Annotated in this window: 52 protein-coding genes (2 of these 52 only partly in view); 27 read left to right on the top strand and 25 right to left on the bottom strand. The window is 63.9% G+C overall.

Features of this window, described 5'->3' with window-relative positions; genetic code table 11:
- Nucleotides 1–53: the start of a MotA/TolQ/ExbB proton channel family protein gene (locus AC6RV7_RS19210; protein WP_500095816.1), read on the bottom strand. Its footprint begins 652 nt before the window's first position; 53 of the gene's 705 nt are visible here — the first part of the coding sequence; it begins with the start codon at nt 51–53; the stop codon falls past the left edge of the window.
- Nucleotides 54–179: 126 nt separating this feature from the next.
- Between AC6RV7_RS19210 and AC6RV7_RS19205 the strand changes: the two genes are divergently transcribed.
- From AC6RV7_RS19205 to AC6RV7_RS19190, 4 genes are read left to right on the top strand one after another with little or no spacing between them, the layout of a single operon-like run.
- A complete protein-coding gene (locus AC6RV7_RS19205; RefSeq protein ID WP_500095815.1) occupies nt 180–1,292 on the top strand; it encodes a PfkB family carbohydrate kinase in 1,113 nt (370 codons plus the stop codon).
- A 22-nt stretch (nt 1,293–1,314) separates the two neighbouring features.
- On the top strand, nt 1,315–1,962 hold the full coding sequence (gene tmk / locus AC6RV7_RS19200; protein WP_500095814.1) for a dTMP kinase: 648 nt from the start codon (nt 1,315–1,317) through the stop codon (nt 1,960–1,962).
- Nucleotides 1,963–1,995: 33 nt separating this feature from the next.
- The gene (locus tag AC6RV7_RS19195) at nt 1,996–2,958 is read left to right on the top strand and encodes a DNA polymerase III delta subunit-related protein (RefSeq protein ID WP_500095813.1); all 963 of its coding nucleotides are present in this window, start codon (nt 1,996–1,998) and stop codon (nt 2,956–2,958) included.
- Nucleotides 2,906–3,607: a hypothetical protein gene (locus AC6RV7_RS19190; protein WP_500095849.1), complete on the top strand. Its 702-nt coding sequence runs from the start codon at nt 2,906–2,908 to the stop codon at nt 3,605–3,607. The genes AC6RV7_RS19195 and AC6RV7_RS19190 overlap by 53 nt, the downstream gene beginning before the upstream one ends.
- Nucleotides 3,608–3,625: 18 nt before the next feature.
- Here the strand turns inward: AC6RV7_RS19190 and AC6RV7_RS19185 are convergent, their stop codons facing one another.
- From AC6RV7_RS19185 to AC6RV7_RS19175, 3 genes are all read right to left on the bottom strand, one after another.
- Entirely contained in the window at nt 3,626–4,405 is a 780-nt protein-coding gene (locus AC6RV7_RS19185; protein WP_500095812.1) for an alpha/beta fold hydrolase, read from the bottom strand.
- A gap of 91 nt (nt 4,406–4,496) precedes the next feature.
- Nucleotides 4,497–4,901, bottom strand: a complete 405-nt coding sequence (locus AC6RV7_RS19180; RefSeq protein WP_500095811.1) for a VOC family protein — start codon at nt 4,899–4,901, stop codon at nt 4,497–4,499.
- Nucleotides 4,902–4,964: 63 nt separating this feature from the next.
- On the bottom strand, nt 4,965–5,306 hold the full coding sequence (locus AC6RV7_RS19175) for a hypothetical protein (RefSeq protein ID WP_500095810.1): 342 nt from the start codon (nt 5,304–5,306) through the stop codon (nt 4,965–4,967).
- Between the two features lie 346 nt (nt 5,307–5,652).
- Between AC6RV7_RS19175 and mutS the strand changes: the two genes are divergently transcribed.
- Together mutS and AC6RV7_RS19165 are read left to right on the top strand one after the other, a co-directional pair.
- Complete coding sequence (mutS, locus tag AC6RV7_RS19170; RefSeq protein WP_500095809.1) at nt 5,653–8,202, top strand: DNA mismatch repair protein MutS; 2,550 nt, start codon at nt 5,653–5,655, stop codon at nt 8,200–8,202.
- Between the two features lie 116 nt (nt 8,203–8,318).
- Nucleotides 8,319–9,338, top strand: a complete 1,020-nt coding sequence (locus AC6RV7_RS19165) for an LLM class flavin-dependent oxidoreductase (RefSeq protein ID WP_500095808.1) — start codon at nt 8,319–8,321, stop codon at nt 9,336–9,338.
- A 173-nt stretch (nt 9,339–9,511) separates the two neighbouring features.
- Here the strand turns inward: AC6RV7_RS19165 and AC6RV7_RS19160 are convergent, their stop codons facing one another.
- From AC6RV7_RS19160 to AC6RV7_RS19145, 4 genes are all read right to left on the bottom strand, one after another.
- Entirely contained in the window at nt 9,512–10,033 is a 522-nt protein-coding gene (locus tag AC6RV7_RS19160; RefSeq protein ID WP_500095807.1) for an alpha/beta fold hydrolase, read from the bottom strand.
- 392 nt (nt 10,034–10,425) lie between these two features.
- The gene (locus tag AC6RV7_RS19155) at nt 10,426–11,190 is read right to left on the bottom strand and encodes an abortive infection family protein (protein WP_500095806.1); all 765 of its coding nucleotides are present in this window, start codon (nt 11,188–11,190) and stop codon (nt 10,426–10,428) included.
- Nucleotides 11,191–11,464: 274 nt separating this feature from the next.
- Entirely contained in the window at nt 11,465–13,951 is a 2,487-nt protein-coding gene (locus tag AC6RV7_RS19150) for a hypothetical protein (RefSeq protein ID WP_500095805.1), read from the bottom strand.
- 273 nt (nt 13,952–14,224) lie between these two features.
- The gene (locus AC6RV7_RS19145; protein WP_500095804.1) at nt 14,225–14,593 is read right to left on the bottom strand and encodes a hypothetical protein; all 369 of its coding nucleotides are present in this window, start codon (nt 14,591–14,593) and stop codon (nt 14,225–14,227) included.
- Nucleotides 14,594–14,903: 310 nt separating this feature from the next.
- Between AC6RV7_RS19145 and AC6RV7_RS19140 the strand changes: the two genes are divergently transcribed.
- Together AC6RV7_RS19140 and AC6RV7_RS19135 are read left to right on the top strand one after the other, a co-directional pair.
- Entirely contained in the window at nt 14,904–15,827 is a 924-nt protein-coding gene (locus AC6RV7_RS19140) for a sulfurtransferase (RefSeq protein ID WP_500095803.1), read from the top strand.
- Nucleotides 15,800–16,624 carry a hypothetical protein gene (locus AC6RV7_RS19135; RefSeq protein ID WP_500095802.1) on the top strand — a complete coding sequence of 275 codons (825 nt, stop codon included), beginning with the start codon at nt 15,800–15,802 and terminating at the stop codon, nt 16,622–16,624. The genes AC6RV7_RS19140 and AC6RV7_RS19135 overlap by 28 nt, the downstream gene beginning before the upstream one ends.
- 171 nt (nt 16,625–16,795) lie before the next feature.
- On the opposite strand, the gene AC6RV7_RS19130 is transcribed toward AC6RV7_RS19135, so the two are convergent.
- A complete protein-coding gene (locus AC6RV7_RS19130; protein WP_500095801.1) occupies nt 16,796–17,830 on the bottom strand; it encodes a 3-deoxy-D-arabino-heptulosonate 7-phosphate synthase in 1,035 nt (344 codons plus the stop codon).
- A 277-nt stretch (nt 17,831–18,107) separates the two neighbouring features.
- Here AC6RV7_RS19130 and AC6RV7_RS19125 point away from each other — a divergent pair, with 277 nt between their 5' ends.
- Together AC6RV7_RS19125 and AC6RV7_RS19120 are read left to right on the top strand one after the other, a co-directional pair.
- Nucleotides 18,108–19,409, top strand: coding sequence for an NfeD family protein (locus tag AC6RV7_RS19125; protein ID WP_500095800.1), 1,302 nt, complete (start codon nt 18,108–18,110; stop codon nt 19,407–19,409).
- Nucleotides 19,402–20,193: a slipin family protein gene (locus AC6RV7_RS19120; protein ID WP_500095799.1), complete on the top strand. Its 792-nt coding sequence runs from the start codon at nt 19,402–19,404 to the stop codon at nt 20,191–20,193. The genes AC6RV7_RS19125 and AC6RV7_RS19120 overlap by 8 nt, the downstream gene beginning before the upstream one ends.
- A gap of 32 nt (nt 20,194–20,225) precedes the next feature.
- Here the strand turns inward: AC6RV7_RS19120 and AC6RV7_RS19115 are convergent, their stop codons facing one another.
- The 3 genes from AC6RV7_RS19115 to AC6RV7_RS19105 are packed head-to-tail and all read right to left on the bottom strand — an operon-like array spanning nt 20,226 to nt 22,689.
- Nucleotides 20,226–20,990, bottom strand: a complete 765-nt coding sequence (locus AC6RV7_RS19115; RefSeq protein WP_500095798.1) for an RluA family pseudouridine synthase — start codon at nt 20,988–20,990, stop codon at nt 20,226–20,228.
- A complete protein-coding gene (locus AC6RV7_RS19110; RefSeq protein WP_500095797.1) occupies nt 20,987–22,102 on the bottom strand; it encodes a hypothetical protein in 1,116 nt (371 codons plus the stop codon). The genes AC6RV7_RS19115 and AC6RV7_RS19110 overlap by 4 nt, the downstream gene beginning before the upstream one ends.
- Complete coding sequence (locus AC6RV7_RS19105; RefSeq protein ID WP_500095796.1) at nt 22,099–22,689, bottom strand: Maf family protein; 591 nt, start codon at nt 22,687–22,689, stop codon at nt 22,099–22,101. Before AC6RV7_RS19105 ends, AC6RV7_RS19110 begins: the two co-directional genes overlap by 4 nt.
- A gap of 150 nt (nt 22,690–22,839) precedes the next feature.
- Here AC6RV7_RS19105 and AC6RV7_RS19100 point away from each other — a divergent pair, with 150 nt between their 5' ends.
- From AC6RV7_RS19100 to AC6RV7_RS19080, 5 genes are all read left to right on the top strand, one after another.
- Nucleotides 22,840–24,492 (top strand): NAD+ synthase, encoded by a 1,653-nt coding sequence (locus tag AC6RV7_RS19100; protein ID WP_500095795.1) that lies wholly within the window; start codon nt 22,840–22,842, stop codon nt 24,490–24,492.
- Nucleotides 24,489–24,719 carry a hypothetical protein gene (locus AC6RV7_RS19095; protein ID WP_500095794.1) on the top strand — a complete coding sequence of 77 codons (231 nt, stop codon included), beginning with the start codon at nt 24,489–24,491 and terminating at the stop codon, nt 24,717–24,719. Before AC6RV7_RS19100 ends, AC6RV7_RS19095 begins: the two co-directional genes overlap by 4 nt.
- An 18-nt stretch (nt 24,720–24,737) precedes the next feature.
- A complete protein-coding gene (gene hemL, locus AC6RV7_RS19090; protein ID WP_500095793.1) occupies nt 24,738–26,021 on the top strand; it encodes a glutamate-1-semialdehyde 2,1-aminomutase in 1,284 nt (427 codons plus the stop codon).
- Between the two features lie 50 nt (nt 26,022–26,071).
- Nucleotides 26,072–27,844: a SpoIVB peptidase S55 domain-containing protein gene (locus AC6RV7_RS19085; protein ID WP_500095792.1), complete on the top strand. Its 1,773-nt coding sequence runs from the start codon at nt 26,072–26,074 to the stop codon at nt 27,842–27,844.
- Nucleotides 27,845–27,942: 98 nt separating this feature from the next.
- On the top strand, nt 27,943–30,204 hold the full coding sequence (locus AC6RV7_RS19080) for a hypothetical protein (RefSeq protein ID WP_500095791.1): 2,262 nt from the start codon (nt 27,943–27,945) through the stop codon (nt 30,202–30,204).
- Between the two features lie 18 nt (nt 30,205–30,222).
- Here AC6RV7_RS19080 and AC6RV7_RS19075 read toward each other — a convergent pair whose 3' ends face one another.
- Together AC6RV7_RS19075 and AC6RV7_RS19070 are read right to left on the bottom strand one after the other, a co-directional pair.
- On the bottom strand, nt 30,223–31,188 hold the full coding sequence (locus AC6RV7_RS19075) for a tyrosine recombinase XerC (RefSeq protein ID WP_500095790.1): 966 nt from the start codon (nt 31,186–31,188) through the stop codon (nt 30,223–30,225).
- 6 nt (nt 31,189–31,194) lie between these two features.
- Nucleotides 31,195–31,884 (bottom strand): MazG family protein, encoded by a 690-nt coding sequence (locus AC6RV7_RS19070; protein ID WP_500095789.1) that lies wholly within the window; start codon nt 31,882–31,884, stop codon nt 31,195–31,197.
- Nucleotides 31,885–31,981: 97 nt separating this feature from the next.
- Here AC6RV7_RS19070 and trpC point away from each other — a divergent pair, with 97 nt between their 5' ends.
- The 6 genes from trpC to AC6RV7_RS19040 all read left to right on the top strand — a co-directional run bounded on the left by trpC (nt 31,982) and on the right by AC6RV7_RS19040 (nt 38,647).
- Nucleotides 31,982–32,785 (top strand): indole-3-glycerol phosphate synthase TrpC, encoded by an 804-nt coding sequence (gene trpC, locus AC6RV7_RS19065; protein ID WP_500095788.1) that lies wholly within the window; start codon nt 31,982–31,984, stop codon nt 32,783–32,785.
- A 25-nt stretch (nt 32,786–32,810) separates the two neighbouring features.
- Nucleotides 32,811–33,638, top strand: coding sequence for a 16S rRNA (adenine(1518)-N(6)/adenine(1519)-N(6))-dimethyltransferase RsmA (gene rsmA, locus AC6RV7_RS19060; RefSeq protein ID WP_500095787.1), 828 nt, complete (start codon nt 32,811–32,813; stop codon nt 33,636–33,638).
- Between the two features lie 46 nt (nt 33,639–33,684).
- Complete coding sequence (locus tag AC6RV7_RS19055) at nt 33,685–34,356, top strand: hypothetical protein (RefSeq protein WP_500095786.1); 672 nt, start codon at nt 33,685–33,687, stop codon at nt 34,354–34,356.
- A gap of 17 nt (nt 34,357–34,373) precedes the next feature.
- Nucleotides 34,374–34,868: a GNAT family N-acetyltransferase gene (locus tag AC6RV7_RS19050; protein ID WP_500095785.1), complete on the top strand. Its 495-nt coding sequence runs from the start codon at nt 34,374–34,376 to the stop codon at nt 34,866–34,868.
- 109 nt (nt 34,869–34,977) lie between these two features.
- Nucleotides 34,978–36,846, top strand: a complete 1,869-nt coding sequence (gene pepF, locus AC6RV7_RS19045; protein ID WP_500095784.1) for an oligoendopeptidase F — start codon at nt 34,978–34,980, stop codon at nt 36,844–36,846.
- Between the two features lie 151 nt (nt 36,847–36,997).
- On the top strand, nt 36,998–38,647 hold the full coding sequence (locus AC6RV7_RS19040; RefSeq protein ID WP_500095783.1) for a SpoIIE family protein phosphatase: 1,650 nt from the start codon (nt 36,998–37,000) through the stop codon (nt 38,645–38,647).
- Here the strand turns inward: AC6RV7_RS19040 and AC6RV7_RS19035 are convergent.
- From AC6RV7_RS19035 to AC6RV7_RS19015, 5 genes are read right to left on the bottom strand one after another with little or no spacing between them, the layout of a single operon-like run.
- Nucleotides 38,644–39,372 carry a LamB/YcsF family protein gene (locus AC6RV7_RS19035; RefSeq protein WP_500095782.1) on the bottom strand — a complete coding sequence of 243 codons (729 nt, stop codon included), beginning with the start codon at nt 39,370–39,372 and terminating at the stop codon, nt 38,644–38,646. The two genes, AC6RV7_RS19040 and AC6RV7_RS19035, sit on opposite strands and share 4 nt — an antisense overlap.
- 32 nt (nt 39,373–39,404) lie before the next feature.
- Nucleotides 39,405–40,541, bottom strand: a complete 1,137-nt coding sequence (locus AC6RV7_RS19030) for an AMP-binding protein (protein ID WP_500095781.1) — start codon at nt 40,539–40,541, stop codon at nt 39,405–39,407.
- The gene (locus tag AC6RV7_RS19025) at nt 40,523–41,575 is read right to left on the bottom strand and encodes an o-succinylbenzoate synthase (RefSeq protein ID WP_500095780.1); all 1,053 of its coding nucleotides are present in this window, start codon (nt 41,573–41,575) and stop codon (nt 40,523–40,525) included. The genes AC6RV7_RS19030 and AC6RV7_RS19025 overlap by 19 nt, the downstream gene beginning before the upstream one ends.
- A 57-nt stretch (nt 41,576–41,632) precedes the next feature.
- Nucleotides 41,633–42,982, bottom strand: coding sequence for a Gfo/Idh/MocA family protein (locus AC6RV7_RS19020; protein WP_500095779.1), 1,350 nt, complete (start codon nt 42,980–42,982; stop codon nt 41,633–41,635).
- A gap of 42 nt (nt 42,983–43,024) precedes the next feature.
- On the bottom strand, nt 43,025–44,386 hold the full coding sequence (locus tag AC6RV7_RS19015) for a 3-keto-disaccharide hydrolase (RefSeq protein ID WP_500095778.1): 1,362 nt from the start codon (nt 44,384–44,386) through the stop codon (nt 43,025–43,027).
- A gap of 237 nt (nt 44,387–44,623) precedes the next feature.
- Between AC6RV7_RS19015 and guaB the strand changes: the two genes are divergently transcribed.
- The 3 genes from guaB to AC6RV7_RS19000 all read left to right on the top strand — a co-directional run bounded on the left by guaB (nt 44,624) and on the right by AC6RV7_RS19000 (nt 48,395).
- Nucleotides 44,624–46,201, top strand: coding sequence for an IMP dehydrogenase (gene guaB, locus AC6RV7_RS19010; RefSeq protein WP_500095777.1), 1,578 nt, complete (start codon nt 44,624–44,626; stop codon nt 46,199–46,201).
- Between the two features lie 136 nt (nt 46,202–46,337).
- On the top strand, nt 46,338–46,703 hold the full coding sequence (locus AC6RV7_RS19005; RefSeq protein ID WP_500095776.1) for a hypothetical protein: 366 nt from the start codon (nt 46,338–46,340) through the stop codon (nt 46,701–46,703).
- Nucleotides 46,704–46,850: 147 nt separating this feature from the next.
- Nucleotides 46,851–48,395 carry an adenylosuccinate synthetase gene (locus AC6RV7_RS19000; protein ID WP_500095775.1) on the top strand — a complete coding sequence of 515 codons (1,545 nt, stop codon included), beginning with the start codon at nt 46,851–46,853 and terminating at the stop codon, nt 48,393–48,395.
- Nucleotide 48,396: 1 nt separating this feature from the next.
- Here the strand turns inward: AC6RV7_RS19000 and AC6RV7_RS18995 are convergent, their stop codons facing one another.
- Genes AC6RV7_RS18995 through ruvX form a run of 5 tightly spaced genes read right to left on the bottom strand, consistent with a single transcriptional unit; the run spans nt 48,397 to nt 52,532 of the window.
- Nucleotides 48,397–49,692 carry a bifunctional folylpolyglutamate synthase/dihydrofolate synthase gene (locus AC6RV7_RS18995; protein ID WP_500095774.1) on the bottom strand — a complete coding sequence of 432 codons (1,296 nt, stop codon included), beginning with the start codon at nt 49,690–49,692 and terminating at the stop codon, nt 48,397–48,399.
- Nucleotides 49,693–49,708: 16 nt separating this feature from the next.
- Nucleotides 49,709–50,581, bottom strand: coding sequence for an acetyl-CoA carboxylase, carboxyltransferase subunit beta (accD, locus tag AC6RV7_RS18990; RefSeq protein WP_500095773.1), 873 nt, complete (start codon nt 50,579–50,581; stop codon nt 49,709–49,711).
- A gap of 4 nt (nt 50,582–50,585) precedes the next feature.
- Complete coding sequence (locus AC6RV7_RS18985) at nt 50,586–51,356, bottom strand: double zinc ribbon domain-containing protein (protein WP_500095772.1); 771 nt, start codon at nt 51,354–51,356, stop codon at nt 50,586–50,588.
- Entirely contained in the window at nt 51,331–52,095 is a 765-nt protein-coding gene (gene truA / locus AC6RV7_RS18980; protein WP_500095771.1) for a tRNA pseudouridine(38-40) synthase TruA, read from the bottom strand. The genes AC6RV7_RS18985 and truA overlap by 26 nt, the downstream gene beginning before the upstream one ends.
- Nucleotides 52,092–52,532 carry a Holliday junction resolvase RuvX gene (ruvX, locus tag AC6RV7_RS18975; protein WP_500095770.1) on the bottom strand — a complete coding sequence of 147 codons (441 nt, stop codon included), beginning with the start codon at nt 52,530–52,532 and terminating at the stop codon, nt 52,092–52,094. The genes truA and ruvX overlap by 4 nt, the downstream gene beginning before the upstream one ends.
- A gap of 80 nt (nt 52,533–52,612) precedes the next feature.
- Here ruvX and moeB point away from each other — a divergent pair, with 80 nt between their 5' ends.
- Nucleotides 52,613–53,770 (top strand): molybdopterin-synthase adenylyltransferase MoeB, encoded by a 1,158-nt coding sequence (moeB, locus tag AC6RV7_RS18970; protein WP_500095769.1) that lies wholly within the window; start codon nt 52,613–52,615, stop codon nt 53,768–53,770.
- A gap of 66 nt (nt 53,771–53,836) precedes the next feature.
- Here the strand turns inward: moeB and AC6RV7_RS18965 are convergent, their stop codons facing one another.
- Nucleotides 53,837–54,226, bottom strand: a complete 390-nt coding sequence (locus AC6RV7_RS18965) for a helix-turn-helix domain-containing protein (protein WP_500095768.1) — start codon at nt 54,224–54,226, stop codon at nt 53,837–53,839.
- A 156-nt stretch (nt 54,227–54,382) separates the two neighbouring features.
- On the opposite strand from AC6RV7_RS18965, the gene AC6RV7_RS18960 reads away from it, so the two are divergent.
- Together AC6RV7_RS18960 and AC6RV7_RS18955 are read left to right on the top strand one after the other, a co-directional pair.
- Nucleotides 54,383–55,204 (top strand): MBL fold metallo-hydrolase, encoded by an 822-nt coding sequence (locus tag AC6RV7_RS18960; protein WP_500095767.1) that lies wholly within the window; start codon nt 54,383–54,385, stop codon nt 55,202–55,204.
- A gap of 118 nt (nt 55,205–55,322) precedes the next feature.
- Nucleotides 55,323–56,352 carry the 5' portion of a PAS domain-containing protein gene (locus tag AC6RV7_RS18955; RefSeq protein ID WP_500095766.1) on the top strand. 419 nt of this gene lie beyond the right edge of the window, so the window shows 1,030 of its 1,449 coding nt (coding positions 1–1,030); it begins with the start codon at nt 55,323–55,325; its stop codon lies off the right edge, out of view.

The following is a 56,352-nucleotide window of genomic DNA, read 5'->3' as shown; positions in this document are numbered from 1 at the left end:
TCAATGATGTTGGCCGAGGCCAGAAGGGGTGCGGGCAGAAAAAGCTCGATCATGGAAAATTGCGCTGAGACTTGAGGACTTTGCGCGGCACGTTCAACGGAAATTCCCTCCGGGGAGCGCGCGAATCTGTTTGCCGCTCGTGTCGGCCCGAACTTCGCTCGTCGTCCCTTTTATCCCCGATGGAATTCAAAACCCGTGCCCTGCAGGAGCTACGCGATCGCCGCGGCTCTCTTTCCTCGAAGCAAGCGATTCTCGGCCTCGACGGCTTCGTCGACACCATCGTGACTCCGGTCGCGCTGCGTGCCGGCCAAGGCGAGAACTTCACCCCGATCAGCCTCATCGCCGAGTTCGGCAACCGCATCGCCGGCGCCGCCGGCAAGAGCACCAACATCGAGTTCTTCCCGCGGATGGAAAAACTCGGCGGCAACGGCCCGATCATGGCCAATGCCGTCCTCGCCCAGGGAGCGCAAGTCACCTACATCGGCGCGCTCGGCACTCCGACCGTTCACCCCGTTTTCATGGATCTCGCCGAGCGCGCGCACGCCGTGTCGCTCTGCGCGGCGGCCGCGACCACCGCGGCGGAGTTCGACGACGGCAAGATCATGTTCGGCATGATGAAGAGCCTCGACGAGATCACGCCGCAGAAAATCGACGAGGTGATGGGCGCGGAGAAATGGAAAGCCACCCTCGCCTCCTCCGATCTCGTGGCGCTGGTCAACTGGACCATGATCCCGAACATGACGCAGGTCTTCACCGACCTGGTCGGTCGCGTGCTGCCGCAGATTCCAGCGAAGCCGGGGCGCGTGTTCTTCTTCGATCTGGCCGATCCGGAAAAGCGTTCGACCTCGGACCTCGTTTACGCGCTCGAGACGATCGCGAAATTCGAGCAGTTCGGCCGTGTGACGCTCGGCCTCAACCTGAAGGAGGCACAGCAGGTCTTCTCCGCGCTGGGCTTCGGCACCGAAACCGAGGGCGAGTCCGGTCTGCGCTCGATGGCCGATAAAATCCGCCGCCGTCTCGATCTCACGACCGTCGTCGTGCATCCGAAGGAGTCCGCCGCGTGCGCCACGAAGGACGGCACGTTCTGGGTGCCCGGACCGTATGCCGCCAAGCCGCTCATTACCACCGGCGCGGGCGATCACTTCAACGCCGGCTTCGTCAACGGCCAGATCATGGGCCTTTCGCCCGAATCGTGTCTCGCCCTAGGCGTGAGCACCAGCGGCCACTACGTAAGAACCGCAAAAAGCCCCACGCTTTCGGACTTGGAAACATTCCTCGCGAACTGGAAATAATTCGGCCAAAATCATCGACGCCATGCCTCTGAAATCGAAAACGTCCGGAAAATTGATCTCGTTCGAAGGCTCCGAAGGCAGCGGGAAATCCACGCAGATTTCCCGCCTCGCCGCCCGCCTCCAGAAAGACGGCCGCGAGGTCCTTTCCACGCGCGAACCAGGCGGGACCGAAATCGGGGAGCAGATCCGCAGCATCATCGTCCACAATTCCCGGGGCGATGAGATGTGCGCCGAAACCGAGTTGCTGCTCTTCGCCGCGGCGCGCGCCCAACTCGTCCGCGAAGTCATGGTGCCCGCGCTCAACCGCGGCGCCATCGTCCTGACCGACCGTTATCTCGATTCGTCCACCGTCTATCAGGGCGTCGGCCGCAATCTCGGCGCCGACCCCGTCGCGCAGATCAACCGTTTCGCCGTCGGCAACGTCATGCCCGATCTCACGATCGTCATGGACGTGCCCACCGACGTCAGCCTCGCGCGCATCCGCCAGCGCGCCACCGACCTGCCGGACCGGATGGAACGCGAGAACATCGATTTCTACGAAAAGATCCGCGAAGGCTATCTCGTCCTCGCGAAGGGCATGGCCGATCGCTTCATCGTGATCGACGGCACCCAAACGCCCGACGCGATCGAGAAAAAGATCTGGGCCGCAGTGAAGGAGCGGCTCGGATAAGTCCGCGCAGCGTTCGTTTCCCTTTTCGCCGAGATGTCCGTCTCCGCCGCTCCTTGGCCGCCCGCGCTCGCCGGCACCCCTGCCGTGGCGGTGATCGAACGTGCGATCGAGCGTCAGCGGCTTTCGCACAGCCTGCTGCTGCACGGCGACGACCTGCCCACGCTCGTCGCCGTCGCGCATGCGATCGCCGATCGGCTGCTGAACGGCCCGGATTCGGCGGCCCGTTTTCCCGCCGAGGAACATCCCGACTGCCACGCGCTGCGCCCCGCGGGTAAAACCCGGCAGATCTCCGCCGACGCCACCCGCGATCTCATCGGCAAGGTGCAGGTCTCGGCCACCGTCTCGCCACGCAAGGTCGCAATCGTCCACGAAGCCGACCGGATGAACGTCGCCGCGGCCAACATCTTCCTCAAAACCCTCGAGGAACCGCCGGCCAACACAACGCTCCTGCTGCTGACCACCCGACCCTACGCGCTCCTGCCGACGATCCGCAGCCGCGTGCTGCATTTTCGTTTTCCCAGCACCGCCACCGCCTTGTCGGCCGACGGTTGGGCCGCCTGGCTCGAGGACTATCGCGCGTGGCTCGGCCGGCTGATGGCTGGCGTGGGTGACAAAACCGACGTCGCCGATCACATTTTCACGCTCTACGGTCTCGTCGCCCGTTTCGGCGCCGTCCTCGATTTTGCGACCGCCGAGGTCTGGAAGAAGGAAAAGGAAAAGCTCCCGGCCGACCTCGACGAGGACGAGGAGATCGCCATGGAAACCGGCATCGCCAACGGCCTTCGCAGCCGGCTCTTCGCCGAGATCGAACAGGCCACCCGCGCGTTCGCGCTGCCCCATCTCCAGACCGCCGAGGCCGCGACGGCGCGCCGCGCGCTGGTTGCCGCCGTCCAGCAACTGGAACACGATGTCGGCCTGCTCCGACTGAATCTCAACGAGGCCAATGCGCTCGAACACTTCCTGCTCTCGTCGCTCCGTCTTTGGGCCCGCCGCTAACCGGCTCCTCGGTCCGCTCGCCGCCGCTTTCGCGATCGTGCTGCTCGCGGCCTGCGGTCCGTCCGAGGAGGCCAAGGCGCCGCGCAAGGCGTTCATCGAACGTGTGCAACCCGCCGACTTCTACGCCGCCGAGGTCGCCTTCGACGAGCTGTATTCAAAAAATTACGACCTCGCTTTTCTCCGCACCGACTATGGCAAGCCTCTCTCCGCCCTCGCGCTGAAGCGCAACCCCGAGGGCGGCGGCTACACGCTCGTCTACAGCATCCTTTCGCCCGATCCCGAGGTCGGCTGGCAGAAACTCACCGCTTCGCTCGACGACGATTTCGCCGCGCAGGTCCTCCGCGCCGTGGAGCTCAAGCTGCACCGCAACGTCACGCTGAGCACGCAGGCCCGTAAACCCGACCGCCGTGAGGGTGACTTGTGGATTTTTCAACGTCTGCAAGACGGCAAAGTCGCCGCCGCGCTGATCGCCTTCGACCGCACGATCGGAAATCCCGAGGCCACCGAGTTCATCGACGAACTCATCGGCGGTCTGCGCGAATTGCCCCGCGTCGATCCGAATGAACGCGAGGACCTCCTCGTGAAACTCGACCGGCTCGCCTCGCGCATCGCCCTCAACGAAGAGCCTCAGCCGGACGAGAAAAAATAACGCGAGCGCTGCGCCGGCTCAGCGCACGAACGCCGTCACCGCCGCGACGAATTCCTCTCGCCGGTCCATGTGCGGATTGTGTCCCGCACCCGGCACACCGACGAATTCCGCGTGCGGAAAATGCCGCCGGATCGTCGCGTGATCCTCCGACTGCACGTAGTGCGAGCGCTCGCCGGTGACGAAGAGCGTCGGCCCGTCGAAACGATCGTCCGGCGCCAGGGAGTTCGCCTCCATCGTCGGCAACGCCTCCGTGAGCACGGGCAGGTTGATCGCCCAGCGCCAGCGGCCGCTCGCATGATCCCGCTCCAGATTCGTCACGAGAAACTTCCGCATCGCCCAGTCGTCCACGCGCGCCTCGAACCGCAGTTCGGCCTCGGCGCGGGATTTCAGATGCTCGAGATTCAACTCGTTCATCGCCGCAAACTCAGCCCGATGCGCCGCCCATCGATAATCCTTGGGTGCGATGTCAACGATGATCAGGCGCTCGATCCTCGAGGGATGTTGCGCCGCCAGGCGCATCGCCACCTTTCCTCCAAGGCTGTGGCCGAGCAACGTCGCCCGCGGGAGAGCGCGCGCGTCGAGCCAGCCGATCACATCCGCGATCATCGCATCGAAACTCATGTCGTGGTCGTGCGGCGAACTCCCGTGATTGCGCAGATCGAGCGCGAAAACGTGAAACCGCGACGCAAGATCGCGCCCCGCCGTCTGCCAGTTTCGTGACGACCCGAGCAGGCCGTGCAAAATCACCAGCGGCGGATGCCCGGCTCCGCCCAGATCGCGATGGAAAAGTTGAACCACGCGAAAACGAAACACCGCAAACGCCGCCTTCAGCAAGACCGCGCATCGTTTCGCGATCCCACGCTCGTTAACCCTAAACCCGGCGATGCCGTTAGGGCCCGACGGCTTTCGGCTGAATCAAATCCCACAGATTGCCGTGGAGATCTTTGAACACCGCGACCGTTCCATAAGCTTCCTCCTTCGGCGCACGCACAAACTCGACGCCCCGGACGCGGTAGCGTTCGTAGTCGCGCCAGAAATCGTCGGTGGAGAGAAAAAGAAAAACCCGCCCGCCGGTCTGATTCCCGATCTGCGCCGCCTGCTCGGGTGTCGACGCGCGCGCCAGCAGCAGACGACAGCTCCCGCCACCCCGCGGTGCCACCACCACCCAGCGCTTGTTCTGCGCCGGCACGTCGGAATCTTCGACGAGCACGAATTCGAGTTTTCCGACGAAAAACGCAATCGCCTCGTCATAGTCGCGCACCAGCAGAGAGACCAGGGAGAGGGCTTGGTTCATGGATCGCGGGGAAAGCTGGGCTAAAACTCGGCCGGAGGAAACACGAGGGGCAACTCTCGTTGCCTAGTAATCGTCCATCACACCCCACACCACCCAGGTGAACCCCACGTTGAAAATGACCAGGCCGGCGGCGCCGAAAACCGGCGAGATCACGGTGCCGATCAGCAAAGCCAGGTTCGCAAGGATCATCACGACGATATAATCCCGCGTCCGGCGCGACGGTCGTCGCGGCGTGAAGACCACGTCGTTCAACCCTGCGTCGTTCGAACGCCGAAGATTTTCGTCGAGGTGCGCGCGAACCCGGTTCGGATCGGACGTCCGCTCTCCGTCGGCCGCGTTCAGACGCTCGAACTCCGCCGTTTTGAACGTAAACCTTTTCGGCGAAGCTGACGGTTCGTCGGGCATTCAGCGTTTCCCGTTTCGCCGCCGATTTTTTGGGTCCGAGCCGAGGCTTTGCATGCAGCCGCGTTGTAAGTTTTCCCCGCCAAGCGACAACGGGATAATTCGGACCATTCCCGTCCCCAAAGCGACGTGACCTGAGCGCCTCCCTCATTTTCCGTCACGTTTGGGCTTCGCGGCGGCAAAAGTTTTCGTTTTGTGTGACCGAAATGCACGTGCCTCTTCCCTCCGCTTCCGTCTCCACGCGGGCGCGGCTTCGCGATTCGCTCCCTTTTTCTCTCCCGTCAACTCCGGTCGCCGTCCCCGGCTTCTCCGGACTGCGCCATCGCCTCGAAACCAAGGGATGGGCGCCATGACGCCGATGATGCAGCAGTATTTCGAGGTGCGCCGCGGCCTCGCGAAAGACACCCTCCTGCTCTTCCGCCTCGGCGATTTCTTCGAAATGTTTTTCGACGACGCTGCGGTCGCGTCGCGCCTGCTCGGACTCACGCTCACCAAACGCGGCGACACGCCGATGGCCGGCATCCCCGCGCACGCGGTCGACAACTACGTCTCCAAACTGCTCGCCGCCGGCAAAAAGGTCGCCATCTGCGACCAGGCCGAACCCGCCAAAGCCGGCAAACTCGTGCGCCGGCAGCTCACGCGTATCCTTTCTCCGGGGACAACGCTTTCGGCCAACCAGCTCGACGCCGCGCGCAACCATTACCTTTGCGCGCTGTGCCACGACAAACACGGCCTGCACGCCGCCTGGCTGGATCTCTCGACCGGCGAGTTCAAGGTCGCGAGCGACGCCGACATCGCCAACCTCCTCCCCGTCCTGACCGCGCTCGATCCGGCGGAGTTGCTCGTAATCGAAGGCGAGCTCACCCGCTGGCAAGCCGCGCCCCACGATCAGGTGTCGCTCCACGCGTTGCACGCGTTCTGCGGCGGACGTCTCTGCTCGGAACTGGCCGGTTATCATTTCGAAACCGCCACGGGCGCGAAGACCGTGATGGACACGATCGGCGTGCTGAATCTCGAGGGGTTCGGCCTCGCGCACAGTCACCCGGCGCTCGGTCCGGCCGGCGCCCTCGTTTACTACGCCACGGAAAATCTCTGCGCCAAACCGGAAAACCTGCGCGGCCTGCAGGAGTATCGCAGCGCGCGCACGCTGCTGCTGGATCCGGCGACGCTCCGCAATCTCGAGATTTTTTCCTCCAGCCGCGGCACGCGCGAAGGTTCGCTGCTGCACGCGATCAACCGCACCGCCACTGCCGCCGGCGCGCGCCTGCTCGAACGCTGGCTCGCCGCCCCGCCGCTCGACCTGGCCGAACTCAATCGCCGCCAGACGCTCGTCGGCGAACTGCGCGAACAACCGACGCGACTGCTCACGTTGCGCGAACTCCTCGGACAAGTCCGCGACATCCCGCGCATCCTCGGCCGCCTCCAGAACCGCCTGCGCAATCCCCGCGAACTCGGCGGTATTCGCGATACCCTCGCGCAACTCCCCCAAATCCGCACCGAACTCGCCGCCTTCGGCCCCGGATCTCAGCTCTCAGCTCTGGGCTCTCAGCTGCAAGAGTTCACGCAACTGCGCGAACTCTTGCCCCGCTCCCTCGCCGACGAACTCCCCAACGATCTCACCGACGGAAACTATATCCGCACCGGCTACGACGCAGAGCTCGACCGGCTGCGTTCGCTCACGACCGACAACAAAACGTGGCTCTCCGATCTCGAGCGCACCGAGCAGGAGCGCACCGGGATTCGCAGCCTGAAGGTAAGGTTCACGAATAATTTCGGTTATTACATCGAGGTCACCAAGGCGAATCTCCACCTCGTGCCCGCCGACTACATCCGCCGCCAGACGACGGTCGGCGGCGAGCGCTACGTGACGGAGGCGCTGAAACAAAAGGAAAAGGAAATCTTCCACGCCGAGGAAAACGCCCTCGCGCGCGAGCTCGAGTTGTTCAACGCGCTCGTGGCCGTCGTGCTCGACGATTCCATCGCGCTCGCGCAGACGGCGGAAACCCTCGCCGAGCTCGATGTGTTTTGCGGCTGGGCGTTACTGGCGCGCGAATGGGACTACACGCGGCCCGTGCTCGACGATAGCGACACGCTCGAGATCGTCGAAGGGCGCCATCCCGTGGTCGAGCAGACGCTCCGCTCGCTCGACACGATCGCCGCGCGCGGCGCCAGCGCCGGCTTCGTGCCGAACGACACGCTGCTCGCCTGCAGCGAGGCGCAGATCGCGTTGATCACCGGTCCCAACATGGCCGGCAAATCGACCTACATCCGCCAGGTCGCGCTGATCACCTTGCTCGCGCAGATCGGCTGCTGGGTGCCGGCGAAATCCTGCCGCGTCGGGCTTGTTGATCGGATCTTCTCGCGCGTCGGCGCGAGCGACGACCTCGCGCGCGGCAACTCGACGTTCATGGTCGAGATGAACGAGACCGCGAACATCCTCAACAACGCCACCGCGCGCTCGCTCATCATCCTCGACGAAATCGGCCGCGGCACCTCGACCTACGACGGCCTTTCGATCGCCTGGGCCGTCGTCGAGCACCTGCACCGCGAAGAGGAACGCGGGCCGCGCACGCTATTCGCGACGCATTACCAGGAGCTCACCCAGCTCGAGAAACACCTGGCGCGCCTGCGGAATTTCTCCGTCGCGGTGAAGGAATGGAACGACGACATCGTGTTCGTCCGCCGCGTAATTCCCGGCGCCGCCGATCGCAGCTACGGCATCCAGGTCGCGCGCCTCGCCGGCCTGCCGCTGAGCGTGATCGAGCGCGCGAAAACGATCCTCGGCAAACTCGAGAGCGACGACACCAGCGTGACGCTTCCGTCCGCGACACCGCAGGCGAAGCCGAAGAAAAAGATCACCGTCAAACCCGCCGACGAATCGCAGCTCAGCCTGCTGTAAGCGGACTTCAGCGCGAAGACGCCAAGGACCGCGAAGTTCGAAATGATCCTCTCCTCTGACTTCGCGCTCCTTTGCCTTCTTCGCGCCTTCGCGCTTAATGCTCGTAGGTGTGCGCTATGAAAAAACTCGGTTTCTTGTCCTTCGGCCACTGGACGCCTTCGCCCCACTCGGAGGCGCGCTCCGCGTCGGATGTGCTGCTACAGTCGATCGACCTCGCGGTCGAAGCCGAGCGGCTCGGGCTGGATGGAGCGTATTTCCGCGTCCATCATTTCGCGCGTCAGCTCGCCTCGCCGTTCCCGTTGCTTGCGGCCATCGGCGCCCGCACCCGGAAAATCGAGATCGGCACCGGCGTCATCGACATGCGGTATGAGAATCCGCACTACATGGCCGAGGACGCCGGTGCGGCGGATCTCATCGCCGGCTCGCGCCTGCAACTCGGCATCAGCCGCGGTTCCCCCGAGCAGGTGATCGATGGCTGGCGCCACTTCGGTTACCGTCCCGCAGAGGGCGAAGACGATGCCGCGATGGGCCGGCGCCACGCGCAGGAGTTTCTCGAACTTTTAAACGGAAAAGGCTTCGCCCAGCCGCATCCGCGCCCGATGTTCCCGAATCCTCCCGGACTCCTGCGTCTCGAGCCGTTTTCTCCCAGCCTGCGCGAACGGATCTGGTGGGGCTCCGCGACCAACGCCACCGCCGTCTGGGCGGCGAAGCTCGGCATGAACCTCCAGAGTTCGACGCTCAAGTTCGACGAATCGGGCGAACCGCTACACGTGCAGCAAGCCGCGCAAATCCGCGCCTTCCGGCAGGCGTGGAAAGAAGCCGGCCACAAACGCACCCCGCGCGTCTCCGTGAGCCGGAGCATTTTTCCGCTCATGGACGACCGCGACCGCGCCTACTTCGGCGACGGTGGCGCCGAGACCGACCAGTTTGGCATCATCGATTCGATGCGCGCCGTCTTCGGGCGCAGCTACGCCGCCGAACCCGACGTCCTGATCGAGCAACTCCGCCAAGACGAAGCCATCGCCGAAGCCGACACCCTGCTCCTCACGATTCCCAATCAGCTCGGCGTCGCGTATAACGTTCACGTCCTCGAATCACTCCTCACCCACATCGCGCCCGGCCTCGGCTGGCGGTAGGCGAGATGAGTTGAGAGTTGAGGGTTGAGAGTTGAGAGACCGATCAGCGGAAGGCCGTGCGATCAATGCGGCGGACTAGGGCGTCTACGTGTTTCACCACGGAGAGCACGGAGGCCGTCGATAGCTGACGGCCAACCGCTGACAGCTCATTGCTGATAGCTGACCGCTCCAGCTCACCCCCTCGGTCCGATTCGATCGAGGGCGGCCTTGATCGCCTGCAAGTAATTCGGATGCCAGAGCTCGTGATCGGCCTCGGGGACGACGGTGTGGGTGCACTGGCGGTAGAAGTCGCGCACGGCCGTGGCGCGGCGGTGCATTTGGCCGTCTTCGTTTTCCCCCACGAGCACGTCGGCCGGCGTGTCGGCGTTGCCCGCCTGGTAGGAAATCATCCACCGCTGCGGCTCATCGTCGTCCTCCAGGAAAAACGGCGAGATCGAACCGAGGATCAGATGCCGGGCGCGGAGTGCGCCCAGATGCGAGTAGAGGGCGCCGAGAGAGAACCCCATCACGACCTTGCCCGCGGTCTGCGCGCCGACCTGCCCAAACACGGCGCTCGAATCGAAGTTCGGCTGGGGACCGGTCCAATCCAGTTGGACGAACTCGGTGTCCCAGCCTGAGGCGTGGACGAAATCCGTGAACGGACGAAAACGCCGTTCGGCTCCCGGCATCGGCGGCACTACGGTCAGCAATGGCATGCGAACTCGATGATCATCGATTGGGAAACGTCAATGGCGCCCGCCCGTCTTCCGGGGTGGACGCACCGCGCGGCGCCAACACGTCAATAGTGTATACGTGCCCCGTCCGACTGGTCCGCGACTCAATGCGCGCCGTCTTCGGCCGCAGCTACGCCGCCGAACCGACGTCCTGACCGGTCACTCCGCCAAGACGAAGTGATCGCCGAAGCCGACACCCTGCTCTTCACGATCCTAACCAACTCGGCGCCGAATATAACGTCCATGTTCTGGAATAGCTCCTTACCCACATCGCCACGGCACTCGGCTGGAGATAGCCCGCCACACAGCGCCAGAGACTCACCCAAGGTTTGAGTGGGGTGTGCCGAACCCGCTGCTCCCCATTCGATGCCCGCTTAAGAGTCCGAAGAATCCGAGCGTCTAGACGACGGCCTTCGTGCCTCCGCAGTAGCGATCAGAAATGTTGCCATCGTGCCGGCAAGGTTCACAGCCAACTCGGCGTGTCGCGGAGCTGGCCGCACTGCGGAGCGTCCGACACCGTGAGCGTCGCTCAGTCGATTGCGCAGCGCTCCAAGTCCTTCAACGACTGAGTGGCAGCCGCCGAGAACCTGTTTGAAAACGTGCTCACTGTGCTGACTTGGCGCGAGATTGAGTTGTTTGGCCACGAGTGCGTGAAGCTTCGGCAAATCCATTGAGTCGTCGTAGGTGACGCCTATCTCGTCGAGAATGTGTTTGCAGACGGTCTCGAGTAGCGTGCGCGACGCGGTGATAGCGCCTTCAGGGTCTGTCGCTCTGCGTTCCAACGCTTTTCGCCAAGCGTCGTGCACGTTCACTGAATTGACCTGACGAATAGTGTTAGTCGCTGAATCGTCGCTGGGGGATCGCGTTTCAGATTCGAGCATCGAGAGAACGGGTTCAAACTGCTCGCGAATGTATTCGCGTCGTGGCGCGTATTTATGGATTTTCGAAATGACACCCCAAAACTCCATTAAGTCGCGGCAGGTCCTCACGAAGTTAGGGAGTTTTGAGGAAATCCGCGGCTCAGCTATCAGTTCGGCACGCAGCTGCTTATACTCATGTTCCTGGGGCATCCCACCTGTCGCTTTCGAGACGAGCATATTCTTGAGCGATTCAACTTTTTCGAGAAGCGGTTGGTGCATAATTCGGATCAAGTTGGTGCTGGAGTTTCGCGGGGGCGAAACTGCGAACAGATGGTAAGTCCAATGTTGAGCACTCGTGTAAGCAGGTCTACCGCGCGCGAGATGTCCGCATTCCCGCGAAGCTAAGGGTCAAGAACCTATGTTTCACTGCGCCCTATTCTTGGATGCGCGGCATCTCGACGTACCGCTAAACGCGAAAAACAGTGTTCCTCGGAGAAAGCGAAGCATCATCGGCGTGTTTCTTTGGTCCACCGACAATTTCTTCCCACAACTACTAGGACGCGTGACTTAATCGGTAGCGAACGCGCTTCCTTTCGAATGCCCGAGCCGCCCTCTGAAGCACATATTCGAAATATTTTTCAGCCGCAGGCCTAACTGCATGCTTGATGATCTCGTTGTCGGAGAACCCCTCGACCTTGTATCGATGGCAGTTTACGAGCCACGTTTGCTCCACCTTTTCCAGATAACTCAAAAAGGCGCTTACCCGCTCGATGCGTTTGTTTAGCCGAGCCATTCCGCTTGTTGCCGCTATCACTTCCGTCAAATCGGACAGCTGGAGCCACGTATCACCGTCATGAATCGATGCATCGAGGGTGCAGATCTCGAGATAGGTGAAGTCCTGCGAAAGCTCCTTGAATAAATAGCCGCCGAGGCGGGTTGGAATTAACACAGAGCTGTTAATCAAAGCGCCGCCATCTAGGCTCCTGATCAGGTTCCCGGAATACATTTTATCGATGCAAGCTATCACGTCGGCTTCCGAGAGGCCAAGTTGATAGAGTTCTGAAACCAAAGTAGCGACTTCCACGCCCTCGCTCTCGCCTTTCGCGGCCAACGCGTAGAGACGGGCCAATATATGTAATCTCAAAAGCTGGACCCCCTCTCTAGGAAGCTTCGAGTCGAAGATATTCAGCAGGAGCGACTCTTCTTCACGGTAGAATTTTCGCTGACCAAAAACCACCCCCTTGAAGAACTCATGGTGAGGAAAATACGAGGGCGTTCCAGCCGCATAGTCGTAGAGCACCCGGTCCGCTGAGATGTGCTCGCTTGCAAGAAACTCTCGGACGAGAGTCAGGCAACGTCGAACATTTCCGCCCGAAAGGGCCTCAACCATGTGGCCACATGGATTGTCGAGAACGGAACGGCCGACGACGTCGAAAAACTCAGCTAGGTTTCCGATCACGAACTTGCTCCCATTGTCGGCGACGAATGTCGCCTTTTCACCCTCAAGAATCGTTTTCGCGTAGGCGAAACGCCGCGACAATACCGGCAGCACGCTAGGAGCATCGACATAAATCGCATCCATTTGAAACGCATCGAAAACGGGCGTGCTCCTATACTTGGCGTAGGTCGCGTCCCGCAACGTCATGATTACATTCGCGCCAATGCGTCGTGCACAAGCCTGTGCCTCGATAAAGATGCGCCGCGCGTAATCTTCGTTCTCGAGTTGGTCGACATTGTCGATAACTAAATAGATCGGCAGTCTACGCTGAACATGCCTCAGAATTTTTTCTACATATGGCTCAATCGCCTTCCTATCTGCCATTACGATTTCGGTCAGATGCGTCGCGAATGCCTTTTCATCCGTCCTAAAAAGGAGAGCTAACGCGCCGCGCTTAAGCTTTTCGATATCCTCTTTGTATGCATGCTCAATCGTTTGACCCCAATCTCCGAGATTAAATGCGGTGTCCGCCTCGATGTATTCGAGGATGCATTTGTAGAGAAAAGTCTTGGGTTCGTCAGACGTCGTCGCTAGTTTGTAGTCAACGTAGAGCCATATGACTTTTCCGCCGACGGCACTCGCGGCTGAGACTTTCTGGGTGTAGTGGAGGAATGTGGTTTTTCCTGCTCCGACAGGCCCCAACAGGAGCAAGAATTGCGGTAGTCCGGGGGCTGCTTTTTCCAAATTTTCTTCGAGCGCCTTACTGCCACCTTTACTAAGCCTAGGACGAATCACTTTGCGATCCAGATTCGGTCTAGCATCGGCAATGTGCATTTTGAGCCGCTCGTCGTATTTAACCCGTTCAGCATTTCGCACGTAGCAGTGCGTCAGCGCATCAACGTCATTCAGAATAGCCTCGTCAGTAAAAGCGAGGTTCACCGCTTTTTCCACGCAGGGGTAAAGTTGATTTCTCCCTAACCGAAACCCCGAGTCCTTGATCACTCGGACTAGCCTGTGCTCGTCCTCGGATTTAGGCATGCCGTAGAAATGGCTCTCCAGGCTACCCTCGATCACTCGTTGCCGAGAGAGCATCTCCCAAAACTCTACGATCCGATCTTTTATGTCAGTTAGGTTTCGAAAAATATGCGCCTGGCTTTCTTCGAAAGTTACGCCGTCGACACGCGTCGCAGGAAAAACAATCCATGCTGCCCCGTTCGTTGTGACGGCAAAAGGAAGCGAAAGCCTGCGCGCATAATCACGCGCCTGTCGTATCGCAGCACCAAGTTCTCCCTCAGCCAAGAAACCGCCAAGCTTCCCGGACTTGCGGTTTTGAGGGAGGTGGAACGCAGCACCAGCACGCTTTGCTTCCACTACAAACGCCGTTGAAGCTGTCCGAATAACGTAGTCCGCGAACTCAGCTTGTTTGTCTTCAGATGTGCGTTCTTCATATCTGATATCATCTGGGGTCCATCCGAGGACGCCGCTGATGATTTGATCGATGACTTTTCGGCGCGTCTCGGCTTCGTTGGCGTCTTGAAGGACGAGCTTGCCGAATTGTTCGACTACTTTCGCCAGCTGAGCGGAGCCTTCATCGATATTCATAGACCAAAAAGCCGGAGGTTAGGATTACTCAGCATTGTAAATTAACGGCGCAAGCGAAATTGCGGAGGGTTGAAGGAAAAGGAAATGAGCACCGTCACTCCCACCGACCACTCGCAGCTCAGTCTGTTGTAAACCTCCGCGTCGACCCGGCAGCGAGCGGGTGAAGCCCACAGGGTGGCTGACAATTGACAGCGCAGTGGGACGCCGCGGAACAGGCCAGGTATTGACTCTTCACCACTCAAGAGTGGGCCGGCGGTACGCCTGCCACGGGTGTTAGGCGGGGTCGCTAGGAGACCAATCAAGCCTAAATTGGCTGCCGGTTGCGAGGAACCCAGGTTGAACTCCGCGCGGCTCGACAAACCTCACCATCGCGCCGACTCCGGTGACGAAGCGGATGTAATCGATCTCCGCCTCCGAATACGGCGTGCCGTCGGCGCGAAACACGTCGTGGTGCCACGGCTTCGGTTCAGCGGTGTAGTTCTGTCTCCACGTTTCCCACGGACAGATCGTCTGCGGTTCGCCGTCGACGCGAGCCTCGGTCCAGCGACCAGGAACAGTGAGATTCGCCGCGATACCGACGGCCGGCACAAACGCGCACAGCGTCCCGCCAGCGAGATAAAGGAGCGAACGGAGCCTCGCCATTTCAGAAAGGCGTTTGGGGTTGCAGATTGAGAAGGCCGGACCGCGGCCGCGCAAGCGGGCGCTTACTCGCTTCCGACTGCCGCCGGCATCCGGGGCCGGGCGACGGGGTCATGTGATGACTTTTGACAGCGGGAGGGGGAACGAAGGAGTCATGTTTTGACTCGACAATGCCCCAGGCGAGCGGCGCACCAGGTGAAGCCTACGACGCGCAAACTGACGTAGGCCTCATTCATGAGCCTTGCATGGATTGAATCTCACCACGGCCTTGAGTTTTCCGATCGGCCGCACGTTCTCGTAAGCCCCTTTGATCGTGCCTTCATTCGTCAACATCTCCGCCTATAAATTCACTCCGCTCGCCGAGCTTTCCGTCTGGCGCGAGCGGCTGTTGGAGGTGTGTCGCGCCGGCGATCTGCGCGGCACCATCCTGTTGAGCGTCGAGGGCATCAACTTGTTCGTCGCCGGCAGGCGGAGCCAGATCGACACGCTGCTCGCCACATTGCGCACCATCCCCGGCCTCGCCGATCTCACCCCCAAGGAAAGCTTCAGCGCGGAACAGCCGTTCGATCGGATGTTGGTGAAGATCAAAAAAGAGATCATCTCGTTCGGTGTTCCCGGCATCGATCCCGCGCGCCGCCCGAGTCCGAAGCTCCCGGCCCGCACGTTGAAGCAGTGGCTCGACGAAGGCCGGCCGATCACGCTCCTCGACACCCGCAACGACTACGAGATTCGCCTGGGCACCTTTCGCGGCGCCGTTCCGGCCCGCATCGAACACTTTCGCGAGTTTCCCGCCGCCGTGAAAAACCTGCCGGAGGAAATGAAGGAGCGCCCGATCGTGATGTTTTGCACGGGCGGCATCCGCTGCGAAAAGGCCGGACCTTATCTCGAGCAGGCCGGCTTCAAAAACGTGCACCAGCTCGACGGCGGTATTTTGAAATATTTCGAGGAATGCGGCGGCGCGCACTACGACGGCGAATGCTTCGTCTTCGACCAGCGCGTCGGCGTCGACCCCGCCCTGCGCGAAACGAATTCCGTGCTGTGCGGCAACTGCCAGCTACCGCTCACGGAAGCCGAACAGCAGGATCCTCGCTACCTGCCCGACATCCGTTGTCCCCATTGCGCGGATCCGACCCTTCGCGAAAGACCCAGCGCTCATCGTTTGCGTTTGCCGCTTGATGCAGCCGATGGCCGCAACAATGTCGCGCTAGCATGCACCGCCACGTCGTTGCCCTCCTGAGTCTGATCACAGTCGCGTTCGCCGCCGACCTCGCGCCCGACGCGCTGTCGTCGAAAATCATCGCTTTCAAAACCGCCAGTTCGTTCGGCAACGGTTTCACGCTCGTCGAGACGCTGTTCTCGGCCGACGGATCCTATCTGGACATCCGCCGCAATCACAGCCGACCGGTCACCTACTGGTATGCGGGTGGAGAAGGCACCTACACTTACGTCAAAACGGGCGCCGACACAGCGAAGATCGCGCTCACGGGCGAGCATCCCGCCGAGCCGTCGGGAGTCTGGAATCTCACGTTCAAAACCGCCGACAGTGGCGAGGTGCTCAGCGACCAGATCAACAATAACGGAATCGAGGCCGGAACGTTCCAGGTTTTCGATCGCGCTCCGGTTCCGCTGCTGAACGTTTCCAACCGCACCACCGTCAGCGCGACGAAAGTGTCGATCACCGGTTGCGTGATCGGCGGCAACGTGCCACGACTCGTACTGATCAAAGTCCTCGGACCGTCGCTCGAACCGTTTGGCGTGTCGAATTTCGTGCCCGATCCGATGCTCGTCGTCTACGATTCATCGAACACCGCGATCGCGACGAATCAGTCTTGGAACACCCTTCCTGCCGAGCAAACCGGACTGGTCGAGAGCATGAAACGCGTCCTGCCACTCGTCGGCGCGCAACCGTTCGGAAGCGACCGCGAGCCGGGCCTGCTGCTCGAACTTTCGCCGGGCGCCTACACGGTGCATGCCAGTTCGGAGACCGCGGAAGTCGAGGGCGAGGTTCTGACCGAAGTCTATTTCTTCCGCTAAAAACGTCGCCGCGCTTCCGGCTGCCGTCGCCGGCACATGAAACCCGGCTCGGCCGGTTATAACTGGAGCTCAGCGCAAAGACGCCAAGGACCACAACGTTTCGCGACGATCCCCGGCCCTCTTTGCGCGCCTCCGCCTGCTTCGCGTCTTCGCGCTTAACTTAACTCCTCATCACCTCCGCCGGAGCGCCCAGAGTTCCTTCGCCTGCGCGATCGTTTTCTTCAACACGTCCGGCGTGAGCGATTGCTTCGGGTCATCGCCGATGCCTTTCGCCGGCTCGACGTGCGCTTCGATACACAAGCCATCCGCGCCGTAAGCGATCGCTGCGAGCGAGGCCGCGGGCACGTAGGCTGCCTTGCCGACCGAGTGCGAGGGATCGACCACGACGGGCGCCCAGGTCTTCTCCTTCAACAACGGCGTGATGCTCTCGTCGGGGTGATTGCGGTAGCCGTCGAGCGTCGGCGTCGTGCCGCGCGGACAAAGGATCACGTTGGGATTCCCAAACGCCGTGATGTATTCGGCGGCGGAGATAAATTCGTTCAACGGTCCCATGTGGATGCTGCGTTTCAACAGCACCGAGGTTGACGGCCGGTTCGCGATGGCTCGGCCGATCTGACGAAGCAGCGAGTAGTTCAGCGCATTGCGCGCTCCCACCTGCAAAACCGCCACGCCGGCATCGAGCGCGAGCGCGATCTGCGCCTCTTCCATCACTTCGGTGTCGACTGGCAGACCGGTGCGGCGCGAAGCCTCGAGCAGGATGTCGAGCGACTTCACATCGCCCTGAAACGTGTAGGGATTGGTCCGCGGTTTCCAGACTCCGCCGCGAAGGACGTGAGCGCCGGCCTCTTTCACCGCCTGCGCCGTTTCGTAGAAGTAGTTCGGATTCTTCGGATCGATCGTGCACGCCCCCGCAATCACCAACAGTTCCTCGCCCAACGTCACGCCGCCCAGCTTGATCCGGTGCGTCGCGAGGTCCGAGCGCTTGTCCATCAGCTTGAAGGGCGACTGGATCCGGTCGATCCGCTCGACGTAATCGAGGCCCTCGAGCCGGTTCATCATGAGCTCGTCGCGTTCGTCGCCCACGATCGCGTAGATCGTGCGCACCGCGCCGATGATCGGCTGAATCTTGCAGCCGAATTCGGTGACGATCGCAGTGACTTCGTTGAGCTGTTCGGGCGTAAGTCGGTGGGATTTCGGGAGGATCATGGCGAGGTGACGGATCTATTAAACGCAAAAGCCGCCTGCAGGAGGCGGCTTTGGCGACAAATGAAATCGAGCGAGGCTCAGTTGACGCGATGACCGCCAGCGATTCCCCGGGCAAACCAAGCCCGGAGAGCGAAGCTAAAATAATAGCCGAACACGGCGTTCATCGGTGCAACGAAGTGCTCCCCTCCACCCCGAAAGTCAACCACGCCGTCGACCGCGCGCCTTCGCCATTGCAGCCGCCCCCGCTTTCCGCTACAAAATCGAAGGCGAGGCCGTTATGTGGCGCGCGCATTTCATCGTCCTGCTGGGGGGACTGCTCTGGTCGACTGCTGGACTGGCCGCCGAACGTGTGGGCGTCATCACCATCGATGGCGCGATCGGACCGGCCACGGCCGACTACGTGATCCGCGCGGTGAAGGTCGCCGACGCGCAGCAGCATCAGTGTCTCGTCATCCAACTCGATACGCCGGGCGGCTTGCTCGACTCGACGAAGACGATCGTGCAGCGCCTGCTGGCCTCGCCGGTGCCCACGGTCGTGTATGTGACGCCGGCGGGCGCGACTGCCGCGAGCGCGGGCTGTTTCATCACCCTCGCCGCCGACGTCGCCGCCATGGCGCCGACCACGACGATCGGCGCCGCGCACCCGGTGGCGATCGGCGGAGCGCCGGGCACCGGCGACACGAAGGTCGACGACACGATGAAACAGAAACTCGAGAACTACGCCTCGACCTTCATCGAATCGATCGCCGCGAAACGCAGCCGCAATGTCGAATGGGCGCGCGCCTCGGTCCGCGAAAGCGCCTCGGCCACCGCGGAGCATGCGCTCGAGCTGCACGTGATCGATTTCGTGGCGCCGGATCTGACGACGCTGCTCGGTCAAATCGACGGCCGTCGGATCGGCGAACGGATTCTGCACACCCGCGGAGCGGAGGTCATCACGATCGGAATGTCGCCGCGCGAGCGCGTCTTCCAGCTTCTCTGGCGACCGGAGGTAATCTTCGTCCTGATGATGATCGCGATCTACGGCATCATCGGCGAACTCAGCAATCCGGGTGCGATCTTCCCCGGCGTCGTGGGCGCGATCGCGCTCATCCTCGCGCTGTACTTCGGCGCCATCTTGCCCATCAATCTCGCAGGCGTCGCGCTGATTGTCTTCGCGGTCGTGCTGTTCGTCGCCGACATCTACGCGCCCACACACGGCGTGCTCACGGTCGGCGGCGCGATCTCGTTTTTTCTCGGCGCGCTCATGCTTTTCGACACCGGCGACGCGGCGTTCCGCCTCTCGCTCGCGCTGGTCCTGCCGATGACGATCCTGACGACGCTTTTCTTCCTCTTCGTCGTCGGCGCCGGTCTGCGCGCGCAGTCCCTGCCGATCCGCGCCGGGCGCGAAACGATGCTCGGCCGCGTCGTGCCTGCGCTCGACCGTATCGGCGCCACTCGCGGCCGCGTGTTCGTCGAAGGCGAAACCTGGAACGCCGTCAGCGACGTTCCCGTCGAGCCCGGCATGCCCGTCGAGATCGTCGGCTTCGATGGACTGACCCTGCGTGTGAAACCTTCAACCCGCGAATCCCATGTCTGACTACGGCGTTCTCATCCGGCATTTCCTGAACTGGTTCGTGCCGACCTTTTTTCTCCTCGCGATCCTCCTGCCGCTCGCGGTCCGCGTGCTGCGGGAATACGAGCGCGGCGTCATCTTCCGACTCGGCAAACTCCATCGCCGCGGCGCCAAAGGTCCCGGTTTGATCTTCCTGATTCCGATCGTCGATCGGATCGTGAAAATGGATCTGCGCGTCGTGACCATCGACGTGCCAAAGCAGGAAGTCATGACGCGCGACAACGTGCCCGTCACCGTCGACGCCGTCGTGTATTTCCGCGTGATCGATCCGGTCGCCGCCGTCATCAAAGTGGAAAATTTCATCAAGGCCACCGCACTGATCGCGCAGACGACGTTGCGCAGCGTGCTCGGTCAAGCCGAGATGGACGAGCTCCTCGCCCACCGCGACAAGATCAACCAGACGCTGCAGGAAATCATCGACCGCCAGACCGATCCGTGGGGCATCAAGGTCACCGCCGTGGAAGTCCGCGACGTCGCACTGCCCGACACGATGAAGCGCGCGATGGCGAAGCAGGCCGAGGCGGAGCGCGAGCGGCGCGCGAAGATCGTCAACGCCGAGGGCGAGTATCAGGCCGCGCAGAAAATGGTGCAGGCCGCCGAAATGATGAGTCACCAGCCGATCGCGCTGCAGCTGCGTTTCCTGCAGACGATGCGCGAGGTCTCGAGCGAGCATAACACGACCACGTTCGTCCCGATCCCGATCGACCTGCTCGCTCCGTTCGCGCGGCCGGCGCAGGAAAAATCCTGAAGCGCAGTCCGAACGGGGAACGCGGGCGCCACCTACTTGAGCGCGGCCGAAAACTCTTCGGGCAGCGGCGCCGTCGCCGCAAACCGCCAGCTGCGTCCCTGCCACGTGTATTCAAAACGTGTGGACAGCGAATGCAGAAACAGCCGCTTCGTGCCGGCGCGCTTCGCGAAGTCGCGGTTGCGCCGAAAGTCGCCGTAGGTCTGATCGCCGACGATCGGGAGGTGCCGCTTCGCGCACTGCACGCGCAGCTGATGGCTGCGGCCGGTGCGCGGCTCGAGCTGGAGCAGCGACCGCGCGTCGCTCCCCGTACCGCGCGACGCGATCACCCGCATCTGACATTCCGCCGGCACGTGGCCGGCCGACGCGGAGGTGCGGATCTGGCCGCCTTTCTTTTGGACCGCGAGCAGGTCTTTCCAGACGTCCGTCGTCCGCGGCGGCTTTCCGAATACCAACGCCTGATAGATTTTCGTGACCTGCTTCCGTTTGAAATGCGCGCGGATCTCCGCCGCGAGCGCCGCGTCGGCGGCGACGAGGATCACGCCCGAGGTCGCCGAGTCGAGGCGGTTCAGCAGCCACAGCCGGCCCGCACCCGTGTCACCGTTCCACTGATACGATTCCGTCGCCTGATCGTAAGGCACCGTGAGCAGCGCCCGAGGTTGGTCGCGCGACTCGTTGGGATGCGACAGCGTGCCGGACGGTTTGGCGAGCGCGCCGAGGCCGTTGGCGTCGGCCGCAAGCAGCACGACGTCGCGCCCGAGCGGCAGCGCCGCCCAGAAGGTTTCCGCCGGGCCGCTCACTGATAGTAGAAATTGAACGTCAGCTCCTGCTCCTCGCCAAGGACCGCGATCATGTCCTCCGTCCAGTCGCCATACGGCGCGCGCGAGGTGATCGCGGAGACGCACGATTTCTCGGCTTGGATTCCCGCCGTGCCGCCGGCTTCCACGATCTGCGAAACCTCGCCCTTGGCGTTGAGCTTGAACACGACCTTCACGTGCGTGCCGTTGACGGGATAAACGCGGCTCTCGATCAGGATCCGCTCCCACTGGATCTGCACGGTGTCGATCAGCTTCTGCAGATACTGGCCGTAGTTGCTCCATTTCGCGTCCCACGCGGCAAGGCCGATGTTGCGCGTGCCGAATTTGTTTTCCTGAAAAATCGCGGGCCGCACCTGCTGCTGCCGGACGATCTGCGGTCGCGGCTGCGGACGTTTCGGATCGATGCGCGGATGCACGCCGGTCGCATTTTCCACCAGCGGCGCGTCCTTGGCGCCTTCGATGTATTCGGGGGTCGACTTCGCGTTCTCGCGCAGCGGCGAGACGCTGCTGCCGTAGGCATTGAGATTGTCGCCCTCGCTTTTGTCGAAACCGCTCAAGGGCACCTGCTCCTGCCGCGGCGACGCCTGCTCTTCCTGCGCCGCGGCGGGCTCGGGCGGCGGGGCCGGCATGGTCTCGAGCGGCTGTGTCAACGAACCGGATACGACCTGCGTCGACTCGATGTCGGTGCGGCCTTCCATCGCAGGCCGGTCGCTTTTGTCGTCCGTCGTGGGTTTCTCCTGCGCCGCCTGCTGGTTTTGCGCCGCGAAATTGTTGGTCCGATCGGGGATGTTCTCGGGCGCATTCGGGTTGGCCTCCACGAACCGGCTGGGCGGCGGCACCTCCGGTTGCGCCTGCAGTTCCGAATCCGGCGTGAGCTCGATGTTGAACTCGCGCGGCACGGGCGGCCGGATGACGCTGGGCAGCGCATCGCCGTGCAGCATGAAAGCCCGCGGACCGAGCATGAAGATGACCAAATGCACCAGCACCACGCCGAGCAGGCCGATGGCGACGGAGCGCGAATCGGGATCGTCCCACACCCGCTTCCAGGAGCGGCGCAGCGAAGCGGGCGGTGGTGAAGCAAGCAAATGGCTCATGTCGATCCGGCTGGAGAGGGAAACTCAGGCAGGAGACCCACTCGCGTCAAAATTTGTTTCGTCGCCTCCATCGGCAGGCCCATGATGTTGGTGAACGATCCGTCCCAGCGCTCGATGATGAGTTCGCGGCCTTCCTGGATTCCGTAGGCGCCGGCTTTGTCGAGCGGGTTGACCACCTCGAAATACGCGTCGATCACGCGGTCGTCGAAGGACTTGAACGTCACCTCGCTGCTCACGCCTTCGTCGATCGTCACGCCGCGGTTACGCTGGCGCAGCGCCACGCCGGTGAAAACGGTGTGCGTGCGGCCCGCGAGCCGCTTGAGCATCGCCCGGGCATCGGCGAGATCGCGGGGCTTGTTCAACACCAGCGAATCGAGAAAGACCGTCGTGTCCGCGCCGAGCACCCAAGCGTCGGGCCGACGCTCCGCCACCCAATCCGCCTTCAACGCGGCGTTGTGCGCGACCATCACGCGGGGGTCGGTCGTTTCTTCTTCGTGTTCGGTCACGTCCGCCACGATGACGTCGAACGGAAGCCCAAGTTTCCCGAGCAATTCGCGCCGGCGCGGCGACGCGGACGCGAGGATCAAGGAGGCGGGCGGCGGTGAGTTCGGCGAACCGGACATCGGACCACGCTTCGTGAGTGCGCCCCGGAATTCAACGCTCAACTCGTTCGCCCTCGCGCAGCGGGGAGTTGTCAGGCGGCGCAAAGCCCTCCACGTTGCCGGCCTTCCACACCCATGCGCATCGGGCTCGCTCAATTCAATCCCACGGTCGGCGATCTGGCGGGCAACCGCCGCAGGATTCTCGAGGCGTATGCGACGCTCGTCAGCCAGGGCGCGGAGCTGGTCGTGTTTCCCGAGCTCGCGGTCTGCGGCTATCCGCCCCGCGACCTGTTGTTCAAGCGCCGTTTCGTCAGCGATTGCGAGGACTCGCTCCGTGAAATCGCGACCCACATCGGCGCCGTGCCCGCGCTCATCGGCACGGTCGAACAGAATCGCACCGGCCACGGCCGGCCGGCATTCAACGCGGCCGCGTTCTGCCGCGAGGGCCGCGTCGTCACGAGCGCACACAAATGCCTGCTGCCGACCTACGATGTCTTCGACGAAGACCGCTATTTCGAACCCGCCGAGAAATCGACCGTGATTGACTACGCCGGTCGTCGGATTGGCGTCACGATCTGCGAAGACATCTGGACACACCCGACGATCAGCACGCGCCAGCTCTACCGCGGGATCGATCCGGTCCGCCAGCTGGCCGCGGAAAAATGCGACCTGATGGTCAACCTCTCCGCGAGTCCGTGGTATCTCGACAAGGGCCACGTTCGCAATCAGCTCATCGCCGACGCCGCCCGCGCGCTCGGCTGTCCCGTCGCCTACGTCAATGTCGTCGGCGGCAACGACGAGTTGATCTTCGACGGTCGCAGCGTGGTCTGCGACGCGCAGGGCAACGTCACCGCCGGTCTCGCCGCGTTTGCGGAGGAGCTGCGCGTCATCGACGTCGGTTCGCCGACGCCCACCGCGCCGCAGCTCTCGCCGTCGTTCGCGGAAGACGACTGGCAGGACATGTTCGACGCGCTGGTGCTCGGTCTGCGCGATTACGCGCACAAAAGCGGTTTTAAACGCGCGTTGATTGCGTTGTCCGGCGGCATCGATTCGGCCCTCGTGGCCGTCATCGCCGTGCACGCGCTCGGGGCGGACAACGTCATGGGCGTGTCGCTGCCGTCCGAAATTTCCTCCCAACACTCGCGCGAGGATGCGCGGAAGCTCGCGGAAAATCTCGGCATCCGTTTCGAAACCGTCGCGATCGGCCCGGCCGTCGCCGCCACCGAAGCGCAGCTCCAGCCGCTCTTTGCCGGACGCGAGCGCGACGTCGCCGAGGAGAACATCCAGGCGCGTATCCGTGGCGTCATGATGATGGCGTTCTCGAACAAGTTCGGCTCGCTCCTGCTCACGACCGGCAACAAGAGCGAAATCGCGGTCGGTTACTGCACGCTCTACGGCGACATGGCGGGCGGCCTCGCGGTGATTTCCGACGTCTTCAAGACGCAGGTCTACGGCCTCTCCCGCTGGATCAACCGCGAGCGCGAAGTGATTCCGGAAAACACGATCGTGAAACCGCCGTCCGCGGAGTTGCGCCCCGGCCAGGTCGACCAGGACAGCCTGCCGCCTTACGACGTGCTCGACGCGATCCTGAAAGGTTATGTCGAGCAGGGTCTGTCGCGCCGAGACCTCGTGGCGCAAGGTTTCGCCGAGACGGTCGTCAACGACGTCGCCCGCAAGGTCGATCTCAACGAATACAAACGGAAGCAGGCCGCGCCCGGCCTCAAGATCACTCCGCTCGCATTCGGCGTAGGTCGCCGCATTCCCATCGTGCAGAAATACGTCAGTTGAATCTCCCCGCCAAGCTTCTCGGTTTGCTGATGCTCGGCGCCAGCGCCGTGGCGTATTTCCGTTTCCGGCGCGGACTCACGCGCGGTTACACCGGGCCGCGCCGCCGGCCGATTCGTTATGAAACGTCGCCATGGCGTTTCAAATTCGCCCTCGCCTCGCATTTGCTCGCGCTGCTCATCTGTCTCATCGGCGCCGCGCTCTGCCTCGGGCACGGTTTTCGTCACTGACGTTTTCTTTCGTTCGCCATGTCCACGACCTCCTCTGAACAACTTTTCGCCCGCGCGAAACAACTCATGCCCGGCGGCGTCAACTCGCCCGTGCGCGCTTTCCGCTCCGTCGGCGGGGCGCCGTTCTTCGTGAAAGCCGCGCGCGGCGCCACGCTGATCACCGCGGACGATCGCGAGTTGATCGACTTTGTCTGCACGTGGGGCCCGGCGATCCACGGTCACAATCATCCGCGCGTGCGCGACGCCATCGCCGAGGCGCTCGAGCGCGGCACGTCGTTTGGCACGCCGAATCCCTACGAGGTCGAAATGGCCGAGCTGATCGTGCGGTTTTTCCCGTCGATCCAGAAGGTCCGCATGTGCAACAGCGGAACCGAGGCGACGATGTCCGCGATCCGCCTCGCGCGCGGTTTCACCCGCCGCGACAAGATCGTGAAGTTCGCTGGCTGTTATCACGGCCACTCCGATTCGCTCCTCATCAAGGCCGGCTCCGGCGCGCTCACACACGGCCATCCCGACAGCGCCGGCGTGCCGAAATCGTTTGCGCAGGAGACGGTCGTCGTCGCCTACAACAATCGCGCCGCGCTCGCGGAGGCGTTTGCCGCCAATCCCGGCCAGATCGCGTGCGTGATCCTCGAGCCGTATTGCGGCAACGTCGGCTTCATCATGCCGGACGCCGGTTATCTCGCGTATGTGCGCGAGCTCTGCACCCGCGAGGGCGCCGTGCTTATTTTCGACGAAGTGATGACGGGGTTCCGTCTCGCGCGCGGTGGCGTGCAGGAACTCGAGAACATCACGCCCGACCTCACCTGTCTGGGCAAAATCATCGGCGGCGGTTTGCCCGTCGGGGCCTTCGGTGGACGCTCCGAGATCATGGATCTGCTCGCGCCAGTCGGCCCGGTTTACCAGGCGGGAACGCTCAGCGGCAATCCGCTCGCGATGGCCGCCGGCATCGCCTGCCTGCGGCTGCTCGACGAGGAAAATCCCTACGCGCGCCTCGACGCCCTTGGCCAAAAACTTCGCGATGCCGTCGTCGTTGCAGCGAAGGAAAAAGGCCTGCCGGTGCAGGTCCCGCAGCGCGGTTCGATGTTTAGCATTTTCTTCACCGCCACGCCGGTGCGCGATTATGCGACCGCATTGACCGGCGACGCCGCGCTCTTCGGCCGGTTCTTTCACGCGTGTCTGCAACGCGATGTCTATCTCGCGCCGAGCGCCTACGAAGCCGGTTTTATCAGCACCGCGCACGATGGCGCCGCGATCGATCGGGCATGCGAAGTGCTTGCTTCGTCGCTGCGCGAGCTCTGAAATCCCGCTGTCGTTTGTCCTCCTCCGTTTTGTCCTTCGTCTCTCTGGTAATGCGCCGTCGTTTGTCCGTCGTTATTTTCCTGGCCGCGCTCTCCGGCCTGTCGTTTGCCGCCCAACCCGCGTCGCGGGAAATCATTTCCGTCGACGAGCTCAAGCCCGGCCAGCGCGGCGAAGTGTGGACCGTGTTCCGCGGGACCGAACCCGAGCCGTTCACCGTCGAGGTCACCGGCGTCGTGCGCAACGCTCTCGGTCCGGGCAAGTCCCTGATTCTCTGCGAGCTCACCGATCCGCGCGTGCAGAAAATGGGCGCGGTCGCCGGCATGAGCGGCAGCCCGCTCTACATCGACGGCAAGCTCGCCGGCGCGCTCAGTTACCAGATCCAGAAATTCGAGACCGTGCGCTACGCGGGCTTCACGCCGGCCGCCGATCTCATGGAAGTGGAAACGAAGATGGCCGCCGCGCTCGCTCCGGCGGCGCCCGCGATACCCGCTTCGTCCCCGCAAACCGCGGCCACCGACAACCTGCGTCCGCTGAAACCGGTGTTCACGCTCAGCGGTTTGAGCCCGGTGGTCGCCGATCTTTTCGCTCCGCGCCTCGCGGCGCTCGGACTCACCGCCACCTCGCTCGGTGGCAGCATGGCCGGCGGCACGAACTCCGATCTCTCAGCTTCGAATTCCGCAACGCCGACGGCGTCGCTCACGCCCGGCTCGGCCGTCGCCGTCGCGCTCGCGACCGGCGATATCACGCTCGCCGGCACCGGCACGGTATCGGCCGTCGACGGCCAGAGCATCACCGCGTTCGGTCACCCGATGATGTCGCTCGGTGACGTGTCGCTGCCGATGTGCGCGGCGGAAATCGTTACCATCCTGCCGTCGCAGATGCAGTCGGTGAAGGTTGCCAACACCGGCCCCGTCATCGGCACGATCACGCAGGACCGGCTCTCCGCCGTTTCGGGCATGCTCGGCGCCGGCCCGGAAATGACCGACGTCGAGGTGGTCGTCCATTCCGCCAGCGGTCCCGCGAAAACGCTGCATTTTTCCGTCGCGCGTCAGGAGCACCTGACACCCGTGCTCGTCGCCACGGGCGTTAGCCAGGCGATTCTCGGCTCGAACGACGCCGGTCTGAGCAAGGGTTTCCGGTTGCGCAGCGACATCGTTTTTCCCGCAAAACCGCGGCTCGCCACGAGCACGCTCTACGCCGGGCCGCAAGGTTTCCAACAGGGTCTGAACGAGTTCATGCAGGACCTCGCGCAGAATCTGCAGAATCCCTACGAGAAGACGTTTCCCGGCCGCGTGGTCTTCAGCGTCGAACCGCTCGAGCGGAATCCCGCGATCACGCTCGAACTTTTCCAACTCTCCCGCTCCAGCGCGCGCGGCGGCGACGTCGTGCAGGCGACACTTTCGTGGCGCGATTACCAGGGCGATTCGCAGCGGCAGACGTTCGAGATTCCGATCGATCCGGCGTGGGTCGGCAAAACGCTCGATGTGGTCCTCGCGCCCGGCCGCGTGCTCGACGAAATGTCGGGCCGTCCGCGCGTGCTCGCCGCGTCGCAGTTGCGCAGCTTCGACGCGTATCTCGATGCGTTGCGCGAGGCCCGGCCGGCCGACGGACTCTGTCTCGCGGTCGTCGAAAAAACGCGTCTCTTCACCGACCAAACGAGCGCGACGCCCGAAGCGCCGTCCTCGTTCGAACGGATCGCGCGCGCCGCCGACGAAGCGCGTTTTAACCAAGTCGACGCGGCGCTCCCGCTGTGGGAAACGCATGTGCTGGCCGGCAAATTGTCCGGCGTGACGCTGCGACGCTCGCTGAAGATCGTGGAGTGATTTCACGGCCGGTCCTGGACCGGCCTTTTGGTTTTGCCGGGCTGACGCGATGCGGACGCCCGCTTGCCTTTTCCTTCAATCGATTCCGTTTTTCTCCCGTGATCCGCGGTTTTTCCCTGCTCCTGCCCTGCCTCGCGTTGGCCAGCGTCGTCGCTCACGCCGAACCGCTCTCGCGGTCCACCGAGATCGATTTTTTCCGCGACGCCCCCAGCCGCAGTTTGAAAGGATTCGCCGCCCGCTCGGACGGCCGCCTCGTCGCGGGGCCCGCGCTCACGGAGCTCGCGGGCGACGCGCCCGCCGATCTTTTCTGGAGCCTCGCGCCGACGAAAGATCCCGCGAAATGGCTGCTGGGCACCGGTCCCGACGGAAAGATTTTCGAGGTCTCGCTCGATGCAAAGACGCGCGCGTTCACGACCCGCGAACTCGTGAAGCTGGACGAATCGCACGTCTTCGCGCTCGCACCGCTTACGGATGGATCGCTGCTCGCCGGCACTTCGCCTAAAGGCGCACTCTGTCTCGTGCGCGACGGCCAACAGGTGGCCCGCGTCGGCCTGCCGGTGGATTCGATTTTCGATCTGCTGGTGTTGGACGGCAAAACCGCTCTCGCCGCAACCGGCAATCCGGGTCGGATCTACCAGATCGATTTGTCCAAGTTCGCAAAAGCGGGCGTCGCCGCGGAGAAACTCACGGATCAGAAACAGCTCGCCGACCGGGGCATCACACTCTTTGCGGAGATCCGGGATCGCAATGTCCGCCGGCTGACGCGTCTGAGCGACGGTCGCATCGCCGCCGGCTCCGCGCCGAAGGGCAACATCTACACCTTTGAACCCGCCGGCGCGAAGGCGGATGCCCCCTCGCATCGTCCGGTGGTGCTTCAGGAGAACCGCGACGCCGAGGTCACGGATCTTTTGCCGGCGGAGGACGGCGGCCTGTTCGCGACGCTCACCTTTTCCGGCGGTTCCGGCGAAGCGCGCATCACGCCGGGCGGTCGTGGCAACAAGGATACTGCGGAGCCGATCTCGCTCCTGCCGCCGGCGGCGGATCGCTTCAGCGGACGCAGTTCGCTGGTGTGGATTCCCGGCGGCGGTTTTCCGGAGACGCTCGCGTCGCGCGGCAACACGGCGTTTTACCGCGTCGCCCGTCACGGCGACCTCCTGATCGTCACCGGCGGCGAACAGGGCGAGGTCGTCGGCTACGACCTCAAGCAACGCCTCTCACTCACGTTCGCGGGTAGCATCGCTTCGCAACTGAACGGCCTCGCATCCATCCCGAACCAGCCCGGACGTTTTCTCGCGATGCGCAACAACGCGCCCGGTTTCGCATTGATCGATTTCGCCGGGCAAGACGCGCGTGAAGCCGAAACGCGTCGCATCGATCTCGGCGGCCCGTCGCAGATCGGCGCGCTGCGTTTCAACCGGCTGCGCGATATCGCACCGAACGCCTTGCAGGTCTCGCTGCGCACGAGCAACGGCAGCGACGAAATCGAGGGTTGGTCCGACTGGACCCCCCTGCGCGAGCATGATGGCGGTTGGAGCGCGGAGAACCTGCGCGGCCGCTACATCAAGCTGCGCCTGACCCTGCCTCCCGCCGCCGCGACCACCGCGCAAATCGACAAGGCGGATCTTTACGCGCTCCCGCAGAACCGCCGGCCGCAGTTGCAGGAATTCCGTTTCCTCTCGGCCAACTTCGCCCTGGTCCCCTCGCCCGAGCCGCCACCGCCGGTTGTCGTTTCGCTGGGCCAGGTGATCCAAAGCGGAAACAAGGACGCCGATGCGAAACAGAAAGGTGCGTTCCTCGGCAGCCAGGTCGTGCCCGCGCCGGGAATCCAGGTGGTCCTTTGGACCGTGGTCGATCCGGATGGCGACAACCTCGAGGTGACGTTCTCGCTCCGCCGCGAAAACGAACCGGCCTGGACCGACATCGCAGTCAACTCCCGCGACAGCTACGTGCAGTTCGACACCTCGCATTTCGCCGATGGGGTTTACTTCACCCGCCTCAGCGTATCCGAAGTTGCACCACGCGCGCCCGCGGATCGCCTGAGCACGACCATCGAAACCGACGATTTGATCGTCGACCGCACCGCGCCCGAGATTCTCGAAGCCTCGGCCCGCCGCCAGGGCGACAAGCTCGTCGTGACCGTTCGCGGCCGCGACGCGCTTTCGCTCGTCGACGGCATTGAAGCGATCTTCAACAACGGCGCGCGCGAGCACACCGAACAGCCGGTGGATGGCATCCGCGATAGCCGCGACGAGACGTTCAGCCTCGAGGTGCCCGCCGATCGGATCGCCGGCGCCACCGCCGTAGAAGTCACGCTTTACGACACTGTCGGCAACACGCGCAGCCGCCGGCTCACGTGGTGACGCGCCGCATCTGCGCCCTCACGCGCGCGGGTGCGCCTTCGCGTAAATCTCCTTCAGCCGCGCGACGCTCACGTGGGTGTAAACCTGCGTGGTGGCGAGCTCCGCGTGTCCGAGAAGTTCCTGAACGAGCCGGAGGTCCGCGCCGGCATTCAGCAAGTGCGTGGCGAACGAATGCCGCAGCTTGTGCGGCGTGATGTCGTGCGGCAGGTCCGCGAGCGCGAGATAACGCTTCAGCATTCGCTGCACCTGCTGGACCGACATGCGTTCGTGCGCGGTCGTGACGAGCACCGGCGCGGCATAACCGGTATCTCGCGCGAATCTCCTTTTGAAGTCCGCCACCAGCGCGGTGGCGACGCGCCCGAGTGGACACAGCCGCTCCTTTTGTCCCTTGCCCAACACCCGTGCCACGCCGGACTCCAGATCGATGGCACCGTAATCGAGTGCCACGAGTTCGCTCACCCGCAACCCCGCGCCGTAAAGCAGCTCCATCACGAGGCGGTCGCGGTGGGCGGTGAAGGCGTCGACACCTTCGTTCTGCAACAACCGCTGCGGTCCCGCGAGGAGCCTCGTCATTTGCTCCTCGGTCAAAAACTTCGGCAGCCGCTTCTCCATTTTCGGCAGCGGGATCCCGAGAAACGGATCCCGCTTCACGCGCTCGTGGCGCAGCCAGTATTTGAAAAACGAACGCAGCCCCGACACGTGATTGCGCAGCGTCCGTCGTCCAAACCGTCGCTGCGCTTCGATGACGAAATCGCGAATCTCGCGCGGGCCGAGCGCGTCGAAACCGCCGGCCCACCAACCGGCGTCAACCAGCCAGCGGTAAAAATCCTCGAACGCCTGCCGGTAGTTGCGAACCGTATACGCCGAGTAGCGTCGCTCCTTCGCCAGAAAATCGGCAAACGGCTGCCACCACGCGGCCATGATTTCCGCCGGGACGGATCTCGCGGCGGCGCCCTCGTGCGAAGCTGGGGCTTTCTCGCCCATCCGGGTTCAGCGAAGATGGCCGGAGTCGGCCGCGCCGACCTTTTCCTCGATCGTTCGCATGACTTTCGTCGCGTGCAGCCGCAGCGCGCCTTCCGGATCGAGTCCCTGGGCCCGCGCCGCCGCGGTGAGCTCAAATAACTGGCGGCCAAGCGTCTCGGCCTCGAGCGTGCGCTCCAGCGCGAGGACTTGCGCGCGGTCCACCACGCCGTCCGTCGGCAGTTGTTTCTTCTCGATCTGCTTCCACACGGCCTCGGCAAACATCAACGCCGGCAGACGCGGCGGCAGTTCCTTGAACAGGCCGGGCCCTTTCGCGACCGGTCCGTTCTTTTTCTCCTGCGCCTTGATCGCGTCCCATTGCGCGATCACCTGGTCCGACGTATCCAGTTTTCCACTGCCAAAGACATGCGGATGACGGCGGATGAGCTTCTCGTTGATCTCGCGGGCGACGTCGTCGAAGTTGAACTGCCCGTTCTCCTCCGCGATGCAGGCGTGAAACACCACCTGGATCAGCACGTCGCCCAACTCCTCGCGCATGTGCGGGTAGTCGCCGCGGTCGATGGTGTCGATCAGCTCGCTGACCTCGTCGATCAGGCAGCGCACCAGTGACGCGTGGGTCTGCTCCTGGTCCCAGGGACAACCGCCGTCCCGGGATCTCAATCGGGCCATCGTTTGCCGAAGATCGTCGATCGCGCTCATGGGTTGAGGAGAAACCACGAAAGCGGGGAAATACACGAAAATTCCTGACGAAATCTGTCTCGTTTTCGCGTCCCGCGTGTGTTTCGTGCTTGGGTTCATGTCCGATAAACTCACGGAGATCATGGCTCACAAGCGGCGCGAGATCGCTCCGCTGATCCGGCCCGTGCCGGAGTCCGAACTGGCCGCGCTCGACGCCCGTTTGCCGCGGGCGCCGTCGTTTGCCGGCGCGTTGCGTCGCCCCGACGGCGATCTCGCGGTGATCTCCGAGATCAAGCGCCGTTCGCCGTCCGCCGGCGACATCAAGGCCGGCGCGTCGTCGCTCGAGCAGGCGCAGCGTTATCAGACGGCGGGCGCCGACGCGCTGTCGGTGCTCACGGACGAAAAGTTTTTCGGCGGCACGCTCGACGACCTGCGCGGCGTCACGGCGCATTTCCGGTCGGTCGCGCCGGCGCGGCCGTGTTTGCGCAAGGATTTCATGGTGCACCCGATCCAGGTCCTGCAGGCCCGTGAAGCCGGCGCCAGCGCGATCCTGATTATCGTTCGCGCGCTGGAGGATGCCGAAATCCAGACGCTGTTTTCCGCCGCGCAGGCCGCCGGTCTCGACGCGTTGTTCGAAATTCATCGCGAAGACGAGCTCGAGCGGGCCGTGCGGCACGGCGCCAAAATCATCGGGGTCAACAACCGCGATCTCGCCATTTTCAAAACCGACCTCGGCTTGAGCGAGCGGCTGATTCCGCAATTTCCGCGCGACGTGATCGCGGTGAGCGAGAGCGGGATCTTTACCGCCGCGGATGCGGCGCGCGCGCGCCGCGCCGGCGCCCATGCGGTCCTCGTCGGCGAGGCGTTGATGAAGGCGGCGGATCCGGCGGCGTTGATCGCGGATTTCCGTCGCGCCCGCTAGTCTCACTGTTTCGGTTGCCTTTCCGATGCCGCTGACGCCCTCCGCCACCCGGGAGTTGCTCGCGAAGCTGGGGCATCAACCCAAGCGCTTCCTCGGGCAAAACTTTCTCGTCGACGGCAACATTGTCCGGAAATCGCTCGAGCTCGCCGAAATCAAGCCCGGCGATCGCGTAGTCGAGATTGGTCCCGGCCTCGGCACCTTGACGTCGTCGTTGCTCGAAGCCGGCGCGGAGGTGTGGGCGGTCGAAAAAGATCGGGCGATGCATGCGCATCTCGCCGAATCGCTCGTGCCGCGTTTTCCGGATCGCTTTCATCTGCTCGAGGGCGACGCGGTGGAGCATCCGCTCGCGGGGCTGAGTGGCGACGCCGCGGCATCGTTCAAGATCGTCGCGAATCTGCCTTACGCGATCGCCACGCCGTGGCTCGACGAAGTGCTGAGCGGCCCGTTGCCGGAGCGGATGGTGTTGATGCTGCAACAGGAAGCCGCGCAACGCTACGTGGCCCAACCTGGCACAAAATCGTTCGGCGCCATTTCGATTTTCCTCCAATCCGCATTTGCCGTCGCGCCCGGCCACAAGGTCGAGGCCGCGTGCTTTTTTCCGCGACCGGATGTCGATTCGTATCTCCTGCATCTCGTGCGTCGGCCGCAGCCCTTCATTTTTCCAACTGAAACGAAGACGCTGATCCGGGCGTGCTTTCAGCAGCGGCGGAAGCAAATCGGCGGACTGCTGCGGGGATTGGCCGCCGACCGCGGCGAGCGCTGGCTCGCGCAGCTCGAGGCAGCCGGCGTGACGCCACAGACCCGGCCCGAAGCCATTTCCACGGAACTTTGGCAACACCTCGCCCGGTCGTAAAGTAACCGCCTTGAAAGGCGGCCGTCTGTTTCTAACCTTCGCTCCCATGCTTCGTCGTTTGCTCCTGCTTCTTCCCCTCGCTCTCTGCTGCGCGGCCCCCTCCGCCGTCGCCCAAGGCACGCTCGCCGGCAGCGTCGAGGGTAAAACCTACCTCTCGCCCACCGGCGCCTTTCGCGTGACGATCCCGGTGCTGCCCGAACTCGGCGCCACGATCACCGATACGGAAAACGTGGTGACGTTTCAGGACGACTTCAGCGTGCTCGCAACGATCGCGGCGTTCCCGATGGACGCAACGCAACGGTGGGAGTTTTCCACCCGCGGCACGAAGGACTATCTCGCTTATTTTTTCGGCAATGTGGTCATGCCGGATTTTCAACAGAGCTTCCCGGGGGCGCGGGTTGAAAGCGCCAAGTTCGCCCCCGGCATTCAGGACGGCGCGCTCCTCGTTTACCTGCTACTCCCCGGCGGCTCGATGTTCGCGCACAAACTTTCCTTCGTCACCAGCGCCGACCAGGTGCCGGACGCGAAGCGCGGCAATCTTCTCCTCGTGCGCAACGGCTGGGTGTTCGTGCTGAGCATCGAACTCGCCGAGCGTGTGCTCGAACGAAGCTCCTACAACAAAACGCCCGCGGAAGAGGACGACATCCTTCGCGGGCGACTCGTCGAGCTGCTCGGCAAGATCACGTTCACCGTTCCGCCTGCCGAGGCCGCCAAGTAAAGCGGATCCCCGCTCCCATGATCGTCCGCGACGCGCAGCGATCGGATCTGCCGCGAATCGTCGACATCTACAACGCGACGATTCCGAGCCGGATGGTCACGGCCGATCTCGATCCGGTGACGGTCGAGAGCCGCACGCCTTGGTTCGAATCGCACCCGTCCGAGCGCCGACCGATTTGGGTCGCCGAGCGTGGCGCCGACATCATCGCCTGGCTGAGCTTCGATCCGTTCTACGCGCGTGCCGCCTACGACGGCACGGCGATGCTCGCCGTCTACGTCGATGCCGCGCATCGCGGTCAGGGGATCGGAAAACATCTGTTGCAACGCGCCTGCGAACGCGCACCGCAGCTCGGCCTGCGCGTGCTGCTCGGCTACATTTTCGCGCACAACGAACCGAGCCTGCACCTTTTTGCCCGGTTCGGTTTCGAGCGCTGGGCCTATTTGCCGGGCGTGACGCGACTCGATGGCGTCGATCGCGACGTGGTGATCGTCGGACGGCGCGTCGCCGACTGAGCTGGTTTTTTCGATTGCGACGGCTGCAGCGTCGGCGCGACGGCCGATGGCGGTCCGGCCGGTTTTCCCGCTGGTTTTCGGCCGACATTTTCGCAGGCTGTCGGGCACGATGAAATTCACCCATTTGATGCTATTTTCCACCCTGCCTCTGCTCGCTCCGGCGCTCGACGCCGCCGAGCCCGCGACGCGCGACGCTGCGGCCACCTGGGACCTCACGCCGCTGTTCGCCGACGATGCGGCGTGGCGGGCGGCCAAGGACCGTCTCGCGGCCGGCCTGCCGAAGATCAAGGAGTTCGAGGGTAAACTCGGCCAGAGCTCAGGCGCATTGCTGGCGGCGATGGATTACGTCGAGGACCTGCGCAACACCTACATCCGGCTCGCGGTTTATGCCTCGTTGAAACTCGACGAAAACACCCGCGACGCCTCCTCCCTCGAGCGACAGCAGGAAATCGGGCTGCTCGGCACCGAGTTTTCGCGGACGACCAGCTTCATCGATCCGGAACTGCTCGCCGTCGGCGAAACCAAAATCCGGCAGTTCCTCGACGCCGAGCCGCGGTTGAAACCGTATCGTTTCCGGCTCCTCGAAACGCTGCGCGCCGCGCCGCACACGCTCGGCGCCGAAGCCGAGGGCGTGCTCTCCGCCGCGGGCCTCGTCACCGCCACGCCGAGCGCGCTCTACGGCATCCTGACCAACGCCGACCTACCCTGGCCCACGATCAAGCTTTCCGACGGCACCGAAGCCCGCCTCGATCAGGCCGGCTACACGAAGTGGCGCGCGATTTCGAACCGCGCCGACCGCCAGGCGGTGTTCGAAGCCTTCTGGAAAAAATTCCGCGAATACGAGCGCACGTTTGGCGTGTCGCTTTTCTCGCAACTGAAGACCGACTGGTTCAACGCCAGCACCCGCAAATACCCGAGCACCCTCGCCGCCGCGCTCGACGCCGACAACATTCCGGAGGCGGTCTATCGCACGCTCATCGCCGAGACCAACGCCAACCTCCCCACCCTGCACCGCTACTTCAAACTTCGCGCGCGGATGCTGGGCATTTCCGACCTGCGCTACTGGGATATCTACCCGCCGATCGTCGCCCTCGACAAAAAGTTTCCGCTGGCCACCGGCCAGGAGCTCACGATCGCCGCGATCGCCCCGCTCGGCGCCGACTACAAGCAGCTCTACGCCGACGCCCTCGCCGGCCGCTATACGCACTATTACCCGCAACCGGGCAAACGCTCCGGCGCCTACATGAGCGGCAGCGTGCACGACGCGCACGCGTATGTGCTGATGAACTACAACGACGACTACGAATCCGTCTCGACCCTCGCGCACGAATGGGGCCATGGCGTGCATTCGCTGCTCGCCAACGCCACTCAGCCTTCGACCGACGCCCGTTATTCGATTTTCACCGCCGAAATCGCCTCCACGCAAAACGAGGTGCTCCTTCTCGACCACATGCTGAAGGTCGCGCAGAGCGATGAGGAAAAACTCTATTATCTCGGCTCCGCGTTGGAAAACATGCGCGGCACGTTCTTCCGCCAGGCGATGTTCGCCGAGTTCGAGCTCGCGATTCACGAGATCGTCCAGAAGGGCGGCTCGCTCTCCGGCCAGAAATTCAGCGAAATCTATGGCGACATTCTCCGCCGTTATCACGGCGATGCCGAAGGGGTGCTGAAGATCGACGATCTCGTCACCATCGAGTGGGCTTACATCCCGCATTTCTACCGCCGGTTTTACGTTTACCAATACGCCACGTCGATCGCCGCCGGCACCGCCTTTGCCGATCGCATCCTTCGGGGCGAGCCGGGCGCCGTCGACACCTACCTCGAACTGCTGAAGGCCGGTGGCTCCGACCATCCCTACGATCTCGTGAAGCGCGCGGGCGTCGACCTGGCCACGCCCCAACCGTATCGGGCGCTCGTGGCGCGCATGAACTCGATCATGGACCAGATCGAGACGATCCTCGCCGCCAAAAAGAAATAGTTGCCCGCAGCGCGCGCATCTGCCCGCGATGCGCGCGCCCCGTGGGCGGGATCGAACCATCCGAGGCCGACGGACGTTGCCATCGGCCGGCAACCTCCTTTCGCTCCCGTCTCCCGCGCCTCCGCCCGATCTCCTTCGCCTTCGACTTCCCGTGTCCTCCGTTCCGCCCGCCTCCTCGACTTCGCCGAGCCATGAACCCGCCGCCGGTTCGCCGCTCCTCGACTCCGCGATCCTCCGGGCGTTGATGGACACGATCCCCGACCGGATCTACTTCAAGGATCTGCAAAGTCGTTTCGTCACCGTCAACAAGGCCTACGTTGCGTGGCACGGCGTCGACTCGACGGAAGCGGTCGTGGGCAAAACCGACTACGACCTGTTTGCGCCGGTCCATGCCGACGTCGCGTTCGCCCAGGAGCAGGAGATCATCCGCACCGGCGTGCCGATGATCGCCAAGGTCGAGAAGCTCACCCTCAAGGACGGCACGATCGCGTGGGGTTCCGCCACCAAGATGCCGTGGCGCGATCCGTCCGGAAAAATCATCGGCACCTTCGGACTCACCCGCGACATCACCGCCGCGAAGCAGGCCGAGGAAAAACTCGTCGAGGAACGCAATCTCCTCCGCACGATCATCGACCACCTGCCGGCGCGGATCTACGTGAAGGACCTCGCGTCCCGCTACCTCCTCAACAACCTCGCGCACCTCGCCACCCTCGGCGTGCACCGGCAGGAGCAGGCGACGGGACGCACCACGTTCGACTTCTTTCCCAACGAACGCGGTCAGCAGGCCATTACCGACGACAAGGAGGTGCTCGCTTCCGGCACCCCGATTCTCAACCAGGAGAAATCCGACTTCAGCGCGTCAGGCCAGACGCATTGGTCGCTCACCACCAAGGTCCCGCTGCGCGACTTGCGCAACCAGATCGTCGGCCTCGTGGGCATCAGCCACGACATCACCAAACGCAAGGTCGCCGAAGAGGAGCTGCGCCGTCGCACCGCCGAGATGGAAGCCGATGTTCAGATGGCCCGGCAGGTGCAGGAATCGTTTTTCTCCCGCTCGTATCCGGTTTTTCCGCGCGGCGTGCCGGTCGAGTCCAGCGCGCTCAGCTTCGCGCACCGCTACATCCCCGCCACCACGCTCGGCGGCGACTTTTTCCACCTCGTGCAGTTGTCCGACACCCGCTGTGGCGTGCTCGTGTGCGACGTGATGGGCCACGGCGTTCGCGCCGGACTGCTCACGGCGCTGATTCGCGGCGTCGTCGGAGAACTCGATCGTCGTGCCGCCGATCCCGCTCACGTTCTCGCCGAGATCAATCACAGCCTCGCGCCGATTCTCGAACAGACCGGCCAGCCGGTGTTCGCGACGGTCTTCTACGGAGTGATCGACACCGAGCTCGGCTCGCTCGTCTTCGGCAACGCCGGACATCCCCCGCCGCTCGTGCGGCGTCGCGATGGCCGGATCGAAGCGCTCGCCACCCCGAACCCGGAACCCGCCGCCGGCTTGCTGGGCGTGTTTCGCTACACCCAGCGCGCCGTGGATTTCCAGCCCGGCGACCTTCTCTTCGGCTTCACCGACGGCGTCATCGAGGCCCCCAACAGCGAGGGCGAGGAGTTCGGAGACGAACGACTCGCGCAACTTCTCGCCGGCTCGGCCGACACCAGCGCCGAGCTGCTTTGCGCGCGTGTCGTCGCCGAACTCGCGGCGTTCAGCGGGCGCGACACCTTCGAAGACGACGTCTGTTTCGTCGCCATCCAGTCCACCGGCACCACCTGCGTCGTGCAGCCGGTTTCCTACGAAATCTAGGCGCCAAACGGGCGTAACGTCACGCCGTCCGCCTCCAGCGCGTGCCGGAGGGCTTGCGCCAACGCCACCGCGCGCTCGCCATCGCCGTGCACGCACACCGTGTCGGCGTGCACGGGCACCGTCGTGCCATCGACCGCGATCACGACGCCGTCGTGCACCATGCGACGCACCTGCGCCACCGCCGCCGCTTCAGTGGAGATCAGCGCCGCCGCCTCTGTCCGCGGCGTCAGCGATCCGTTCGCTTGATACGTGCGATCGGCAAACACTTCCTCCGCGATCGGGAGGCCTTTCGCCCGACCCGCCGCGACGAGCTGACTGTTGGCCAAACCGAAGAGGATCAGCGACGGATCGACCGAAAGCACGGCGTTCGCGATAACATCCGCGACTCCGCGTTCGCGCGCCGCGAGATTATACAGCGCGCCATGCGGTTTCACATGTCGCACCGGCCCGAGTTCTCGCAGCGCCTCGATTTGCGCGATCACCTGGCGGGCGAGCTCGCGCGGGGTCAGGGGAATTTCGCGTCGGCCGAAATGCTCGCGATCCGCGAATCCCGGATGCGCGCCGACGCCGACGTGATTGCGATGCGCCAGCTCGACCGCCTTTTTCATCGTGGCCAGATCCCCGGCGTGCGCCCCGCAGGCGATATTCGCCGACGTGATCAGCGGCATCAACTCGCCGTCCCACGCGGTCCCTTCGCCCAGATCGCAGTTCAAATCGACCGTCATGCGCCGAACGGTGGCACACCTCCGCGCCGCCATCAAACCAGCCGCCCCGCCAGCCTCGCCCGACTCAGCTTTCCTTGCGCATTCCGCGGCCAGTCGGCGATCGCGACATAACGCTTCGGCCGTTTGTAGGCCGACAGGGTTTCTCTCACCGCCGCTGTCACCGCGTCGATATCGGGCGCCGTTTCTCCCGCAGGATAACAAGCGACCACCTCCGTCCCCCATTCCGGATGCGGCACGCCCACCACGGCAACATCCATGAACTGTCCGGTGGCTTGCAATGCTGCCTCGACCTCCAGCGGATTCACCTTCTCGCCTCCGGTGATGATCACGTCGTCCCGTCGTCCGAGCACCCACAATCGCCCCTCGCCGTCGACTTCACCCAAATCCGCGGACACGAATTCGTCGCCGGACGCGAAATCCGGGAAATAGCCGCGAAACACCGATCGCCCTTGGAGGCGAATCAGTCCGTCCGCGTCGACGGACACGCTTGCATGCGGCAGCGGCGTTCCCGCGGAACGATCTCCCGCGAGAAATGCCGCCGGCTTGCTCGCCGTCACCATCGCCGCCGTCTCGGTCATGCCGTAACTCAACGACACGGGCAATCGTGCCCGCACCGCCGCCTCCGTCAGCGACGGCCACATCGGCGCGCCCCCGAGAAATATCACATCGAAACCGCGCAGCCACGCAATCGCCTCCGCCGATCCCATCAGCCGTTGCAATTGCGTCGGGACGAGCGAGATCACCTGGCCGTTTCCCGTTACGCGCGGCCGCTCTCCCGCCTCAAGTCGCCGCCACTCCCATGGCACGTGCACGCCGCCGGTCACCGCGCACCGCACCCGGGCCATCAATCCACTGACATGAAACGGCGGCAGTACGTCGACCGCATTCACCTGGTGAAATCCGAAATGTCGCGCGAATCCCTCCGCCGCCGCGCCGAGCGTCGTCTCATCGTGCCGCGCGAAACGAATTCTCCCGCTCGTGCCCCCCGTCGGAATGCACAACCATCCCGTTGTATCCTCCGCGCGCCCGGACGCGGCCAAATCCTGCAGCGTCCGCACCTGGGCCCGCTCCGAATCGCCCCAGCGCGGATCGCACAAAAACACGAAACCGCCGCGTTCTTCCGCGCACCCGGTCGCACGCACGAGCCGGATCAGGTCAGTGCGTTCCATGCCGCCTCCGCATCGAGCCGTGCCACGTCGTCGCGGTAAACAAACGGTGCCGCCGCCGGGCCGTCGAACCGTCCATCATTGAAAAGTGGATACACGCCGAACCCCAGCGCCCGGCGTTCGCCCCGCCACTCAAACGCCGCGCGCACCGCGTCACGCGCGCCGACCGCCGTCTCGAGGGCCGACGAAAACACGACCGCCGCGCGGGCCTGCGCCAAACGCTCCAGCGCGCCGGCCACATCGGCCAGCAACGCCGGTTTGATCACGAACACTCCGCTCCAGCCGTTCTCGAGCCAGCGTCCGAGATCGCCATCGCCCACGAGCGACTCGTCCAGCGCGATCGGCGTCGGATAGTCCTCCGCCAGCCCGCGCAGCACATCCTCGCAGCGTTTTCGCTGCCCCGCTCCCTGCGTCGCGTCCGAAAAACAGGGTTGCTCGACGTAGTCCACCGGCCGCTCCGCGCAACGCTCGAGCCAGCGCTCCGCCTGCGGGCGCGTCCACCCGCCATTCGCATCCAGCCGCAGTTTCGCGCCGTCCGGCAGCGCCGCGCAGAGATCGTCGAGCAGCACCAGTTCGTCGGCGACGTCCGCCACGCCGACTTTCCACTTAAACACACGGAAACCCGCATCGGCGCGTGGCGCGACCGCCTCGAGCGCCGCGCGCCCCGCCGGCAAAAGCGCCGCGACCGTCAGCGCCGTCACGCCGTCCGGAGAAGTCCACGGCGCTTCTTCGGCGTTCGCCTGCAGTTCGTCCTGCGCCGCCGCGAGCGCGTGACGCAAACAGCCCAGTTGCCCCGGCACCGCGGCGAGCGCCGCGAGGTCGACCCGCTCTCCGAGTCCGCGACACGCCTGCTCGATTTCGTCCGGCAATTCGGTGCCGAACCACGGAATCGGCGCGGCCTCGCCAAAACCCACGCGGCCACGCTTGTCCTGCAACCGCACGATCACGCCTTCGCGTTCGCGCCAGACGCCATGTGACGTCCGCACCGCCACGCGCAGCGGCAGGCGGTAACGACGATAGGCAAACAGCAGCGACATCTCTGCCAACAAAGATGCGCCGCCGCCGGAAGGAAAGTCGGAAGCGGCGCGCCCCGTTTACAGGTGAAACACTTTTCCGCCGGCGAGCACGTTCTGCGTCTTCTCGTCGAAGGTCACCCGCTCCCCCGTGCGCGCGGCGGCATTCGCCATCACGCAGGCGATCGCATGCTGGTAGCCGGCCTCGACCGGCGCATGCGGCTGTTTCCGCGAGCGCAGGCACTCGAGCCAGTTGCGCATGTGCGAGCTCGTCATCGGATCGGCGCCGGTGTTCGCATCGACCGCGGCCGGCCCTTGCGCGGCGAGGTCGAACGGCTCCACCGCATTCGGCGGGAGGTTCATCGCCGCGGCGGCGCGCGCGTCGAGACTGCCTTCCGGCGTCACCAGCCCACTCTCGAGGTTCAGCTTGCCGCCATTCGAGTAATAAATCTCGCGAGTCCCGCCGGAGGAATTGCTGAAGCGCGAGGTGTAGACCACTTGAAACCCCTTGGTAGGATCGTTCAGCGGACCGTAATCGAAGACAGCCGTGAGCGTATCGAAATTTGTGCGACCGTCCTTCCACTGGTAAATGCCACCGTTGGCGCTCACGCTGCGCGGATGCGGCAGCCCCGTGAACCAGTGCACGGTGTCGATCTGGTGACACATCCACTGGCCCGGGATGCCCGACGAATACGGCCAGAACAGGCGATACTCGACATAGTGCCGCGGATCGAAAGGCGCGGCGGGACGGTTCAGCAGAAAACGTTTCCAATCGACATCCGTTTCTTTCAACCCCTCGACCAGTTCCGGCCGGCGCCAGCGGCCGGGCTGATTTACGTTCCACGACATCTCCACATACACGATGTCGCCGAACTTGCCGGATTTGAGGTAATCGTAAGCCGCGTGATAGCTCGCGCCACTGCGCCGCTGGGATCCGATTTGCACAATGCGGTCCGTCGCCCGCACCGCCTTCAAGGTCGCGCGCGCATCCGCCATCGTTTCCGCAAACGGCTTTTCGACATACGCGTCGCAGCCGGCCTCGACCGCTTCCTTGCAATGCAGCGCATGCTGGAAATCCGCCGTCGCGATGATCACGGCGTCGAGCTGCGCCTTCTCATACATTTCCTCGTTGTTGCGATAAACGGCGACATCGGCGCCCCACTCCTGCTTGAACCAGGCGGCGGCCTCGTCGCGACGCCGGTTCCAGATATCGGAGACGGCGACGATCTCACAGTTGAGCGCCGCGGCGTGCTGCCTGAATGCCGGCAACAGCGCCTGGCGGTGCCGGTCCGCGAAACCGACGAGGCCGACGCGGATCCGGTCGTTGGCGCCAGGCGCCCGCGCGAACAAACGCGGGGTGAGGTTCAGCGCGCCGAGGGCGACGCCCGCACCGGTGATGGAGATATTCCTGACGAAGTCGCGACGATTCATGGGACGTGTTTTTTGGGGTAATAAGAGAAATGACCGCGACGCTTACTCGAGCGAGCGAAGCTTGATGCTGCGGAAATGAACCTCGTTGCCGTGATCCTGCAGCAGGATGTGACCGCGTGGCGCCAGACCGAAGTTCGCGAACTTCGCGTATTTGCTCCGTGCCACCAGCGCGGCATAAAGCGGCGAGCCACGCTCATAGTCGACGACCTTCACGCCGTTGAGCCAATGCTCCACGCATCCGTCGGGCCGCACGACCAGTCGCGCGTGCTGCCACTCGCCGATCCGCGGTGCGATATTGAGACCGCCGGGGAGCGGCGTGCGCGGAATAAGATCGTAAAGCGAGGCAAGTGTGCGGTTCCCCGCCGCGCCGAGCTTGGCGTCCGGGTGCCGCTCGTCGTCGAGCAACTGGTATTCGAGGCCGATGGCCGATCCGCCGCCGGCGTCGAAGTTTTCCGTCACGAAATACTTGATACCGCTGTTCGCGCCAGGCGTGAGCTTGAACTCGAGCTGCAATTCGAACGCCGCATATTGCTCGTCGGTCACGATGTCGCCGCCGTTCTTCGACTCGCCGCCGCCGGACTCGAGCACGATCAGTTCGCCTTGCTCGATCTTCCAGCCGCCCTCGGGGAATGCGGGCTTGTGCGCCCCGCGCCAGCCTTTCGTGCTGCGGCCGTCCCACAGCAGCTTCCAGCCCTGCGCCGCTTCCGCCGGCGCGATCGCATTCACGAGGGTGCTGCGGATCGGCAGATCGTCGAGCGGCGAAGGAGTGAGATCCTTGGTCTGAATGCGAAGATTGCGCCACCAGATCCGCCGGCCGGCCTGCTCCGGTTTGCCGATCGAGTGGACCTGCAGGGCGATGAAGCCGCGCGGCGTGAGATCGTCGATCACGTGCGCCACCGGCCAGCCGTTGACCCACGTGCGCAGGCTGTTGCCGATCGCCTCGATCCGCACGCGGTTCCAGCGGCCATATTGATACAGGGTGCGGGCGGAAGGATTCAGCGTGCCCGGATACAGCCAGCCGCGGCGCGCTTCGTCGTAAATACCGCCGGTCCAGCCGCGCTCCGAGGGATCGAGCTCGAATTGATAGCCCTGCACCGCCTTTTTGCCGTCGGTGCCTTGCACACTGCGAAACTGGATGCCGCTGTTGGTCGGGCCGACATCCTGCATCACCTCGAGTTCGAGGATGAAATCGCCGTAGTTCTGCTCGGTCGCGAGAAAGCTGTTGGGCGAATCAGCGACCGTCGTGCCGACGATCGCGCCGTCAACGATCGCGTAAGGCGCGTTGCCCTGAATCTGCCGCCAGCCGCTCAAATCTCTGCCGTTGAACAACGGCTCCCACGGACCGGCTCGCAGCGATAGCGCGGAACCCAACACGATGACGATGGCAACAAGACGGGTAATCATAAGGGATAAGAAAAGCTGAGATCCGTTCGCGAAGGGGGCGGTCGACGGAATCTGCGGGAAACCGTGCGACGTTATCGATCGAGTTCAATCCAGGATATGAAGATGGGCGCAGGGCGTGGTTCATCACACGTTCAAACGCGTGAATGCGTTGCACGACGCATTTGCGGCGGCACTCGTTGCACGAAGTAAAAAAAGTTGCGCTTTTTTCCGGTCGGCTTACTCCGTTCACGGCAACTCATGAGCAAGGTTGCCACGCCCACCACCGCCGCCACGGAGGCGGATTTTTACCTTCCAGCCGACGCTTTTTTTCGCGCCAATTTGCCGGTCGCTCTGACGTTCGACGACGTCTCCCTCGCGACGCTCTACTCGGAGATTTTGCCCAAGGATGCCGACACGTCGACGGCGTTGAGTGACGCGCTGCGACTGCAGATCCCGATCATCTCGTCCGACATGGACACCGTCACCGAGTCGCGCATGGCCATCGCCATGGCACTCAACGGCGGCCTCGGCCTGATCCACTACAACATGCCGCCGAAGGATCAGGTGAAGGAGGTCGCGCGGGTCAAGCGCCACATCCACGGCCTGATCCAGGACCCGATCACCGTCACCCCCGACCGCCTGATCGGAGATGTCCTCGGAATGATCGAGGCGAAACGATATACTTTTTCCACATTCCCGGTGGTCGACGCCGATGGCCGCCTTGTCGGCCTGCTCTCGGGCAACGTCGTCAAGGATCGCTACAAGACGAAGCGCGTCTCCGAAGTAATGACGCCGCGCGCCCAGTTGATCACGGAGACGGAAAACGCCGTCGCCCACGATCCCATCAAAACCGCCGACGCGTTTTTCAATCGCCACGTCGGCATCAACAAAATGCTCGTCGTCGACGGCGGCGACTTGCTTCGCGGCCTCGTCACCAGCTCCGACGTCGAGAAAATCACCGGCGAGGCCAAGGCCCGTCGCAAACCGGCGCGCGACGCCCGCTTCCGCCTCGTCGTTGGCGCCGCACTTTCTCCGGTCCGCAAACCCGACGGCTCGCTCGACCGCGACAAAATCCTCGCGCACGTCGGTCACCTGGTCGACGAACACGTCGACGCCATCGCGGTCTCGACCGCGCACGGCCACACCGCCGGCGTCGGCGAGGTCGTGAAGCTCGTCCGCGAAGTCTTCCCTCAACTCACGCTCATCGCGGGCAATGTCACCAGCGCCGCCGGCGTCGATTTCCTCGCGGATTGCGGCGCCAACGCCATCAAGATCGGCCAGGGGCCGGGCTCGATCTGCACCACCCGCATCGTCGCCGGTGTCGGCATCCCGCAGCTCACCGCCCTCCACGTCGCCGGCATCGCCGCGAAAAAAAGAAATGTCCGTCTCATCGCCGACGGCGGCATCACCAAGTCGGGCGACATCGTGAAAGCGCTCACGTTATCCGATGCGGTTATCCTTGGAGGCCTCCTCGCCGGCTGCCGCGAAGCGCCGGGCGAAATCCTCGAGATCAACGGCAAGGTCTATAAGCAATATCGCGGCATGGGCTCGCTCTCCGCGATGAAAGCCGGCAGCGCGGCACGTTACGGCCACGACAAGAACGACAACACCCGCAAAGTCGCCGCGGAAGGCATCGAGGCCTTGAAGGAAGTTTCCGGTTCGGTCGACGACGTCCTCGGCAACCTGATCGGCGGCGTGCAAAGCGGCATGGGATATCTCGGCGCCGCCAACCTCGCGCAGTTGCGCGAAAAGGCCCGCTACATCCGCGTCAGCCCCGCCGGGCAGAAGGAAGCGGTCCCGCACGACGTCATCGAGGTCTCCACGCGCAAAAACTAACCGCGCGCCCAGGCCCGCTCCGCGTCGCCTGTCCCGACGGCCGCTGCGGCCCCACCCGCCGCCCGCTTTTCCCTGCTCGCCTCCAAACCAGAGTGTCATATAATGTATGACACTCTCCAAACCCCATCAACCGACCATGCACCCCGAACACCCCCGTATGCGCGTCATCGAACCGCTCGCCGTCGCCCTCGACGCCGCTGCGTCGGCAGCCGTCCGAGCCGGCAAAAAACATCTGCGTAACCGCCGGCGTCGGCGCGGCGAAACACTCACGCCCGGCGCGGACACGCCACTTTGGAACGAACTCGTGGCGGAATGCTCGGCGCGACTTCAGCGATTCGGCGACAAGGCCCGGCTCGCGCGCGAACTCGGCCTCTCCCGGCAACGCTTCCACCAACTCCTGGTCGCGCGCTCCGCGTGCGCCGACGCCGAACGCACGCTGCAACTTCTCGTCTGGCTCTCCACCCAGCGCACCGCCCCCGCCGCTGCGGAGGAGGCGGAATAAAGTGTCATCTATTATATGACACTCTAACTTTCCGGCAGCCGGGCAGCGGGCGAATTTTGTTTGCGCTGCCCGGCGGGATGCTCTCTCTCCTGCCCCGCAACAGGGGGTCTCGCTTTCGCGTGAGCTTCGGTTGCGTGTTTTGCAACCATGTCACTTCTCCCCTTCTCCAGCCAGCTCATCGCTGACGTCGGTGTTTCCTTCGGTGACGAAGGCAAAGGTCGCCTCATTCCCGAGGTCGCGGAGGAACTGCGCGGCACGCCCGCGCAGGTTTCCGTCGTCCTGAAGGTCAATGGCGGCGCCAACTCCGGCCACACGGCCGGCGGGGTGAAACTCAATCTGCTGCCTGCCGGCGTCGTCGTCCGCGATGCCGCTCATCTTTGCGTCGGCGCGGGCGTCGTGGCGGATCCGCGCAAGTTTCACTGGGAGGCCCGTCCGCTCGAGAAAAAGGGCCACGCGATCTACTCCCGCCTGTTGATCGACGAGCGCACGCTCGTGTCGGATCTCACGCACCGCCTGCTCGATCTCGCGTGGGAGGATTACCGCGTCAACGTCCTCGGCGAGGAGCCGCGCGGCTCGACCGGCCGCGGCATCACGCCGTCGTATCTCGACGAGGTCGGCCAGTGGCAGATCACGTTTTCCGATTTTCTCGCGGGCGAAAACTATTTCGCGCGCAAGCTCGCCCAGCGCGCCGATCGCGCGTTGCGCGTGATCCAGCACGTGTGCCGCGTGTCGCCCGCGACGTTCGCCGGTTTCTTCGACAAGCTCACCGCGGCCGAAGAGCGCGCCAACGCCGAGGCGATCGAACTGGGCGTGTTCGACCGCAGCGAATTCGATTTCACGCGCTTCCGCGGCACCGAGCCGTTCACGCTGAATCTGCCGGTCCTCACCGAAACCTACTGGAAGGCCGGCACCGACCTCGCGAAAAACATCGGCGAGGTCCGCGAGCTCGTCCTGCGCGAACTGCAGGCGGGCCACACCGTCATCGGCGAGTTCGGCCAGTCCTACTGGCTCGACAAGCGCCACGGTTTTTCGCCCAACGTCACCGCCTCGCACACGTTCACGCCCGAATTCTTCGAAAGCGCGGGCGTCCCCGTGCAACGGATACACACATTCGGCGTCGCCAAGGCCTACGACACGAAGGTCGGCACCCACACGTTCCTGACGCAGATGGACGATGCGCATCCGCTCGCCGCCAAGCTCAAGCAGATCGAGTTCGGCACGAGCACGGGGCGTCAGCGCATGGTCGGCTGGTTCGACGCCGTGGAGAAGGGCGACGCCCTGCGTTACGGCGGTTTTCAGGATCTCATGCTCAACAAGTCCGACGCGCTCACTCACTCCGGCGAATGGCGCGGCGAGCTCTTGATTTGCACCGCCTACGAAGACGCGTCCGGCCAGCGTTACACGCACGTGCCGCGCAACGAGGCCGTGCGCAAAACGCTGAAACCTGTTTACACGCGCCACCCCGGTTGGTCCGAGGACATCTCGAAGGTCCGCCATTTCGCCGCTCTCCCGGTCAATGCGCAGCGCTACGTGGCCGCGATGATGAAGAGTATCCTCGATGTCGCTTACGCGGGTCTGTCCCGGCCTCCGGCGGAGCAGTTGCCCAATCTCCGCTATCTCGGCGTCGGCCCCGAGCCGTCGCAAATCATCAAGGACGTGCCCGCGACCGCAGAGCTGATCAAGCTCGCGTGATTCACCGCGGCGGCGGCACATCCGCCGCGCCGCTGTCGATCCGCTCCAGCACCTCGCCGAGCAGATAGATCGATCCGGTCACGACCACGGGATCGGAAGGCGTTCCGACCTCGCACCGATCGCGCGCCGGGAAAAGTTCGTCGACGCGGCTGCGCACCACGCGGCCGTCGAAATCCGCCGGCACGAGTTCCGCCAGCTCGGCGTGGCCGGTCGCACGCGGTTCGTTGGGCACGACGAGATGAATCTCCGCCGCATGCGGCGCGATCGCTTCGAGGAGCGGTTTCGCGCGGTCGCGGCCGAGCGCGCCCACGATCACGATCGGGCGGCGGCCGGCTTCGCGCACGAACTCGCGCAGATTTGCCGCCAGCACGTCAGCGCCTTCGGGATTGTGCGACGCATCGAGCACGACGGTGCGACCGCCGATCGTCGTTTTCTGCCAGCGGCCAGCCCAGGCGACGTTCTCCAGACCGCGCGCGATCGCGTGCTCGTCGATGCTCCACCTCGGATCGAGCGTGCGAACCGCCAGTGCCGCGGTCGCGGCGTTCCAGCGCTGGTATTCACCGTTCAATGACGTTTGCGGATATCCTTCGATCGCCTCGCCAAAGGCGTCACGCACCGAGGCCACGCGGGCGTCGCGGCTCGCCGCGATCGATCGAATCACCGTTTCGGCGGCCGCCGGCACGCGTCCGATCACGACCGGGCGCCCCGGCTTGATAATCCCGGCTTTGGCAGACGCGATTTGTTCGATCGTGTTGCCCAAATATTCGCAGTGATCGAGTCCGATCGAGGTGATCACGCTGACGTCGGGATCCACAATATTCGTCGCGTCGAATTCCCCGCCGAGACCGACTTCCATGACCGCGAGGTCGCAGCGGGAACGTTTGAACTGCAAGAACGCCATTGCCGTCATGAACTCGAAAAAACTCGGGCGATCGTCCGCGCCGGAGTTCGCTCCGACACGATCCGCCGCGGGATCGAGCTCGTTGACGAAGCGCACGATCTCGTCGTCCGCCAGCGGCACGCGGTTCACCTGCACCCGCTCGCCCAGGTGCACCAGGTGCGGCGAGGTATAGAGCCCGACGCGCCAGCCGGCGGCGCGCAGAATCGACTCCACCATCGCGGCGACGGAACCCTTCCCATTGGTGCCCGCGACATGCACCACGGGAAGGCCGCGCTCCGGATGACCGAGCTCGGCGGCAAACAGCCGCATGCGATCGATACCGAACTTGCGGCCGCGCGGCTTGAGGCCGAACAAGTAGCCGGACACGGCGGCAAAGTCCGTGCGGTTGGCGCTCATGGACGTCGGAGGCGCGTCAGCTTTTGACCGGCTGAGCGCCCGGTTTCTTCTTCACGTAAAGCGCGAGCAGCAGTTCGTGCAGGCGATCCCGGAGCTCAAGGCGGCTGACGATTTGATCGATCAAGCCGTGCTTGAGCAAAAATTCCGAAGTCTGGAATCCAGCCGGAAGCGTTTGCTTGGTCGTATCCTTGATGACGCGCGGTCCGGCGAAACCGATCAAGGCGCCCGGCTCCGCCAGGATCACGTCGCCCAACGTCGCGAAGCTCGCCGACACCCCGCCCGTCGTCGGATGAGTGAGCACCGAAATATACGGCAGCTTCGCCTCGGCGAGCCGGCCGAGCGCCGCGCTCGTCTTGGCCATCTGCATCAGCGACAGAATGCCTTCCTGCATGCGCGCGCCGCCGGAGGTGCTGAAGATGATGCACGGAATTTTCCGCGCGAGCGCGGTCTCGATGGCGCGCGTGATTTTTTCGCCCGCCGCGGAGCCGAGGGTGCCGCCGCAGAAGCGAAAGTCCATCACCGCGAGCGACACGTCGATGCCGTGAATCTTGCCCGTGCCGGTGATCACGGCCTCGGGCAGGCCGCTCTCCTTCTCGTATTTCTTGATGCGCGCGGGATACGGCGCCGAATCGACGAACTGCAACGGATCGCCGGATTTCACCGTGACATTCGTTTCCTCGAACGTGCCTTCGTCGAGCAGCTTCGCGATGCGCTGCCGGGCGCCGATCGGAAAATGGTGGCCACTTTTCGGCACGACCATCTGGTTGTCCTCGATCTCCTTCGTAAAGACCGCTTCCCCCGTGACGGGATCTTTCGTATAAATCCCCTGCGGGATTTCCTTCTTGCGGGTGCGCCGGACCGTGTAGGTCGGTTTGTCGAAATGGCTCATGGAATTAACCGTGACCGAAGGTGACGACGTCGAGGTTCACGCCGCCCGCCCGGCGGAGCACGAGCGCGCAGCTGTTGAGAGTGGAACCAGTGGTGAAAACGTCATCGACCAGGAGGTAAGAATGGCCCGGATGTATGACGGCGTCGCGAGCCAGTGCAAAGGCATTTTTAAGATTCGACTGGCGGGTGCGGCGGTCGTGATGCGTTTGCGAATCGGTATCCACGCTTCGTTGCAAGATTCGCTGCACGCGCGCGCCGCCGCCGGCGGCTCGAGCCAGGCATTCCGCGATCAATTCGCTCTGGTTGTAAGTGCGTTCGCGCAGCTTCCGGGGATGCAGGGGGACCGGCACGAGCGTCGCTCCGCGCGCGAGCTCCACGACCGCGGCCGAGCGTCGGAAAATTCGCTCCATGTCCTCCAGCACGTGCAGTCCGCGATGATATTTCAACTCGTGCACCAGCGCGCGCGCCGCTCCTTTCAACAACACCGCCGTCCGTCCTTCGCGATAAGCCGGCGCCAGCCCTTCGCAATGCGGACAGAGCCGCTCGCCCTCGACCACGCCGTAAAACGGATGTCCACACGTCGTGCAACACGGCCGCTGCACATAGTCGAGCTGCGCGGCGCATTTGCCGCAAAGGTGCCGGAACTCGCTCTCGTCGGGCACCAACCCGCGGCAGTGCACGCAGGCCGGTGGAAACACCACATCGCTCAATCCGCGCAGCAGCGTCCGCCACGGCCCGCGGGCGGAAATCTCACTTTCCGCGATGTCGTTTTCCATAAAACACCTTCACGAGAAACAAGCCCTGCGGCGGCGCGGTTTGGACCAATGCGGTGCGTTGTTTCGAATGCAGAATGCGGCGCACCTCCGCGGCGGACAGCTTGCCTTCTCCCACCGAGACGAGCACGCCGGCGAGACTCCGCACCATCTTGTAGAGAAAGCCGTCGGCCTCGGCCACGATGCGAATCAGTTTTCCGCGGCGGCTAACCTCCAACCGCGACAACTCACGCACCGTGTCCTCGCGCGCGGGGCCATTCACCGCCGTGAACGCCCGAAAATCGTGCCGACCACGCAACACATCCGCCGCCACTTTCATTGCGTCGACGTCCAGCGGCCGGAAAAAACTCCAGCTATAGGGACGCAAGAAAGGGTCTGCATCACCGAGATGGATACGGTATTCATAACGTTTTCCCGTCGCCTGAAACCGCGCGTGAAAATCGGCCGGCGCCAGCCGCACCGATTTGACCTGGACCGCCGGCGGCAGCCCGATGCGAAACGCCGCCAGCAATTTGTCCGGTCCATGCCGCCACTCGGCGTCGAAATGAAACACCTGCTCGAGCGCATGCACGCCCGCGTCGGTCCGGCCGCTGCCGTGGATGCGCACGTCGCGCCCGAAAATCTCGCGCAGTCGTTTCTCGATCACGTCCTGCACGGCGTTGGCCCCCGCCTGGCTTTGCCAGCCGGCGAAATGGCCGCCGTCGTAGGCGCACACGCATTTCCAGCGCGTCGAGGGCGTCACGCCGATTCCTCCGGCTCGTCGAGCAGCGGCGGCATGCGCTGATCCAGATAATCCTGGAGGATGAGCGTCGCCGCCCGGGAATCCACGATACCGCTCGCGCGCACGTCGCGGCGCTTCGACTTCGCGATGGTCGACTCGGCCTCGTAGCTCGTCAGGCGTTCGTCGACGAGATGCACGGGCAGGCCGAGTTCCGCGCGCAGTCGCACCGCGAGCGCTTCGGCCTCGCGGGCTTTCGGGCCCGCGGTGTCGTCCATGTTGAGCGGATGTCCGAGCACCAGATCCGTCGCGCGTCGCTCACGCGCGGCCGCGAGCAGCGCGGCCCAACGCTTCGCCGGATCGGCGTCCGTCAGCGCCGGCAACGGTGTCGCCACGCCGAGGTCGTCGCCAAACGCGAGGCCGATGCGGCGCGTTCCGAAATCGATTCCCAAACATCGCATGCGCCCGATTCCGCCGCGCGGTCGCAACCGGCGCAATTTCATTTGCGAGGCGACCGTCGTCGCTCGAACGTGTGCGCTCCATGTCCGAACCGTTGCCCGCGCTCTCCGCCGCCGAACTGGCGCGCTACTCCCGTCATATATTGCTGGAGGAGATTGGCGTGGAGGGACAACGCCGGCTGGCGGCGGCGCGTGTGCTGGTGATCGGCGCGGGCGGGCTCGGGAGTCCTGCCGCCCTGTATCTCGCCGCGGCCGGCGTCGGTCGGATCGGCATCGCGGATCTGGATGAAGTCGAGAGTCACAACCTGCAACGCCAGCTGTTGCACGACACCGACTCGGTCGGCCAGCCGAAGGTCGCCTCCGCGGCGCGTCGGTTGCGGGCACTGAATCCGCACGTCACGGTGATCGAGCATGCGGGTGGCATCACTACGGAAAACGCCGTTACGCTTTTCTCGAACTACGACATTGTGGTCGATGGCACGGACAATTTCAGCGCGCGCTATGTCAGCAACGATGCCGCGGTGGCCGCACGAAAGCCGCTCGTTTTCGGCAGCATTTTCAAGTTCGAGGGACAGGTCACCGTCTTCGATCCGGCGCGCGGCGCTCCGTGTTATCGCTGTCTCTTCCCCGAGCCGCCGGCGTCTGGAAGCGTGCCAGGCTGCGGCGAAGCGGGCGTCCTCGGCGCATTGTGCGGCGTGATCGGCAGCCTGCAGGCGATCGAAACCGTGAAGTTGATCACCGGCGTCGGTGAAACGCTACGCGGCCGACTGCTCACTTACGACGCGCTGCGTCAACGTTTCCAAACCTACCATCTTTCCTCCGATCCGAACTGCCCGGCGTGCGGCACGACCCCGCGCGCTGCACCACCGGTCGGAGAAACGCCACCACCACCTTCCGCTGCCATGTCCTCCTCCGCTTATCCGTCAGAAATTTCGGTGCACGACGCGAAACGCCTGCTCGATCGCTCCGAGAATCCGCCGCTGCTCGTCGACGTGCGGGAGCCGTGGGAAACCGAAATCTGCCGCATCGCCGGCGCCGAACTTATTCCGATGCGACAGATCCCGGAGCGGGCGGCAACGCTGCCGAAGGACCGGCCGATTCTCGTGCTCTGCCATCACGGCGGCCGCAGCGCCAACGTCACGCGTTTCCTGCGACAGCAAGGTTGGGATACGGCGATCAATATTGCCGGTGGCATCGCCGCCTGGGCCGAGGAGATCGATCCGCAGCTGCCGCGTTACTGACGATCGCGCGTCGCGCGCAAAAAAAAGCCTCCGCTTTCGCGGAGGCTAAAATAAAACGGCGGGCGATTATTTACGGGCCTTCACGAGGCCGAGCTCCTTCTTGATATTCTGCACGCTCGGGAGCGAGATGCCGACGGTCTTGGCGATTTCGGAGCCGGTCTTGCCGGCCTGCACGAGCGCCTTCACTTTCGCCTTGGTGTCGGCGGTGATCACCGCGCGCTGGCGGCGCTTGCCACCGGTCGAGGCGGCGGCGCCCGACGCCTTGGCCGCCCTGCCGCCGCGCCCCTTGCCGCCCGACGCGGCTTGTACCGCCTTCACGAATTCGGCGACGCTGCTGTAGCCATATTTTTCGGGCAACGCGGCCAGCTCGCGATTGAGCTCCGTGGCGATACTCTTTTCGAGTTCTGCGACTTTTGCCCGGGTTTGGGCGAGGGCTTTGAGTTTGTCAGTAACCATAAAGTGACGTCACAATACGAATCGGTTAAGCTATAGCAAGTGCGTTATATGAGTTTGCCTTGCGATATATAAGGCGAAGGTGCGGTTCCGCACCGGAATTTTACCGATGGTCAAAGTGCTTGCCGGCCCGACATCGCCGCCCCTTGCTGGTTCGCTATGGCGAGAATTCCGCTCGAAGACAATTACACCGACATCATCGGCAAGGCCCAGCGGGGACTGAAAATCGCGGACGCCGATCTCGCCCGCCGCGCCGAAGTGTCGGAGGGCGACCTCGCGGCCCTGCAATCCGGCCGGCTGAATATCGCCGTACTCCGCCGGGTGGCGCGTCACCTGCGGCTGAACCCCGACGCCCTCGAGATCGCGGCGTCCCGCCAGTGGTATCCAGCCCAGCCGAACTTCCCGACCGGATTCGCCGCGTTCAATACGGCGTTCGAGGACATGACGGTAAACAGCTATCTGGTCTGGGACTCGCGCTCCAAGCAGGCGGCGGTCTTCGATACGGGTGCCAACGCCGACAGCCTTATCGATACGATCTCCGCGGAAGGACTGCGTGTCGGCTACATCTTTATCACGCACGCGCACGAGGACCATATCGCGGATCTCCCGAAACTCGCCGCCGCCACGTCCGCGGAAGTATGGAGTCACGAACTCGAGCCGCTGTCTTTTTCGGGCGCGCGCACGTTTCGCGAGAATGCGCATTTTCACATTGGACCGCTGTCGATCAAAACTCTGCTCACGCCGGGGCACTCGCCGGGTCTCACGACATTCTATATCACCGGCCTGAGCTGGCCGCTCGCGATCGCCGGCGACGCCATCTTTGCCGGCTCGATGGGGGGAAGCGCGACGCATTTTGCCGAACAGCATCGGAGCGTGCGTGAAAAGATCCTCAGCCTTCCCCGCGACACCGTGCTCGCCTGCGGGCACGGACCGCTCACGACGGTCGGGCAGGAGAAGCGCTACAATCCCTTCTTCGCCTGACGTAAAAAACCGGTCATTCTCCAAAATGTCGTCGTTTCCGCTCGTGCGTCCGGAAGGCGGCGGGGCCGTTTTTGGTTAGACACCGCGCCGGCAGAATGCCTTTTTTCCCCAGCGCACCATGCTCCGGAAAACGATCCTGATCCTTTCGCTCTCGGTGAGCCTGGTCGCGGCGCTCATCGCGATCGCGCTACAGGACGATCTCCGCGAAAAACTGGGCGACACCTATTGGGTGATCGGCCTCGCCATCATCGGTTGCGTGCTGCTGGTGCTCAGCGGCTACGTCTGGGATCGCACGCTGCTCCAGAAAGTGAAAACCCTGCGCGAGACGGCATCGGCGCAGGTCGGCGAGGATGGCAACGACGAATCGGATCACGACGAGATCATCGGGCTCGCGCGCAAGATCGAGCGGATGGCCCGGTCGCTCCAGAACGTGGAGGCCAGCTATCGCGGGATCGTCGAGGATCAGGTTGACCTGATCTGCCGTTATCGGCCCGACGGCAAACTGACTTTCGTGAACGGCGCCTATGCGCGCGCCTTCGGTCGCAAACGCACCGAGTTGATCGGCTCGTATTTTCCGTTCCTGGACAGCGCGCCCGACTCCTCCGAGACACCGGTGGGTTTCGAACGCGAACTCGAACTCGCCGATGGCGACCGCGTCTGGCTGCAATGGACGCAGCGTCCCATCAAGGACAGCAGCGGCGAGGTGTCCGAATTTCAGGCTGTCGGTCACGACGTGACGAGCCGGCGCGAGGCCGCCGCCGCGCTGCTCCGGGCCAAGGAGGCCGCAGAGGAAGCCGATCGCGCCAAAAGCGAATTCCTCGCCATGGTAAGCCACGAGATCCGCACGCCGATCAACGGCGTCATCGGCTTCTCCCGGCTGCTCAGCGAGACACCGCTCACCCCTCCCCAACGCGAGAACGTGGCCATGATCCACTCCAGCGGACTCGCGCTCGAGAAGCTCATCGGCGACATCCTGGACCTGTCCAAAATCGAGGCCGGCAAGGTCGAGATCGAGCACAGCGCCTTCTCCCCGCAACGCTGCGTCGAGGAGGTGTGCGCCTTTTTCGCCGATCAGGCCCGCGCCGCGTCGCTGAAACTCGACTATCGCATCGATCCGGGCGTGCCGGCGCTCGCCAACGGCGACGAAA

The sequence above is a fragment of the Opitutus sp. sgz309028 genome (assembly GCF_059821195.1).
This window is presented reverse-complemented; position numbering and strand designations above follow the sequence as displayed.

What these genes read in the sequence shown, in the direction of transcription:
- AC6RV7_RS19205 (WP_500095815.1), top strand. Translation starts at nt 180, where the DNA reads ATGGAATTCAAAACCCGTGCCCTGCAGGAGCTACGCGATCGCCGCGGC.
- tmk (WP_500095814.1), top strand. Translation starts at nt 1,315, where the DNA reads ATGCCTCTGAAATCGAAAACGTCCGGAAAATTGATCTCGTTCGAAGGC.
- AC6RV7_RS19195 (WP_500095813.1), top strand. Translation starts at nt 1,996, where the DNA reads ATGTCCGTCTCCGCCGCTCCTTGGCCGCCCGCGCTCGCCGGCACCCCT.
- AC6RV7_RS19190 (WP_500095849.1), top strand. Translation starts at nt 2,906, where the DNA reads ATGCGCTCGAACACTTCCTGCTCTCGTCGCTCCGTCTTTGGGCCCGCC.
- AC6RV7_RS19180 (WP_500095811.1), bottom strand. Translation starts at nt 4,901, where the DNA reads ATGAACCAAGCCCTCTCCCTGGTCTCTCTGCTGGTGCGCGACTATGAC.
- AC6RV7_RS19175 (WP_500095810.1), bottom strand. Translation starts at nt 5,306, where the DNA reads ATGCCCGACGAACCGTCAGCTTCGCCGAAAAGGTTTACGTTCAAAACG.
- mutS (WP_500095809.1), top strand. Translation starts at nt 5,653, where the DNA reads ATGACGCCGATGATGCAGCAGTATTTCGAGGTGCGCCGCGGCCTCGCG.
- AC6RV7_RS19165 (WP_500095808.1), top strand. Translation starts at nt 8,319, where the DNA reads ATGAAAAAACTCGGTTTCTTGTCCTTCGGCCACTGGACGCCTTCGCCC.
- AC6RV7_RS19160 (WP_500095807.1), bottom strand. Translation starts at nt 10,033, where the DNA reads ATGCCATTGCTGACCGTAGTGCCGCCGATGCCGGGAGCCGAACGGCGT.
- AC6RV7_RS19155 (WP_500095806.1), bottom strand. Translation starts at nt 11,190, where the DNA reads ATGCACCAACCGCTTCTCGAAAAAGTTGAATCGCTCAAGAATATGCTC.
- AC6RV7_RS19150 (WP_500095805.1), bottom strand. Translation starts at nt 13,951, where the DNA reads ATGAATATCGATGAAGGCTCCGCTCAGCTGGCGAAAGTAGTCGAACAA.
- AC6RV7_RS19145 (WP_500095804.1), bottom strand. Translation starts at nt 14,593, where the DNA reads ATGGCGAGGCTCCGTTCGCTCCTTTATCTCGCTGGCGGGACGCTGTGC.
- AC6RV7_RS19135 (WP_500095802.1), top strand. Translation starts at nt 15,800, where the DNA reads ATGCACCGCCACGTCGTTGCCCTCCTGAGTCTGATCACAGTCGCGTTC.
- AC6RV7_RS19130 (WP_500095801.1), bottom strand. Translation starts at nt 17,830, where the DNA reads ATGATCCTCCCGAAATCCCACCGACTTACGCCCGAACAGCTCAACGAA.
- AC6RV7_RS19125 (WP_500095800.1), top strand. Translation starts at nt 18,108, where the DNA reads ATGTGGCGCGCGCATTTCATCGTCCTGCTGGGGGGACTGCTCTGGTCG.
- AC6RV7_RS19120 (WP_500095799.1), top strand. Translation starts at nt 19,402, where the DNA reads ATGTCTGACTACGGCGTTCTCATCCGGCATTTCCTGAACTGGTTCGTG.
- AC6RV7_RS19110 (WP_500095797.1), bottom strand. Translation starts at nt 22,102, where the DNA reads ATGAGCCATTTGCTTGCTTCACCACCGCCCGCTTCGCTGCGCCGCTCC.
- AC6RV7_RS19100 (WP_500095795.1), top strand. Translation starts at nt 22,840, where the DNA reads ATGCGCATCGGGCTCGCTCAATTCAATCCCACGGTCGGCGATCTGGCG.
- hemL (WP_500095793.1), top strand. Translation starts at nt 24,738, where the DNA reads ATGTCCACGACCTCCTCTGAACAACTTTTCGCCCGCGCGAAACAACTC.
- AC6RV7_RS19085 (WP_500095792.1), top strand. Translation starts at nt 26,072, where the DNA reads ATGCGCCGTCGTTTGTCCGTCGTTATTTTCCTGGCCGCGCTCTCCGGC.
- AC6RV7_RS19075 (WP_500095790.1), bottom strand. Translation starts at nt 31,188, where the DNA reads ATGGGCGAGAAAGCCCCAGCTTCGCACGAGGGCGCCGCCGCGAGATCC.
- AC6RV7_RS19070 (WP_500095789.1), bottom strand. Translation starts at nt 31,884, where the DNA reads ATGAGCGCGATCGACGATCTTCGGCAAACGATGGCCCGATTGAGATCC.
- trpC (WP_500095788.1), top strand. Translation starts at nt 31,982, where the DNA reads ATGTCCGATAAACTCACGGAGATCATGGCTCACAAGCGGCGCGAGATC.
- rsmA (WP_500095787.1), top strand. Translation starts at nt 32,811, where the DNA reads ATGCCGCTGACGCCCTCCGCCACCCGGGAGTTGCTCGCGAAGCTGGGG.
- AC6RV7_RS19055 (WP_500095786.1), top strand. Translation starts at nt 33,685, where the DNA reads ATGCTTCGTCGTTTGCTCCTGCTTCTTCCCCTCGCTCTCTGCTGCGCG.
- AC6RV7_RS19050 (WP_500095785.1), top strand. Translation starts at nt 34,374, where the DNA reads ATGATCGTCCGCGACGCGCAGCGATCGGATCTGCCGCGAATCGTCGAC.
- pepF (WP_500095784.1), top strand. Translation starts at nt 34,978, where the DNA reads ATGAAATTCACCCATTTGATGCTATTTTCCACCCTGCCTCTGCTCGCT.
- AC6RV7_RS19035 (WP_500095782.1), bottom strand. Translation starts at nt 39,372, where the DNA reads ATGACGGTCGATTTGAACTGCGATCTGGGCGAAGGGACCGCGTGGGAC.
- AC6RV7_RS19030 (WP_500095781.1), bottom strand. Translation starts at nt 40,541, where the DNA reads ATGGAACGCACTGACCTGATCCGGCTCGTGCGTGCGACCGGGTGCGCG.
- AC6RV7_RS19025 (WP_500095780.1), bottom strand. Translation starts at nt 41,575, where the DNA reads ATGTCGCTGCTGTTTGCCTATCGTCGTTACCGCCTGCCGCTGCGCGTG.
- AC6RV7_RS19020 (WP_500095779.1), bottom strand. Translation starts at nt 42,982, where the DNA reads ATGAATCGTCGCGACTTCGTCAGGAATATCTCCATCACCGGTGCGGGC.
- AC6RV7_RS19015 (WP_500095778.1), bottom strand. Translation starts at nt 44,386, where the DNA reads ATGATTACCCGTCTTGTTGCCATCGTCATCGTGTTGGGTTCCGCGCTA.
- guaB (WP_500095777.1), top strand. Translation starts at nt 44,624, where the DNA reads ATGAGCAAGGTTGCCACGCCCACCACCGCCGCCACGGAGGCGGATTTT.
- AC6RV7_RS19005 (WP_500095776.1), top strand. Translation starts at nt 46,338, where the DNA reads ATGCACCCCGAACACCCCCGTATGCGCGTCATCGAACCGCTCGCCGTC.
- AC6RV7_RS19000 (WP_500095775.1), top strand. Translation starts at nt 46,851, where the DNA reads ATGTCACTTCTCCCCTTCTCCAGCCAGCTCATCGCTGACGTCGGTGTT.
- AC6RV7_RS18995 (WP_500095774.1), bottom strand. Translation starts at nt 49,692, where the DNA reads ATGAGCGCCAACCGCACGGACTTTGCCGCCGTGTCCGGCTACTTGTTC.
- accD (WP_500095773.1), bottom strand. Translation starts at nt 50,581, where the DNA reads ATGAGCCATTTCGACAAACCGACCTACACGGTCCGGCGCACCCGCAAG.
- AC6RV7_RS18985 (WP_500095772.1), bottom strand. Translation starts at nt 51,356, where the DNA reads ATGGAAAACGACATCGCGGAAAGTGAGATTTCCGCCCGCGGGCCGTGG.
- ruvX (WP_500095770.1), bottom strand. Translation starts at nt 52,532, where the DNA reads ATGCGATGTTTGGGAATCGATTTCGGAACGCGCCGCATCGGCCTCGCG.
- moeB (WP_500095769.1), top strand. Translation starts at nt 52,613, where the DNA reads ATGTCCGAACCGTTGCCCGCGCTCTCCGCCGCCGAACTGGCGCGCTAC.
- AC6RV7_RS18965 (WP_500095768.1), bottom strand. Translation starts at nt 54,226, where the DNA reads ATGGTTACTGACAAACTCAAAGCCCTCGCCCAAACCCGGGCAAAAGTC.
- AC6RV7_RS18960 (WP_500095767.1), top strand. Translation starts at nt 54,383, where the DNA reads ATGGCGAGAATTCCGCTCGAAGACAATTACACCGACATCATCGGCAAG.